Consider the following 57,671-nt stretch of genomic DNA (forward strand, 5'->3'; position numbering starts at 1 on the left):
ATCGAGACCGAAAGGTCTCTTTTTTTATACAAAATTAGTTTTAAAAAAGAAAGTGTTTGATATGAAAAAGTAAACATATCGAGGAATAGAAAGCGCTTGTAACTTATGAATTTGGGAGCGAGAGTAATGAAATTAGTCGAGCTACAAGGTTCAACAAGAGACGAAAATGAAACACAAGAGGGCGAGCGCTTATCTCAAGTGAAGAAAGTTTCTTAGCCGAGGGAACAAACTGACATTCTAAAATAAGATACTAAAATGAAGACGACGAATTAATAATATATTCGTCGTCTTCGGATTTGGTTATAAAATTAACTTAAATAAGTAATGAATATAACATTTTATTTTCATTGATATAAATATTAGAAGGATCAAATTGACATACGCGATCTTTTAACTGAATGAGATCATCATGATGTTTCAGCTGTATACCTATAATAACAGTTCCAGTGTTTTGTGATGTTTTCTTTAAATATTCAAATTTTGTAATATCGTCTTGAGGTCCGAGGACATCATTGACAAATTCTCTTAAAGCACCAGGTCTTTGTGGGAAATTTAAAATAAAGTAATGTTTCATTTCTTCAAATAGAAGGGAACGCTCCTCAATTTCTTTCATTCGATTAATATCATTGTTGCCTCCACTTACTATGCATACAATAGTTTTATTTTCAATCTGCTTTTTATATTGTTCTAAGGCACTTACACTTAAAGCACCAGCTGGTTCAGCAACAATCGCTTGTTTAGAGTACATATCCAGAATTGTGGAGCAAACAGCTCCTTCGTCAACTTGAACATAATCATCCACTTTATCTTTCGCAATATCAAAGGTAATATCACCAACTCTTGCTACTGAAGCTCCATCAACAAACTTATCAATATTTTCTAAAGTAACTATACTATGGTTGATAACGACTGATTGATACATACTACTGGCACCGGTTGGTTCAACACCAATAATTTTAGTATGGGGGGAATGTGCTTTAAAATATGTGCTCACTCCTGAAATAAGACCGCCACCACCTATAGCAGCAAATACATAATCAAATGTTTTATCCTCTTTTTCAGCTTGATTTAATATTTCCTTAGCTAAAGTGCCTTGTCCTGCAATAGTATATACATTATTAAATGGGTCAATAAAATTCATTTTATGTTGCTTCGTATAGTTTAAAGCTTGTGCTAAGCAGTGATCAAATGTATCGCCAATTAATACTATTTCTACGTTACTATCCCCGAAGAATTTGACTTGATTGATTTTTTGTCGTGGTGTAGTTACTGGCATGAAAATAACAGCTTTTAAATTGAGTTTTTTGGCAGTATAAGCAACACCTTGAGCATGATTTCCAGCACTTGCGCAAGTAATACCTTTATTTTTTTCTTCATTGGATAATACTGAAATAGCATTATAAGCTCCTCTTAATTTAAAGGATCGTACCCACTGTAAATCTTCTCTTTTTAAATAAACATTACAATTATATTTTTGAGATAAGTAATGGTCGAATTGTAAGGGAGTTTCTTTTACTATATTTTTTAGACGTAAATATGCTTCATCTATATCTTTTGTCGAAACTTTAGTTCTTACTGTCACTGTCATTCACACCTTTAAAAAGTTTTTTCGTATTTTTCTATTAAATTTTCAAATTGTAAAGTAATAGCAATATCGTCTAAGCCATGGATTAATTTATTTTTCCAGGTTTCATCTATATCAAAATGAAAAGACTGAGACACCGTAGACACTGTTTGATTAGATAAATCAACAGTTATTTCATCAAATTGAGCTAAATGTTCTCTTTCTTTCTGATTTAAACATATAGGTAACATTGCGTTTTTAGTACAATTCATGTAAAAGATGTCACTAAAACTTCCTGCAATAATAATGTTAAAACCATAATCTTTTAAGGCCCACGCTGCATGCTCACGGCTAGAACCACAACCAAAGTTATCTCCAGTAATTAGAATTGACGCACCATGATATTTTGGTTTATTAGGATTAAAATCAGGATTATCACTACCATCAGGTAAGTAACGCCATTCATCAAAAGCAAAAGGTCCAAAGCCTGATTTAGAGACCCGCTTAAGATGCACTTTGGGAATGATTTGGTCAGTATCTATATTGTCATAAAAAAGGGGGACAGTTTTTCCGGTATATATAGTGATTGGTTTGATTTCCAATTATACTACCACCTTTCTAACATCAATGAATTTACCATTAATCGCAGCAGCAGCAGCCATAACAGGGGATACCAAATGTGTACGAGCGCCTTTGCCTTGTCTTCCTTCAAAATTGCGATTACTCGTGGATGCACAATGTACTCCTTCAGGAACTTGATCTGGATTCATACCTAAGCACATAGAACATCCTGGTTCACGCCACTCAAATCCAGCATCTTTAAATAATTTATCTAGTCCCAGAGCTTCAGCTTCCTTCTTAACAGTTCTTGAACCCGGAACCACAATAGCAGTAATATTTGGATGAACTTGTTGTCCTTTAATAATATGACTTGCTTCAATAAGATCAGATAATCTTGCATTCGTGCATGAACCTAAAAAAACATAACCTAATTTTATATCTTCGGCTTTTTGACCTGGGTGAAGTCCCATATAGTCATAAGCACGTTGGTCATTTGCATTTTTAATTTCTGGGAATGGATTACTAAAACTAACTCCCATTTCTGGGTTAGTTCCCCAAGTTACTTGAGGTTCTAAATTTGTTACATCAAGTTCAATAACTTTATCAAAATAGGCATCATCATCAGAATAAAGTTCTTTCCACCACGCCATAGAACTATCAAAATCAGTAGCATAAGGACGACCTTTTACGTAATTAAAGGTTGTTTCATCAGGTTGCATTAAACCATACTTTGCTCCTGCTTCAATAGCCATATTACAAATCGTCATACGTGCTTCCATGGATAAATTTTTTATAGTTTCTCCTGTAAATTCAAGAGCATAACCAGTACCGAAATCTACACCATATTGATTGATTAAATATAAAATAATGTCTTTAGCATAAACTCCAGCTGGTAAAGAACCATTTATATTAATTTTCAAATTTTTAGGTTTTGTTTGCCATAATGTTTGTGTGGCAAATACATGTTCAACCTCGCTTGTTCCTATCCCAAATGCGATAGCACCAAATGCGCCATGTGTAGCAGTATGTGAATCTCCACATACAATAGTTTTTCCTGGTTGAGTTAATCCAGTTTCTGGTCCAACCATATGCACAATACCTTGTTCGTCAGAACCCATATCAAAAATATGTACACCAAAGTCCTTAGCATTTTGTTGTAAAGTTGTAATTTGTTTATTAGCAATTTCATCTTTTATATTAAAAATATCAATTGTGGGAACGTTATGATCTAAAGTTGCAAAGGTTAGATCAGGTCTTCTGAGTTTACGATTTTGTATTCTAAGTCCTTCAAACGCTTGAGGAGAAGTGACTTCATGAATGAGATGTAAATCAATGTATAATAATTGTGGTTCACCTTCTTTTCCATGAAGCACATGTTTTTTCCATACTTTATCAAACAGTGTTTGACCCATAATTTTCTCCTCCTCTTATAGATATTTTTCTTTAAGCAATTTAAAAATTTTTGAAGTTCGATATTGTCCACCTAAATCTGCAGTTGTCTTATTAGATTGAATAAACGAGTAAACAATTGACTCAAGTTCGTTAGCAGCATCATTTTGATTTAAACTTTCTCTTAAGCAAAGTGCTAAAGATAGAACCATACCAAATGGATTCGCTTTATCTTCATTAGCTATATCTGGTGCTGAACCATGAATTGGTTCATAAAGACGTGTACCTGTTTGACCAAAACTAGCTGATGGAGAAAGACCTAGAGACCCTGGTATAACAGATGCTTCATCACTTAAAATATCTCCGAAAAGATTCTCTGTTACAATCACATCAAATTGCGTAGGTTGAGTGATCAGATGCATGCTACAAGCATCAACTAGCATATGATTAACTTCTACTTCTGGATAATCCTTTTTTACATCGTTTACTATTTGTCGCCATAACTTACTAGAGGATAGAACGTTTTCCTTATCAACAGAAGTTAATTTTTTACGTCTACGATTTGCAAGATTAAAAGCGATTCTCACAATACGTTCAATTTCTTGACTTGAATATTTTAATGAGTCTAAAGCTTCGGTTTTTTTAACATAGCTTGGTTCACCAAAATAAATCCCGCTCGTTAATTCTCTTACTATAACTAAATCTGTGCCTTCTACAATATCTTGTTTTAGTGGTGAAAGATGACTAGCCCCTTTAGTTACAAATGTAGGTCGAATATTAGCAAATAAATTTAAGGATTTCCTCAGTTTTAACAAACCGTGTTCTGGACGATTATTTGGGTCTGTCCATTTAGGCCCTCCAATCGCGCCTAATAAAATAGCATCTGCATTTTTACATGATTGTAATGTTTCGTTAGTTAAAGGTGTACCATAATAATCTATTGAAACACCTCCAAAATGATGACTTTCCAAATGGTATTCAAAATGATATTTTTCACTTATTAATTTTAAAAGTTCTAATGTACCAGATAGAATCTCTGGTCCTATACCATCTCCAGGTAAGGCAACTATTTTATAACTCATGTACGTATACCTTCTTTCAACTCATATTCTGAAATATATTTAGCATGAGCATCGATATATGCTTTACATGAAGCTTTTAATATATCGTGGTCTATACCTATGCCTGTCACTTCAATATGATTAATAATGATTCGTACATGTACTTCTGCTTGAGCATCAGTACCTTCTGTTACAGAATCAATACGATAATCAATTAATTCTGCGTCTTTCTTGAAAATTCGGTCAACAGCATTATAAATTGCAACAATTGAACCCGTTCCAATACTTGAATCTTGTTTAACTTGTCCGTTTCTTTCCTTTATAACTACTACTGCACTTTGTAGACCTTTAGATACGTATTGAAGTTGTAAGTTATCAAGTTGAAAAATAGCATTGTGTTCATGTTCGGAGCCATGTATAATCGCATGAATATCTCTATCGGATACATTTTTTTTCTTATCGGCAATTTCTTTAAATTGTTTAAATAATGTAACTTGATCTTCCAATTTAATTTCATATCCCAGAGCTTTAAGCTTTTCGGCAAATGCATGTTTACCAGACAATTTACCTAGTGGCAATTCTGTTGTATTCACACCTACAAGTTGAGGTGTCATGATTTCATAGGTTTCACGATGTTTAAGGACACCGTCTTGGTGAATTCCGGATTCATGACTAAATGCATTTTGACCGACTATAGCTTTATTTCTAGGTACACGGATACCAGCATATCTTGAAATTAAGTCAGATGTTTTCTTAGTTTCTTCAAGGTTAATTTGAGATTCAAGACCATAGTGGTCCTTCCTTACATATAAAGCCAAAGCGACTTCTTCAAGTGAGGCATTTCCTGCTCTTTCACCAATACCGTTCACGGTACCTTCAATACGTCTAGCTCCACCTTCAATAGCTGCTAAACTATTAGCAACTGCCATTCCGAGATCATCATGACAATGTGCACTAAAGATAATTTTAGAATTTGACTTAACGGCCTGTGTTAATTGTTTAAAAATTTCGCCATACTCTGTAGGATAACTAAATCCAACTGTATCAGGGATGTTGATAATTGTGGCTCCTGCGTTAATCGCAGTTTGAACACATTCAATTAAAAATGGAATTTCAGTTCTTGTTGCATCCTCTGGAGAGAATTGTACGACTTCAAAAAATTGTTTTGCATAAGAAACGTGTTCTTTTATTGATGTTAAAACTTCATCTTGAGTCATTTTTAATTTATGTTCTAAATGAATAGGGGAGGTTGCAATGAATACATGTACTTGAGGTTTTACAGCTTCTTTAGTGGCTTCATATACAGCATCAATATCAGATTTTTTACATCTAGCTAAACCACACACTGCTGTTGTAGTCAAAGTTTTAGCTATAGCTTCTACTGATTTAAAGCTACCAGTACTAGAAGCAGGAAAACCTGCTTCTAGTACATCTACTCCCCATTTTTCTAGTTGCTTGGCAATTTTTAATCTTTCATCAAAAGTAAAATTGACTCCTGGCGTTTGTTCACCATCTCTAAGTGTTGTATCAAAAATTTGAATATGTTCTTCCATTAAAAACACCCCTCTACTGTTGTTATTTTTCAATACTTTTAGATTTAATGAATGGCATCATTTCTCTTAATTCACGTCCAACTTGTTCAATTTGATGACCATGTTGATCTTCACGTAATTGATAGAATTCTTTAAAGCCATTTTTGTTATCTTCAACAAATCTACGGCTAAAGTTACCATTTTGAATATCTTCAAGTACTTTTTTCATATTTTCTTTAACATTAGGTGTAATTACTCTTGGTCCAGAAACATAGTCGCCAAATTCAGCAGTGTTAGAGATAGAATAACGGACATTTTCCATTCCGCCTTCATACATTAAATCAACAATTAATTTCATTTCGTGTAAGACTTCAAAATAAGCTAATTCAGGTTGGTAACCTGCTTCCACAAGTGTTTCGAATCCACTCTGAATTAATTTGGAAACTCCTCCACAAAGTACAGCTTGTTCACCGAATAAATCTGTTTCAGTTTCTTCTTTAAATGTCGTTTCAATGACCCCGGCACGAGTAGCACCAATGCCTTTTGCGTAGCTTAAAGCAATGTTTCTAGCTTGGCCTGTAGCATCTTGTTGAACACCAAATAATGCTGGTACGGCACTTCCTTCAACAAATGTACGTCTAACTAAATGACCAGGTCCTTTAGGTGCTACTAAAAAGACATCGACATCACTAGGTGGTTCGATAACACTGAAATGGATATTAAAACCGTGTGCGAATGCTAAAGCATTTCCTTTTTCTAAATATGGTTTAATTTCCTTGTTATATACTTCACCTTGAATTTCATCAGGCAATAGTACCATCACTACATCTGCTTGTTGTGTTGCTTCACTTACCGTATAAACATCAAATCCATCTTCTTTAGCTTTATTAAATGATCGTCCTGGACGCAGGCCAATGACTACATCATAACCATTGTCCTTTAAATTTTGTGCATGTGCATGTCCTTGTGAGCCATAACCAATGACAGCAATTTTTTTACCTTGTAATGCATCCTGAGTTACTGTTTCGTCGTAATATACTTTTGTCATAATAAAATCCTCCAGTCATTTTATAGAAAGTTCTGAATTTTCAAAATAATTTATGCGTAAAAGGTGCATGATGTTAGTTATGTTTAGTTGATTTTTTAACTAGCGCATCAAAACGTTTATTCACTTTTAACACTTAGTACATTTACTTGTTGTGATAGTTTTTTAAGAACAATTTTAAAAGTATCATCATCTTTAATATTGACTTTAAGTTTCATATTAGAAATTCCTTCTTTGTCTGAATGTTTAACATGAAGTTCATCAATATTACATTGTAAGCGAACGAAGGCGCTAGTAATTCTGTTCAAAGTACTCACTTGATCAACTAATGTAAAATGAATTGTTCGTTCCATTAGTAACCCTCCATTTCATGATTTGATTTGCCACTAGGTACCATTGGATTAACTGGTTCTATAGGTGAGATTCTAACTTCAATGAGTGCCGGTCCATGATATGCAAATGCTTCATCAATTGAAGATTCTAATTTATCTGGAGAATCTATCAAGAATCCCTTAATACCATATGCTTCCGCCATTTTCATAAAATCAGGTTGATCGTTAAATACAGAATGAGAAAATCGTTTATTAAAGAATTTATCTTGCCATTGTTTTACCATACCTAAAGTTCCGTTATTAATAAGTACTATTTTGACATTAAGTCCATATTCTGGAAGTAAAGCCATTTCTTGGTTCGTCATTTGAAAACCGCCATCTCCTACAAAACATACAACTGTTTTCTCAGGTTCAGCTAATTGTGCTCCTATTGCTGATGGAATTCCAAATCCCATAGTACCTAAACCACCACTTGTTACCCATTGTCCATAATTTTTAAATGGATAGAATTGTGCTGTCCACATTTGGTGTTGGCCTACGTCAGTTGTAACAATTGCATTTCCATTGGTAACTTTGCCAATATATTCAATCGCTTTTTGTGGTTTGCAAAAGTTTTTATCATTTTCATCATATTTAAATGGATAGTTACTTTTGTTATTAATACAATAATCGTTCCATTCTTCGTGGGAGGATGTTAAAACTTGCTCATGGCATAAGTTCTCAAGCACAAGCTTGCAATCAGCGACTATACCTAAATCTGTATTAATAACTTTATTTATTTCAGAAGGGTCGATATCTACATGTACAACCTTTGCATTTGGTGCGAATGCATCAGGCTTACTTGCAAGACGATCATCGAATCTACTACCTAAATTGATAAGTAAATCACAATTTGTTAAAGCCATATTACTTGCATAAGATCCATGCATACCTCCCATACCTAAGAATAAAGGGTGATGATAAGGTACTGCTCCAAGTCCTAGGAGAGTTGTAACTGTAGGGATTTGATGTCTTGTCACAAATTCTGTTAATAAATGATTAGATTTAGAGTGATTAATACCAGCACCTGCAAGAATAAGAGGTTTCTTAGCTTCTTTAATCATATATATTAACTTATTAATATCCTCTTTATTTGGGTTACTATTAACTTCATAACCAGGAATATTAATATCTTTTGTAAGTTCAACATCAGTTTTAAGCACACCCATATCTTTAGGGAAATCAATCACTACAGGACCTTTTCTTCCAGTGTTCGCTAAATGAAAGGCTTCATGAACAATTCTTGGAATGTCTTCAATCTTTTTAACTTGATAATTGTGTTTTGTAATAGGTGTAGTCATCGAGAGTAAATCAGCTTCTTGGAAAGCATCTTTACCAATACCAGGTGTAGCAACTTGACCAGTAAAAACGACTAGTGGTAAAGAGTCGCTATATGCATCAGTAATACCTGTAATGGCATTTGTTGCACCGGGTCCACTTGTCACAACAACGACTCCTGTTTTACCAGAGACACGCGCATATCCTTCAGCAGCATGTGTAGCACCTTGTTCATGACGAGCAAGAATATGTTTGATTTTCCCGTCATAAAATGTATCGTATAAAGGTAAGACAGCTCCACCGGGATAACCGAAGATAAAATCTACATCTTCCTGCTGAAGTGCTTCAACTAATAATTGAGAACCACTGCGTGTTATTAAGGGTTGTGATTCCTTTGTTTGATGCACAGAAGGGTGAGGCGAAGCCATTGATTTTTGATTTGACATTTTAATCATCTCCTAATTAAATAAGGTTTTCCGGAACTTGCATAATACCTCCAGTATTAGCGCTTGTGACTAAACTAGTATATCTAGCTAAGTAGCCTGTTTTAACCTTTGCTCTGAATGGTTCAAGCTGATTTTTACGGCGATACAGTTCTTCTTCAGATTGATTGACGTTTAGAGTTCTATTGATTAAATCAATCGTAATTTTATCACCATCTCTTATTAAGCCAATGGGTCCACCTGAAGCGGCTTCAGGTGAAATATGTCCAACTGCAATACCTCTAGTTGCTCCCGAAAATCTACCGTCCGTAATTAATGCAACATCTTTACCTAATCCTCTGCCCACTATGGAAGACGTAGGGGCTAGCATTTCTGGCATTCCAGGACCTCCCTTAGGTCCCTCATATCTAATAACAACAACATGTCCTTCTCTTACTGTATGATTATCAATGGCTTCAACAGCTTCATCATGAGAGTTAAAACAAATTGCCTTTCCTGTAAATACTTTAATTGAAGGATCAACTCCACCGACCTTGATTACCGCTCCTTTAGGTGCGAGGTTTCCGAATAAAACAGATAATCCACCTTGTTTATCATAAGGGTTTTCAAGAGGATGAATAACATCAAAATTTTTGATGTTTTTACCTTCATTATTTTCTCTCAAGGTTTTACCCGTAACTGTTAATCTATCCGGATGTAAAGTACCATCCTTTTTCATCAATTCATTTATAATAGCTGGGACGCCACCTGCTTCATGAACATCGTGCATAGAATAAGAAGAACTAGGTGCAATTTTAGAAAGGTAAGGTGTTTTTTTAGCAATTTCATTAATACGTTCTAAATCGTAGTCAATACCTGCTTCATTTGCAATTGCAAGAGTATGAAGAACAGTATTAGTAGAACCTCCCATGGCCATATCAAGAGCAAAAGCATCATCAATTGCATCTTGTGTGATAATATCGCGAGGTTTAATATCATTTTTAATATTTTCAACCAACCTGAATGCAGCTTGTCTAATCATTTCACGACGTTGGTCACTCACAGCTAGAGCTGTACCATTATATGGTAGGGCTAAACCTAAAACTTCCATTAAACAGTTCATTGAGTTTGCGGTAAACATACCGGCGCACGAACCACATGTAGGACAAGCGTTTTGCTCCATGTCTAAAAATGCTTCTTTTGAGATTGTTCCTTCTTTAAAAGCTCCAACCGCTTCAAACATTGAAGATAATGTCAATGCCTTACCTTGAGCGGAAAGACCAGCTTTCATTGGGCCTCCTGAGCAAAAGATAGCTGGTACATTTGTTCTAACAGCTGCGAGTAACATTCCTGGCGTAATTTTATCGCAATTAGGAATGTAAAAAACACCATCAAACCAATGAGCGTTAATAACTGTTTCAGCTGCATCTGCGATAATTTCTCTTGAAGGTAAGGAATATCTCATGCCAATATGTCCCATAGCGATTCCATCGTCAACACCAATAGTATTAAATTCGAATGGGATAGCACCTGCTTCTCTAATAGCTTCCTTTGCGATGTCTGCTAATTCTCTTAAATGAACGTGCCCAGGAACAATATCAATATAAGAGTTACAAATTGCTACGAAAGGTTTATTCATATCTGTAGGTTGTTTAAGAGCGCCAGTCGCATGTAAAAGACTTCTTGCAGGAGCTTGGTGATCTCCTTTTTTGATCATATCACTTCGCATATATCGTTCCCCCATATAATTATTTAGAAAATAAAAAAACGTCCCAATGAATATTGGGACGTTATTAAGTCCCATCCAACTAGAAATAGGACTTAAACATTTAGAAGTTAAAACTTTTCTAAAGTTCGAGTCCTTACGAGTATAATAAAATGATAATAGCATGTTGAGTTGTTGGTAGGTCTAGCGTAGATAGATAAGTCATTTTATTATACTCCTTTCGTTGAATGGTCATTTATTCTTAATAGTTTGAATTGTTTTAAAATTTGATAAATTCAATTTACTACATGTGGTGAATTGTGTCAATAATAAATTTAGAATTTTCTAAAAATTTATAGAGGACAAGCTTAAATATTTTACGAAGAAATTTGAATTAAAATTTGTTACAATGAATAAGTTAATAAACCATGTAGAAATGTTTATATATCTTTAAATATAGAGATAATTTGATTTTAAATAATCATATATAGGAGAGTAAAAATTGATAACTATTCACAATTTAAATGAAATGGATAAATTTGCTCAAATACTTGTAAAACATTTAAGTGCTAAGGACTTGATTTTATTAAATGGTGACCTAGGAGCAGGGAAAACTACATTAACGCAATTTATAGGAAAAGCGTTAGGTGTTAAAAGAACGATAAACTCACCAACATTTAATATAATCAAATCTTATACAGGTTCAAGCATACGATTACATCATATGGACTGTTATCGACTTGAAGGTGAGGAAGATGATTTAGGTTTCGATGAATATTTTGAAGACAATGCTATCATAGTTATAGAGTGGAGTAAATTTATCAAAGATTTCCTTCCTCCTAATCACTTAACTATTAATATAAGTGTCAAAGATGCGAATGAGAGACAAGTATCCATTGAAACACATGGGCAACATTATGCATTAGTAAAGGAGGCAATTTTGAATGAACTATCTTCTAATTGATACGTCAAACCAACCTTTATCAGTAGCTATTATGAAAGATAATGAAGTGATTGCTGAAAAAACAACTGATATCAAAAAGAATCATTCAGTGCAACTCATGCCCGAAATAGCAGAAATTCTTACAGAAAGTAAAATAAATAAAACAGAAATAACTGATATCGTGGTAGCGGAAGGTCCAGGTTCATATACCGGTCTTAGAATAGGGGTTACTGTTGCTAAAACATTAGCGTATGCATTAAACACTAACTTATATGGTGTCTCATCACTTAAAGCACTTGCTAGCACAGTAAAAGACAGTACGAAGTTGTTAGTACCCATTTTTGATGCTAGAAGAGAAGCAGTTTATGCAGGTGTTTATCAATATCAGGACAATGAATTAATAACCATTATTGATGACACTTATATACCTATTTTTGAACTTATTGAAAAACTTCATCAATTAAACCAACCTTATGTGTTTGTAGGATTTCATATCGAAAAAATAAAACATTTATTAGACAGTGACATCGTAGAACAGTTACCACAAGCTTCAAGTATGAAGCAATTAATCCAAAAACCAGAAAATATACATTCATTTACTCCTAAATATCATAAATTATCAGAGGCGGAACGAAATTGGTTAAACCAACAAGAGAACAATTGAATATTAGGAAAATGAGTGTGGAAGATGTTCCTAAAGTTTTTGATATAGAAAGAAATAGTTTCTCACACAGTTCGTGGTCAATCGATGCATTTTATCATGAAATAGAAAACAACGAATTTGCTACATATTTTGTTATAGAATTTAGTGACAAAATAATTGGATATGTTGGTTTATGGTTAGTCGTTGATCAAGCACAAATTACAACGATAGCTATATCAAAGGCATTTAGAGGCTATGGTCTTGGGCAACTTTTACTTAAATATGCAATGAACTATGCACGTTTTTCTTGTGATGTGATGAGTTTAGAAGTAAGAATAGATAATGATGTTGCACAACATGTTTATAGGAATTTGGGATTCCAAAATGGTGGAAAAAGAAAGAATTATTATGGAGAAGGCGAGGACGCATTAGTCATGTGGGTGAATTTGAAATGACAAATAATAAATTAATCTTAGCAATTGAAACAAGTTGTGATGAAACGAGTGTAAGTGTAATAAAGAATGGCACTGAACTTTTATCTAATACTGTTTTAAGTCAAATAGATAGTCACAAACGTTTTGGTGGTGTTGTACCTGAAGTTGCTAGTAGACATCATGTTGAAGGAATAACAGCAACTATAGATGAATCGTTAGTGAGTGCAAAAGTGAAAATGGAAGACATTGACGCTATTGCAGTAACACAAGGCCCAGGATTAATAGGAGCTTTATTGATTGGTATTAATGCGGCTAAAGCTTTGGCATTTGCTTATGATAAGCCTATTATTCCAGTACATCATATTGCTGGTCATATTTATGCCAATCACTTAGAACAACCATTAACGTTTCCACTAATGTCATTGATTGTATCTGGTGGTCATACTGAACTAGTATATATGAAAAATCATTTAGATTTCGAAGTGATTGGTGAAACGAGAGATGATGCAGTAGGAGAAGCTTATGATAAAGTTGCTCGAACAATCAATCTTCCTTATCCTGGTGGACCGCATATTGATCGATTAGCAGCTAAAGGTAAAGATGTATATGATTTTCCAAGAGTTTGGCTCGAAAAAGATAGTTATGATTTTAGTTTTAGTGGTCTTAAAAGTGCTGTAATAAATAAACTGCATAATTTAAGACAGAAAAATATTGAAATTGTAGCTGAAGATGTTGCAACGAGTTTCCAAAATAGTGTTGTAGAAGTTTTAACCTATAAAGCTATTCATGCTTGTAAAACTTATAATGTTAATCGCTTAATTGTTGCAGGTGGTGTTGCTAGTAATAAAGGATTAAGAAATGCACTAAGTGAAGCATGTAAAAAAGAGGGTATACACCTTACTATTCCAAGTCCTGTTCTTTGCACTGATAATGCAGCGATGATTGGTGCTGCTGGATATTATTTATATCAAGCTGGTTTGCGTGGCGATTTAGCTTTAAATGGACAAAATAATATTGATATTGAAACTTTTTCTGTTTAAATAATATTTCAAAGCGCCTATCTAAGAGTAACTACTTTTAGATAGGCGCTTAACTTTTTTATAAATATTAAACTAATTAATTCTAGAGGTTTCGAATATTTTGTTGAGCACGCTGATAAATATCGATAGGAAACTGCGTAATGCGTAGTAATTCAATTGCATTACGTGTATTGGCTTTACCTGGTTTAATTTTGTAATCGAAAAATATGCTATTTTCTTGAATTGATTCATTAAAATGATAATTATTATATGTATTTTCTAATAATGTTGATAATTCAACATCATGTGTCGCAGCGATAACCTGATATGCTTTTTGATTATCTAAATACGATAATACTGATTCAGAAGCCGCAATACGTTCAGTTGTATTCGTTCCTTTAAAAATTTCATCTATAAAACAATATATCTTATTGCACTGATGAGTGTTAAATAATCTACGAATAGACTTAAGTTCTGACATGAAATAACTGTCACCACTTAAAACGTCATCCGCATTTGCCATTGATGTCATTACATAGCCAGGTTGATAAATAAATGAGTGAGCTGTTGCAGTTTGTATCGATTGAGCTAAAATCAAATTTAGTGCAACTGCTTTCATAAATGTAGATTTTCCTGATGCATTAGAGCCTGTGAGCAATATATGATTTGAAATGTCAATTGTGTTAGCAATCGCATTTTCTTCATCTAGTAGAGGATGAATGATTGATTTCATTTGAAGACCATTAATATTGTGATTGATTTTAGGATAACAATAATGTGTCAAAGTATGTTGATACATAGCTATAGAGTAATGATTATCTAATATGCTTATGTAGTCATAACATGTCATAACTTCTTCTTGATACTTAAAGTAGCTGCGTTGTATTAAATGAAATAAAACATAATCTATCATGAATACTAATTTAATAAACATGATTATGCTACTCGCCATATCTTGTGATTCTACTCTAGCTAATAAACCACTAAAACGGCGTGAAGCTTTAAAATGAGTAAAATCAACACTTATCGCGGGCGTGCTCTCAATCTTACTTAAAGCTTGACTTTGCTTTATAACATTAGCAGTATAAAAAATTGATTTTAAATCTTGGTCATAAGATTTTTTTAGTTTGAAAGATAATATTGCATTTAAAATCATAAAAGTAAGACATATTAATATACCTTTTGAAGGAATTAAAAAAATGAATGCGAACCCGATAAATGGTAACAACGGACAAAACATTAATAAAATATTTCGCTTAGTGGGTAACATTTGATCTGGAAACAAAGGGTATACATTTTTACCAATTTTAGAAAGAATGTAAGATACATTTAAACGAAATACTTTATTTTCTTTAAACATGTTTATCAATGAGGTTTGATTTACCTTAAACATACCTCTTAAAGTTGCATATAGTCGCATTTCACCAATTGCAGTGAAATTAAAATTAATTTTATGAAATAACGTATCCATATTTAGGTCTGACCAAGTCTTATCGTCGATAAATGACTGCTCATTGTAATGATCGCGGTAAGCGTGATATTGGGCATCGAATCGTGAATTAGGACGTATAAAACTTTCTAATTTTAATTTGTTATCCCATAAAGTATTTATTTTAGCAATCTGTTTACGCCTCTCTATAATAGAGATAATTACATTTACAAGTGTAATTAGGATGATGAAAGTTAATATAATCAGTACTAAGGTTTGATTGTTCGTCATGAAGTTTAGTTCTCCTTTTTCTTTCTTAATAAATTATTTCATAAATGAATAACGTAAACAATTGAAAATAGAAAATAAGTTGTCAATAGGGAACGTGCGTACTTATCAACAAAATGTGAGTAAGTTGTGGGTAAGTAGTGAAGTTGTTTGTGGATATGTAAATAAATAAGTAAAATTAAAAAAGAAAAAGTGTTAATTTACTTGTGGATAAGTAGGGTAACTCTGTGGATAGTGATTATGAAAGTAATTCAAGCTGTTAATAATATTTGTGTAAAAAAATACTAAAAGACACTGAAAAGTCATATATTCAACTTTCAGGTGTCTTGTCATTATGTTGGAAATTAGAGCTTTTCTTGTAATTTTTCCCATTCCAACATTATTTGTTCTAATTTTTGTTCGGTATCGGATTTTTGATTGGCAAATTTACTAGCTTTTAGAGGGTCGTTAAATACTTCAGGTTGTGTTAACTGTTCGTCGATATGTGATATTTGTGCTTCTAATTCTTCGATTTGTCTTTCACAATGTTCAATTTGTCTTTCTAATTTACGTTGTTGTCTTTTTTGTTGCTTTTGACTGATATAGGTTGAAGTATTTGCGTCTTGATTTATCTCTTTATTTTCAAAATTATTTTGAGTTATTGTTTCATGTGCTTTGATAGCTGCAGCTTCTTCAGTTTTCTCAATATAATACTGATAATCTCCCAAATACATTTGGCCACCATTAATGTTTAAATCAAAAACTTTATTTGCAAGTTGGTTAATAAAATAACGATCATGTGATACAAAAATAATTGTGCCTTCAAAATCTTTCAATGCTTGTTCAAGCATTTCTTTAGAATCAATATCTAAATGGTTAGTCGGTTCATCTAAGATAAGAACATTATCACGTTGTAACATTAAAAGTGCTAATTGTAATCGTGCCTTTTCGCCGCCGGATAAGTCATTGATAATTTTTTTTACGTCTTCTTGAACGAACAAGAAACGCCCTAATACTGCCCGTACATCTTTTTCATTCATATGTGGATATTGATCCCAAACATAATCGAGAATGGTTTTATTTGATTTAAATTCAGCTTGTTTTTGATCATAGTAACCAATTTGTAAATTAGCACCAAAGATAATTTGACCACCTAGTTTATGTTGTTTTTCAGCAATTGTTTTTATCAATGTTGTTTTACCAACACCATTTGGACCAATGATAGCTATATGATCCCCTTTAAAGATTTCGAGGTTTATAGGTAGTGTAATAGGTGAGTCGTAACCAATTTTTAAATCATGAATGTGCATCACATCATTACCAGTATTACGGTCGAAGCCAAATTGTATATTTGCACTTCTAGCATCTATCATAGGTTTATCAATACGTTCCATTTTTTCCAATGTTTTACGTCTACTCTTAGCCATGCCGCTTGTAGATGCACGAGTAATATTTTTTTCTACAAAGGTTTCTAAACGCTTGATTTCTTCTTGTTGCTTTTCAAATTCTTGCATGCGTTTTTCGTAATACTGATTACGTTGCTTTATAAATTGCTCATAGTTTCCTACATAGTGTTTTACATTTCCTAGAGCAACATCATAAACTTGAGTTACAATTTTATCTAAAAAATATCTATCATGACTGATAATTACAATTGCCCCTTTAAAGTACTTTAAGTAATCCTCTAACCACTTGGTTGTTTCCATGTCTAGATGGTTAGTTGGTTCATCAAGAAGGAGTAAATCGGGTTCTTTAAGTAACATTTGAGCAAGAGAAAGACGTGTTTTTTGACCACCACTAAAATCATTAATAGGCTTGTTGAAATCGCTTTCTGTAAAGTTAAGCCCGTGCAGGACTGTTTTAATTTTACTCTCATATTGATAACCATCTAATTGCTCATAACGATTCGTTAAAGTTTCATATTTTTCAATATGTGATTGATATTCATCGGATTCATAATCTTGTCCATTTCGTGCAAGCCAATCGGTTTCATCCTTAATTAAATTTTCAATTTTCTTTATATGTTCAAAAGGCTTAGACATTTCTTCAAAGACAGTAGCTTCTGAATTGAGTGTCATTTGCTGAGTTAAATAACTCATTGTCAAATTTTTGATTTTTGATATTCGACCACTATCGTAATTTTCCACACCTGCTATGATTTTCATTAATGTCGATTTACCAGCTCCATTACGGCCTACTACGCCGATTCTTTCGCCAGTTTTCACCTCAAAATTAACATCTGTGAAGATATCTTCACCATCGAACGATTTGGAGATGTCATTAAGTTGTAAAAGTATCATTCGATTCTCACCTTTCTATGTATTTGAAATAGGTTTAAACTATATATAAAGTATTTGTTTTTGAATATTTAAATTTTTGTTAATTCTATATTATCGAATTTTAAATAGAAAAATAAATTGCGTACGTTATCTTGAAATGATGTTAAACTCAATTACTTCTATTCTACAGTATTCATAGAACACATGAAACTAGGATATTTATTTTTAAAAATTAATAATGTATAATGTTTAAGTATTCGTTGTAGACAATTATTTGTATTATGAGATGACATTCCACATATGTTTTAACTCATTTACTGATTTTAATGATACATGCATAATATACGCGAAAAAGGGGGGTTAGATATATGCCAGATGATTTTAAAATTCCTCGCGCTACGTTAAAACGTCTACCTTTATATTACCGATTGGTCAGTATTTTGAAAGGTAAAGGTATAGATCGTGTTAATTCTAAAACAATAAGTGAAGCACTACAAATTGATTCAGCTACAATAAGAAGAGACTTTTCATACTTTGGTGAATTAGGAAAAAAAGGATATGGATATAATATAGATAGTATGCTTGAATTCTTTAAATCAGAATTAAGTGAGAGCGATCAAATTAAAATTGCCATTATAGGTATCGGTAATTTAGGGCGTGCATTACTTACATATAACTTTTCAATACATGATGAGATGACAATTACTGAAGCTTTTGATATTAGACCAGATATTATAGGTGAGAATATCGGTGACGTTGTGGTAAAACATAGTGATGATATCAAAACGACATTAGAATCAGAAGATATTGATGTAGTCATTTTAACAACACCAGATAATGTGGCACAACAAGTAGCTGATGAACTTGTTAAAGCCGGTGTTAAAGGTATACTAAACTTTACGCCACGTCGAATTAAAACACCCCAAGATGTCCAAGTACATCATATTGATTTTGGTATAGAGTTACAATCATTATTGTTCTTCATGAAAAATTATAGTAAATAATTAATAAAAATCACATTAACATAGTACTCTCAAGTGAGAAGTGAGAGTGCTTTTTTTATATTAAACAGTTACAATAGATTATAAATACGAAACTTTTTAACAAAAATTGTAAGTTGATATTTATTGTAATGGGAGATTGAAACAAATGACTCAAGAAATAAATTGTAATTTCAAATCACATATTCCCAGAATAATGACAGTTCCCGGTATATTGTTAATACATGAAAATAAGTTGGAGTTTAAGGCATATAGTCAAAACAATAATCCATTCAATATTCAATTCGAACTCTCTAGCATTGTGCGGTATAGAATATCGAAAGGGTTATTAGGAAATAAATTGTTTATTTATTATTCTGACCAGGAGTGGTATAAATTTAGTAACTTATCTAAGAGTGACTTAATCAAACTCACAAAATATTTATATTAAAACATAATAAATAAAATTAAGAATTTGCAAAATATAGTCCTTTCTACTATAATACCTTAGTATTTATATCGGAAAAGGTGATAAAATGGTGTGGACAATTATAAGCGGATTAGTCGTTGGCATATTGCTAGGATTTGTAATGCAGAGAACAAGATTTTGTTTAGCTGGTGGATTTAGAGATATGTACGTTCAAAAGAGTAACAAAATGTTTTATGCATTGTTTATTGCTATTACAGTCCAAAGTATTGGTTTACTTATTCTAAAGAACTTAAATATTATAGAGGTTCCAGCAGAAACATTTCCAGTTATAGGAACTATTTTGGGATCCTTCGTTTTTGGAATAGGGATAGTATTAGCTGGAGGATGCGCGACAGGAACTTGGTATAGGGCTGGTGAAGGGTTAATTGGAAGTTGGGTGGCATTAATATTTTATGCATTGACTTCAGCCGTAACTAAAACTGGGGTACTTCTTCCAATAATGAATCAAATAAATAAACCGACGCAAGTCAGCACAAGTATGACGAGTACAACAGGTATACCACAATGGATTCTCGTCATGTTATTAACTGTAATTACAATATTTTTAGTTGTGAAAACAATTCGAAAACCTAAAATAATGGTGCCCCAACTTAAACAAAAATATAGTGGTATTAGACATTACCTATTTGAAAAAAGATATCATCCATTTGTTGCTGGCATTGCAATAGGTTTTATTGCTCTACTTGCTTGGCCTATGAGTGAATCTACTGGGAGAATGGGTGGCTTAGGTATAACAACACCATCTGCAAATCTTGTAAATTATCTTATTTCAGGAGATTTAAAATTTATTGATTGGGGTGTGCTTTTGGTACTAGGTATATTCATAGGTTCTTATATAGCTGCAAAAGGGTCTAAAGAGTTTAGATGGAGATTGCCAGATATTAAGACAATTCGCAATAGTGCGCTTGGTGGTATATTTATGGGATTTGGTGCTTCAGTTGCAGGTGGTTGCTCTATCGGTAATGGTTTAGTTGAGACAGCTACAATGAGTTGGCAAGGATGGATTGCTTTAGCCTCTATGATTATTGGTGTTTGGTTTATGAGTTATTTTATTTTTGTAAAACCTATGAAAAAGTTACAACAAGTATCTCAAAGCTAAGATTGGTTATTCTAATGTGACATTAGATAAAGTGAATGAGGAGGTATATCAATGGTATACGAATTAGGAACAGTAGGGATGGTTTGTCCATTTCCTTTAATAGAAGCACAAAAGAAAATGAATGAATTAAATCAAGGGGATGAATTGAAAATCGATTTCGATTGCACCCAGGCTACGGAAGCATTACCTAATTGGGCTGCAGAAAATGGATATCCAGTTACAAACTATGAGCAACTTGATGATGCATCATGGACGATTACTATTCAAAAGGCATAAAAATTTATAGTTATAAAGTTGATAAACAGATTTTTTGAGGATAGGAAATTAAGCAAATTTAATTATAGATGTGATTGACGAGAAAAAAGTTAAATTAAGTAGCTATTAGCTATATCGTTGAAAGAAAGAGCTAAACTTGAAGACTGTTTTTAATTTAATGAAATTCGTTAGTAGAATTATGATAGCCTGAGACAACAATCATTGTCCCAGGCTTATTTATTATTGTAATGAGATAACTAAATCAAGATTATCTTTTTATTATACTCATTACTAACATAGTGTAACGAAAATAATATGTTTTTAGTACAACGCTTATATATACAATGTAACTTAAAGTGACATTCTGTGTAACATGACCTTACCTAATTTTGCTTTTAAAAAAAACACTCATTATGATGTTTTTAAAGGAAGTGGTAAGTATGAATATGAATGATACAATATTTCTATTTTTATGTACTCTATTAGTATGGTTAATGACACCAGGTTTGAGCCTTTTTTATGGGGGACTCGTACAATCAAAAAATGCTTTAAATACTGTAATGCAAAGTATGGTTGCCATTGTCATTGTCACATTTATATGGATAATGATTGGTTTCTCTTTAAGTTTTGATGGAGGTAATCAATGGATAGGTGGTTTGAAATTTTTGGGTCTTCATCATGTTGGTTTTGAAACTTCAAAAACTTTGAGTCCTCATATACCTCTCTCATTATTTATGTTGTTTCAAATGATGTTTTGTACAATTGCGGTATCTATTTTATCAGGTTCGATAGCCGAGAAAATGAGATTCATTCCTTATCTGATTTTTGTGAGTTTATGGGTTCTATTAATTTATAGCCCTGTTGCCCACTGGGTATGGGGTGGTGGTTGGATTAGTAAAATTGGAGCAATAGATTATGCGGGTGGAACAGTAGTTCATATAACATCAGGTGTATCTGGTTTGGTTCTTGGGATAATGATAGGTATAGGTAAAAAGAAAGAAAAACATACTCCCCATAATCTATTAATTACACTTATAGGTGGTATATTAGTATGGTTAGGATGGTATGGATTTAATGTGGGCAGTGCATTTACATTCGATCACATAGCCATGATATCGTTTGTAAATACAGTTATTGGTGCAAGTGCAGGTGCTTTCGGTTGGTTAATCTTTGAATATATCTTGAAAAAGACTACAAGTTTACTAGGTCTTTTATCTGGAGCGCTCTCTGGTCTTGTCGCTATTACACCAGCAGCAGGATACGTCAGCTATATGAGTGCCATGATTATTGCAATAATGGGTGGCATAGGTTGCTATATCGTTATAAATTTAATTAAAGTAAAACTCCAATATAATGATGCACTAGATGCATTTGGTATTCATGGTGTAGGTGGTATCTTAGGAGCTGTGTTTACAGGAGTTTTTCAATCACATCAAATTAATAGTGCGGTGGAGAATGGTTTTATCTATACAGGTGATTTTAAAATAGTAGTGATTCAACTTGGAGCGGCAATTGCGACTGTCGTTTTTAGCGCAATAGTCACTTTTTTGATTGCTAGATTTATTAAAATTTTTACTCCTTTAGCTACAACTCAAGAAGAAGATAAAACAGGACTCGATGTTATAGTACACGGTGAGAAAGCGTATTTCTATGGAGAGCTAAATAAGTTTAATCGTCATATTAAGTTTTAAAATTATATAAATGACAATCACCTAACACGTCAATTTATTTAATCGTATTCTAAACAATAATTTCAACTATTTAAAGCGTTGGTTCATATGGTAAAATAAAAAGGAACGATTGATGACGTGATAGGTGATTTTTTATGAAAAATATATCAGATATAGCAAAATTAGCTGGAGTATCGAAAAGTACTGTTTCACGCTTTTTAAATAATGGATCTGTGAGTCCAGCAACGAAAGAAAAAATAACTAAAATAATAGAAGAAAATAATTATCAGCCAAATCAATTTGCACAAAGCTTAAGAGCTCGACGTACCAATTTGATTGGAGCAATTATTCCGCGTATGAATTCATACGCTGTTGACGAAACGATTAAGGGTTTGGTACACCAATGTAATCAACATCGATATCAGTTATTATTAAATTACACAGGATTAAAAATAGATGGTGAAATTTCGGCACTAAAAACATTATCACGTAGTAAAGTTGATGGAATCGTGCTAATGGCAACACATATTACTGAAGCGCATATTGAAGTCATTGAGAAAATTGATGTTCCTGTCATTATAGTAGGACAAGAACACGACCGATTATATAGTATATATCACGATGATTATGAAGCTGGATATAAAATTGGAGTACTCATTGGTGAAAAAGGTTGTCGAAATGTACATTTCTTTGGCGTTAGTGAAGAAGATATTGCAGTTGGTATTCAACGTAAGCTGGGAGTTATTCAAGCGCTGAAGGACTATCACATAAGTCCGAAAATTTATGAAACAACATTTAAGCATGAACAAGCTTTTAAAGATGTAAGTCAGCAACTTGAAAGAGTACATGATGCTGATGCGATAGTTGGAGCAACTGATACCATTGCTTTTGCAATCCATAAATATTGCTCTGATCATCAACAAAGGTTTTACAATTGTTCAATATATGGATTTGGTGGAGACCCTATGACTCAAATAGTATCACCTGTCATTCAAACGGTTAGCTATAATTACTTTGAAGCAGGAAAGCAAGCATTAAAAGAAATTAACCAACTATTAAAAGGTGAACAAACAACATTAAAAATAAAAATTCCTATCAAATTGAATTAACATGCATAGAAATCTTGTTTTAGTTAAAATGGAACCGATACCACATATAATGATAATTGCTAATCAAATTGGTATAATTATTGAGAAAGCATAGTTGAATGAAATAATTAATTAAATATTGACAGGTATCAATTGGATATTAATAAGCATGAATTTAAACATGTCAAAAAGTGACATTATTAACATATTTCTCTAAATCAATATGTTAAAATAATAGAGTTATTAATATATAAATAGTTGTAGTAGGAGGTAGAACATAGTGGAGTGGACTCGTGAAGAGAGATACCAACGTATTGAGGATGTTGATGAAACATATCTTGAGCAACTGAAACACCAAGTGGATACATCTTTATATAGACAAACATTTCATATCCAACCTGAAATGGGTTTATTGAATGATCCAAACGGACTCATTTATTATGAAGGATACTACTATATTTCACATCAATGGTTTCCGTTAGGTGCTGTGCACGGTTTAAAATATTGGTTTAATTATAAAAGCAAAGATTTATTACATTTTGAACCTCAAGGAACACTTCTTAAACCTGATACTAAGTATGATAGTCATGGCGTATACAGTGGAAGTGCTTTTGAATATCAAAATCATCTTTATTATATGTATACAGGCAATCATCGTGACCAACATTGGAATAGAATTTCCAGTCAAATGATTGCCAGAATGAACAAAGACGGAAAAATAGAGAAGTTTCCTAAACCTGTGATTCATGGACAACCTGAAGGGTATACAAGTCATTTCAGGGATCCAAAGGTATTTGAAAAAAATAGTCAACTGTACGCTATTCTAGGTGCTCAAAATGAAAATGAGATGGGGCGTTTACTTTTATATCGTAGTCAAGATGTTGTTGATTGGCATTTTGAAGGTGAAATTAAAACTAATCTGACACAATTTGGTTATATGTGGGAGTGTCCTGATTATTTTAGACTAGGCAATAAAGATGTCATACTCATGTGTCCACAAGGCGTTGAAGCTGAAGGAGATAAATATAGAAATATCTATCAATCAGGGTATATGATAGGAGATTTAAACTTTAATAATCTATTTTTCGACCATGAAAGTTTTCAAGAATTGGATAATGGTTTTGATTTCTACGCGCCACAAACGTTTGTTGATGCAGACGGGCAACGCATTTTAATTGGATGGATGGGACTACCAGATACAGAGTATCCTACAGATAAAGAGGGGTGGGCACATTGCCTTACTATTCCTCGAGTACTTACCATTGAAAATGGAAAACTTAAGCAGCGACCTTTTAAGCAGTTAGAAGATTTAAGAACTAATAAAGAAACAGCTTTGGGATATGCTAATAAATTTAAACGTAAATTACATCCATATGAAGGTAAGCAGTATGAGATGATTATAGATATATTAGAAAATGATGCTTCAGAAATATATTTTGAATTGCGTAGCTCTCGATCTGAATCTACACTGATTACTTATAATAAACACGAAAATAAACTCACTTTAGATCGTACCGATAGTGGGACACTACCATCAAATGTCGATGGAACAACGCGTTCTACCATTTTAGATTCACCATTAAAACAGTTACAAATTTTTGTGGATACATCTAGTATCGAAATATTCTGTAATGATGGTGAGCGTGTTTTAACCTCACGTATTTTCCCAAATGAGGATGCTACAGGTATAAAAGCTTCGACTGAATCTGGTCAAGTATATTTAAAATTCACTAAATATGAATTAAAAGGGTGATTTATAATGAGACGTCTATTTGCTATTGGAGAGGCATTAATTGATTTCATACCAAATGTAACGCATTCAAAATTAAAAGATGTTGAACAATTTAGTCGACAAGTTGGTGGCGCACCGTGTAACGTAGCGGCTACAGTAAGTAAATTAGGTGGAAAATCAGAAATGATAACACAACTAGGAAATGACGCGTTTGGTGATATCATTGTAGAAACAATTGAACAACTTGGCGTAGGTACGCAATATATTAAGCGAACTAATAAAGCAAATACTGCATTGGCATTTGTCAGCCTTCAAGATGATGGTCAAAGAGATTTCTCATTTTATCGTAAACCTTCTGCAGATATGTTATATCAACCTGAAAATATTGATGATATTCAAGTATTCCAAGACGATATTTTACATTTTTGTTCTGTAGATTTAATAGAGAGTGACATGAAATATGCCCATGAGAAAATGATTGAAAAATTCGAGTCAGTAGATGGTACTATTGTTTTTGACCCTAATGTACGCTTACCTTTATGGGAAGATAAACTCGAATGTCAACGTACAATAAATGCGTTCATACCTAAAGCACATATTGTTAAAATATCTGATGAAGAATTATTATTTATTACTGGTAAGAGGAATGAAGATGAAGCGATTCAATCTTTATTTAGAGGTCGAGTTAATGTAGTGATTTATACACAAGGAGCGCAAGGTGCAACTATTTATACCAAAGATGATTATCGTATTCATCATGAGGGGTATCAAGTACAAGCAATTGATACAACTGGTGCTGGTGACGCATTTATAGGTGCTATTATTTATTGCATACTCGAGTCTCGGTATTCTGAATGTAAAGATTTATTTAAGGAAAAGGGCAAGGATATACTAGCGTTTAGTAATCGTGTCGCAGCACTTACAACAACGAAACATGGTGCTATTGAAAGTTTGCCAACAAAAGAAGATATAAAAGACTATAATTGATTTAAAATATAAGAAATAAGTAAAACACCCATCTTTACAATTTCATATCGTAAAGATGGGTGTTTCATTATATTTTTTTAACATTACGTACTGAAGCGAAACAATTTTCGCCATTCTTAAAGTAAACAATACGTTCTTTTGAGTCAATAGATTCAATATTATGCCTGTTTATTACAAAACTGTTATGACATCTAAAGAAACGTTCATCAAGCTGTGCTAATTCCTTTAAATTTCCATAAAATTCAATTTGTCGATTATCAAGATGTGCAATGAGTCTATGAGATTTCGTAGATGATTCAAAAAACATAATATCATCATATTGAACGTATACTGAATTACTTCCCCGCTTTAACTCAATCGTATCTACATTACTTTCTTTTGATAATAATTTGAGTCGTGTATGTGCTGTTTCAAGACAATCTATGATTCTCATTTTTAATTCAGATGGATCATCTTTAAAAATAAAATCCATAGCAGCCACTTTATAAACAAACGTCAAATAAGTCAGCTCACTGTGACTGGTTACAAATATAATATTACCAACAGGATCATGTTTACGAATTTCACTGGCTAATTTAATACCGTTCATATCAGCTTCTAATTGAATATCAAGGAAGTAACAACCAATGTCATTAAGTTCTTTTGATTGCTCTAAGACCTCATAAGGATCATTTGTTGCTAAAGCTAACTCCATTGGCTTTTCTTCAATCATTATGTAGTTTTTAATGATTGATACCATATGTTCTCTTTGTCTTTGGTCATCTTCACAAACAAAAATTTTCATTTAATTCTACACATCCTTATGATTCCTTATTATTTATTTCTACTTTTTGTACAAAGTAACCATTTTCGATGACAGTATCTAATAAAACATTCTCGTTTGAGTCTGTCAGTTCTTTTAAAGTTGATAAACCTAAACCGCGATTATCACCTTTAGTAGAAAAACCTTGTTCAAACAACTCATGAATTTTAGGGATATCATTACTACATTTATTCATAACGATAAAAGTGACAGATTCCTCATTATCGATGAATGCGATATTGATGAGTGGTTCCTCAAGATTTTCTGAAGCTTCAATAGCATTATCAACTATAATACCGATAATACGACTAAGCTCAACAGTATTCATATCGATACGATCAATTTCATCAGGAACCTCAATACTAATTGGAATACGTTTTTCTTGAGCTTGAATAATTTTAGTAGTAATCAGCCCTTTAATTTCTCTCACTTTCAACTTTTCAATACCATTCATTTTAATAGAGCGAGTTTTTAATTTATCTTTCATTGGAACGATATTTTCATTAAAATATTTACGTAATCCAGGCATATCATCTTCTCTAATGTAATCTGAAAGAGTGGTGAGGATATTCACATAATCATGTCGGAACTTACGCATTTCATTGTTAATGCTTTCTATACGTAACGTGTACTCATAATATGCTTCGATTTCTTTTACATTACGTTTATACCTCATTTCACGGAGTGTAAAATTGGACATCACTAATATCACTACACTTAAAAAAACCATAATACCCAACAATAAGATGGCATATAATTTAAGGGTATCATTTCCTCGCATATCAGTTTGTGACACCATATAAAGTAAAATAAATGATATGAAAAGTACTATTGTTATTATCAATAAGTATCTTTTATTGAGTGACAAGTAGGATACTTTTAATTTATTGAACAATAGTTGAGTTAAATAAGCAATAATTAGAGTTATGATTACAAAAGAGGTAAAATGTATTAACTGTAAAGCAAATTTAAACGGAATATAATCTTTTATAGTCAAATGTATGTATACAGTTATGAAATTAGTTATATATAAGATCATAGTGGTGAATAATACAACTAATATTGAATAAAGCTTTATTTTTGTATAAAAGAAAATGGTGATTATTATAACCAAAACTATTAATGCTTTACTTTGCCAAAAGTAATACATTATTGCAGAAGGGATTACAATCGTAAAAACGATTATGTAATCCCTAAAATTAAATTTCATATTAATGATAACTTTAGTAACCCAAATCATTAAAAAGATTTGTAGGCCTGCAAACGGAAATAGATTAATATCATCCATATCTTACACACTTTCTAGGGTTATATTTACTCGTATAGTTTAGTCAGTTCTTCTGGTACTTCTGGTTCGTCAAAGTAAGAGGCACATACACTATCTCCTGCTACAGTACCAATAAATTCCAAGATTGTAGTGAAAAATTTTATAAATAAATTAAAAATGTTTTCCATGATTAATATCCTCCTTAGGGAAAAAGATGGGTAGTAATGTTAAAGATTCTAAAATTACACCGAATAAAATAAGTTTATTTACCGGTTCTTTAGTTACTAATGAAATAACTACGATAGTACAATATAAAAATATGGAGAGTATTTTTTTTCGCTTTACAAGACGTCTAGGTATAGGTTGTTTCTTAGTTGCTGCAGGTGCGTATAAAATGGTAATAATTAATCCGACTAATGCCATAGATAAAAGAACAAAATAGTTAATATCTAACTTTATTATTAAGTATGGAAAGATAATAAAGAAAATTATGTTCTGAATATGACATAACAATGACGAATTTGCATGCGTACCGTGTGCATGTCTCCTAATTAAAAAATAACTTAAATGAGTTAAAAGTGTGTAAAAGAAAGTATGAAAGATTATTGCTAGCCCATACACAACTATAGACTTTTCAATATTTATCGCTAGTACCTGCATCCCTAAACGAATTTTTAGAAACTGTATGTGATCTAAGTTATTTTTACGTTGTAAATATTGAGCAAATTGCTCAATTTTTTTATCGATGATTTTCACTTGTTTACTACTCTCCTCAAGTGTCATTATACAATTTTGCGCAACATTTTTTAGAAAGCATGCCTAACTGTTAAAAAATATACCTAAGTGTTTTAATTAAGTACTATTAGATATTTTACCATATTTAGTTTTACAGTTGAGTACTAAATATTGCTATTTATGAAATTTTAATCTTTAAATGGAAAAATCATGTTTTAATAGACTCATATCACAGAGATGTGATTGAAAGATAGTTGAAAAATTTGCTTAATCTAGTCGAGTGAATGTTAAATTCATTCGTATCCATTACCTTAATTCGAAAGGAGTGAAGTTATAATGGCAGCAGATATCATTTCTACAATCGGTGATTTAGTAAAATGGATTATCGATACAGTTAATAAATTCAAAAAATAATTTTTGAATGAGTCTATTGTAACTTTTGTAACTTTGTTTTCTTCGTATAATTAATATTATTAGTGAGTTGTTGAGCCATCCCAACTTAATAATTTACTAATATAAACTAAGCAAGTGAGAAGCATTTGCTAGTAGCTGTAGTTTCCTTGGACTCAGTGTTACGTATTATTCTTAGCTACCTTAAATAGGTAATTATTTCTAGCATGTAAGCTATCGTAAACAACATTCAATTTATCATGTTAAATAGATAAATTCACTAAAATTTTTTCATAATTAATAACATCCCCAAAAAATAGATTGAAAAAATAACTGTAAAAACATTCCCTTAATAATAAGTTATCAAGCCGTGAGTCTCTCCCAAGCTCACGGCTTTAACTATGCTATTTATAAAGATGTGGTTTTAGATTTCTGAAAACTGGAATATATTCTCTTTGTTGATCTACTAAGTCTACATCGATATGTGTTGTTAGTACTCCTTCTTTATCATCTAAATGGTCTAAAATTTCACCATTAGGATTAATGACAATTGAATTTCCAGCATAATTGGTGTGACCATCATCACCACAACTATTACAAGCTACAATAAAAATATCATTTTCGATTGCTCTCGCTTTTAGTAATGATAACCAATGATCTAGTCTTGAGCTAGGCCACTGCGCTACATAAAAAGCAATTTTAGCACCTTTTCTAGCTGGATAGCGCAATATCTCTGGAAATCGCAAGTCATAACAAATGATTTGCGTCACAAGTGTTTGATCAGATAAATAAAAAGGTTCAGGGACTACATTTCCACCACATAAAAAGTCTGGCTCACGTAACATTGGCACGAGATGTACTTTGTCATATTCATTAATCAATTCTTTGTTTTTATTAATTGCAAAAGCAGTATTATATATATGGTTTTCTCTTATATTTGACACTGAACCTGCAATGATATCTACATTAAATGTATGTGCTAAGTCTTTTATAAAGAGAGAGCTGTCTTTAAGATTTTTATCAGCTTTTTGTTCTAATTCTTCTAATGCATAACCGTTATTCCACATTTCTGGAAGCACGACGACACTGGTATCTTTATCTAAGTATTGATTAAACTTAGTTTTGATATTTTGCATATTTTTATCAACATTTCCACGTTCTACATTGAATTGAAGTATTTGGATTTTCAATATATTCACCCGCCTATCGTTTTAGTTATAAGATACTAAAATTGCCAGTTAAAGGCAAAATTTCATTTAAAATATCTAAAATTTAATCATGTTAATCTATACATACAACTATATTGAACTAACATAAATTTTGAAATTTTGTTAGGCTTAGGGTAAAGCTTTAGCTTACATTTAATTATCAAGTAATAATTAAAATAAAAATATTCTTGAATTCTGTTGTTTACAAATAGTTACTTTTACGTTTCAACTTTATTAATATTAATTTTCAATAATCATATTTAAATGCAAAATGCTTAGTTTTTTTATATACTTGAACTAACAAAAGATTGTAATGGGGAGGTGGTTGAATTTATGAAAAAGTTTAACATTAAACATTCATTTATGCTTACGGGCTTTGCTTTCATGGTAACTACATCATTATTCAGTCACCAAGCACATGCTGAAGGTAATCATCCTATTGACATTAATTTTTCTAAAGATCAAATTGATAGAAATACAGCTAAGAGCAATATTATCAATCGAGTGAATGACACTAGTCGCACAGGAATTAGTATGAATTCGGATAATGATTTAGATACAGATATCGTTTCAAATAGTGACTCAGAAAATGACACATATTTAGATAGTGATTCAGATTCAGACAGTGACTCAGATTCAGATAGTGACTCAGATTCAGATAGTGACTCAGATTCAGACAGTGATTCAGACTCAGATAGTGATTCAGATTCAGACAGTGACTCAGACTCAGACAGTGATTCAGATTCAGATAGTGATTCAGATTCAGATAGTGATTCAGATTCAGACAGTGACTCAGACTCAGACAGTGATTCAGATTCAGATAGTGATTCAGACTCAGATAGTGACTCAGATTCAGATAGTGATTCAGACTCTGGTACAAGTTCAGGTAAGGGTTCACATACCGGAAAAAAACCTGGTAACCCTAAAGGAAATACAAATAGACCTTCTCAAAGACATACGAATCAACCCCAAAGGCCTAAATACAATCAAACAAATCAAAACAATATAAACAATATAAACCATAATATTAATCATACACGTACTAGTGGAGATGGTGCGCCTTTTAAACGTCAACAAAATATTATTAATTCTAATTCAGGTCATAGAAATCAAAATAATATAAATCAATTTATATGGAACAAAAATGGCTTTTTTAAATCTCAAAATAATACCGAACATAGAATGAATAGTAGCGATAATACCAATTCATTAATTAGCAGATTCAGACAATTAGCCACGGGTGCTTATAAGTACAATCCGTTTTTGATTAATCAAGTAAAAAATTTGAATCAATTAGATGGAAAGGTGACAGATAGTGACATTTATAGCTTGTTTAGAAAGCAATCATTTAGAGGAAATGAATATTTAAATTCATTACAAAAAGGGACAAGCTATTTCAGATTTCAATATTTTAATCCACTTAATTCTAGTAAATACTATGAAAATTTAGATGATCAGGTTTTAGCTTTAATTACAGGAGAAATCGGCTCAATGCCAGAACTTAAAAAACCTACGGATAAAGAAGATAAAAATCATAGCGCCTTCAAAAACCATAGTGCAGATGAGATAACAACAAATAATGATGGACACTCCAAAGATTATGATAAGAAAAAGAAAATACATCGAAGTCTTTTATCGTTAAGTATTGCAATAATTGGAATTTTTCTAGGAGTCACTGGACTATATATCTTTAGAAGAAAAAAGTAATAAAATAAGCATCTCGCCATGTATGATAATTAATTTATACATGATGAGATGCTTTTATTTTAAAATATAAGATGGAATATAAATGTTGCTTGTTCTTGCAATTTTTTAATAGAATCTCCACCCACAACTTGAGTTAATACAACCGAACCATTCATAAGCATGTGTATGCCTATAGGTACAGCAATTCGTTTTGTGTAAACATAAACAAGTGAGAAAATGACTCCCATTCCAAAATATACCGGTATAAATTTGAAGTCATTATGTGCTAAAGCGAATATTAGAGAACTTACTATAGAAGCAATGATAAAGCTTACCACACGTGATCCCTTTATAAAGTTATACAATTCTCCGAAGATAACTTTACGAAAAACGTATTCCTCTAAAATGGGACCTACTATGGATATTAAAACGATAAATATCGGCATTTGCTTAGCAATAGCCATTAACCTTTCAGTGTTTGGACTTCTTTGCGGACTGCCATTGATGGCAAATAAAATTATACTGATGATGATTTGGTAAATCATCACAATACAAAATCCTAATAGAACCCAGGCGAAAATATATCTTTTAGGTTCCTTATGTCCTTGTTCTAATTGAGTAGGATTTTTAATGGTTGCTTGCATGAAAATGATTAACAATGCAGCGATGATAAAGATAGATACTTGCATGATACTCATTGTTTGGGCAGTTTGCATTTTAGACATATCTCCAAGTAAATGGCTACCTAAAACCAACCCAGGTAGTATTTGAGCTAAACCGTAGAATAGAACGGTTAATAGGGATACCCATAACCTTTTCATAATTTCCCTCCATCTATATATGTATATTATGTATTTTATCGTAAATAAAGGTTAAGTACAAAATTAATAATCCTTTTGGCTTGATATATTGACCAATTTTGATTAATATTAAAATCAGATTAGCACTCTATATATCAAAGTGCTAAATCACATGTAAATGAAGGAGGAACAATCATGCTTAAACCATTAGGAAATCGTGTGATTATTGAGAAGAAAGAGCAAGAACAAACAACTAAAAGTGGCATCGTTTTAACAGATAGCGCTAAAGAAAAATCAAATGAAGGTGTGATCATTGCAGTTGGACAAGGTCGTTTATTAGACAATGGCACACAAGTTGCTCCTCAAGTCAGTGAAGGTGACACAATCGTCTTCCAACAATATGCAGGTACTGAAGTAAAACGTGGCGACAAAACATATTTAATTTTAAATGAAGAAGATATATTAGCTATTATAGAATAAAGAGCGAATTTTAAATATTAATTAAATGATTTAATAAGTGGAGGTTGTTTAGACTATGGCAAAAGATCTTAAATTCTCTGAAGATGCGCGTCAAGCAATGTTACGTGGTGTTGATAAATTAGCAAACGCTGTAAAGGTTACAATTGGACCTAAAGGGCGAAATGTGGTTCTAGATAAGGATTACACAACACCTTTAATTACCAACGATGGTGTAACAATTGCTAAGGAAATAGAGTTAGAAGATCCATATGAGAATATGGGTGCAAAATTAGTGCAGGAAGTTGCGAATAAAACAAATGAAATCGCTGGGGACGGTACAACTACAGCAACAGTTTTAGCACAATCAATGATTCAGGAAGGTCTTAAGAATGTTACAAGTGGTGCAAATCCTGTAGGCTTAAGACAAGGTATTGACAAAGCAGTGCAAGTGGCTATAGAAGCGCTTCATGAGATTTCTCAAAAGGTTGAAAATAAGAACGAGATAGCGCAAGTTGGAGCTATTTCAGCAGCAGATGAAGAAATCGGTCGCTACATTTCTGAAGCAATGGATAAAGTAGGTAACGATGGCGTTATCACTATTGAAGAATCAAATGGGTTTAATACAGAATTAGAAGTAGTTGAAGGAATGCAATTTGATCGCGGTTATCAATCACCATATATGGTAACTGACTCAGATAAAATGATAGCTGAATTAGAACGTCCATATATATTAGTAACGGATAAGAAAATTTCATCATTCCAAGATATTCTTCCATTATTAGAACAAGTTGTGCAGGCTAGTCGACCAATTTTAATTGTTGCGGATGAAGTAGAAGGCGATGCACTTACTAATATTGTTTTAAACCGTATGCGTGGAACATTTACTGCTGTAGCAGTTAAAGCCCCAGGATTTGGTGATCGACGTAAAGCAATGTTAGAAGACCTAGCAATATTAACTGGTGCTCAAGTCATTACTGATGATTTAGGTTTAGAACTTAAAGATGCATCTCTTGATATGCTAGGTACTGCTAATAAAGTTGAAGTGACTAAAGATCATACAACAGTCGTAGATGGTAATGGTGATGAAAATAATATTGATGCTCGTGTAGGTCAAATTAAAGCACAAATTGAAGAAACTGATTCAGAGTTTGATAAAGAAAAATTACAGGAACGTTTGGCAAAACTAGCTGGCGGCGTAGCTGTTATCAAAGTAGGGGCTGCAAGTGAAACAGAGCTTAAAGAACGTAAATTAAGAATTGAAGACGCATTAAATTCAACACGTGCGGCGGTGGAAGAAGGTATCGTTGCTGGTGGTGGTACTGCGTTAGTCAATATATATCAAAAAGTAAGTGAAATTAAAGCAGAAGGTGATGTTGAAACGGGTGTTAATATCGTATTAAAAGCATTACAAGCACCTGTTAGACAAATTGCTGAAAATGCAGGATTAGAGGGTTCAATTATTGTTGAACGTTTAAAACATGCTGAAGCGGGCGTTGGTTTCAATGCAGCAACAAATGAATGGGTTAATATGTTAGAAGAAGGTATAGTAGATCCAACTAAAGTAACTCGTTCAGCGTTACAACATGCAGCAAGTGTAGCTGCTATGTTCTTAACAACTGAAGCAGTCGTTGCTAGTATTCCAGAGCCAGAAAATAATGAACAACCTGGAATGGGTGGCATGCCAGGTATGATGTAAAAACACCTATAAACGTTGGTTTAAAGGTGTTCGGTTATTATTTATGACATAATAATGACATAAAAATTCTAAAATAATTCTTTACTGACGTTTTCCATGAGTTGGCTGAACTTTTGGGAAGCGTCTTTTTTATATGAATTTGTAATTTTGGCGTAGATGTTCATTGTGGTATTAATATCTTTGTGGCGTAAACGTTCTTGTATTTCTTTAATATGTACACCAGCTTCAATAAGTAATGCGCAATGTGTATGTCTAAACGAGTGCGTCGAGATATTTTTATTGATATTCGTTTGTTTCATGATTGAGTGTATCCATTGTGAGATTTTCTTAATCACAAGGGGATAACCGTTATTATCAGTAAAGACAAAATCATTATCGACATATAACTCATTTTTCCATTTATCTTGAACATTTACTTTATAATCTTTGAGTAATTGAATGACATTAGCATCAACAGAAATTTTACCGATAGAACTTTCAGTTTTAGGCGTTAGTATTTGATACTTTTTCTTATTATTATTGGGATTGTAATACGTTTTAGTAATACTGATCGTATTGTTATCAAAATCTATATCAGACCACTTCAACGCTATTAATTCACCGGCACGCATACCCGTGTAAGCTAATGTGGTAAATACCTCAAAGCTATTGAGTGGTGCATGTTGATATTTAGCTACTTGTAAGAATTCAAATAACTCATCTTTTTCGAGAAACTTCTGTCGTAATTCATTGCCCTCTAATTTCTCAACGGTCATTTTCTTTTTAGGTCGCTTAATACCCTCAGTAGGAAGTGTTTTAATCAACTTCATATCATAAGCATATTTAAATATCATATTAGTAGAAGCGACAATACTATCAACATAATTCTTACTAAATTGTGCCGTCATATCGTCCACAAATGTTTGATAATCATGTTTCTTAATACTTTGTATAGGATAAGTGCCGAAACGTTCTAAAGCGTGATATATGGCTTTCTCACGCACTCTTACAGTGCTTATTTTAACTTCATTACTGTATTGTTTAAGCCAATCATCAGCAACTTGTGTGAATGTAGATGTAGACGGTGCTATATAATCGCCATTTCTTAATTGGCGTTCAATCATTTCAGCTTGATGTTTAGCGTCTGATTTACGTTTAAATCCCGTTTTGGATATGTATTCATATTTGCCCGTTTGCGGATTTTTACCTAGAGATATACGATAACGCCAATTTTTATTTGAAATTTGATCATAACTTGCCATTTAATCACCTTTACGAAATTATAATATATCTTCATCATTAAATATCTCACGCATAAAATCCTCAAAGTCATCATTTGGATTAATATATTGTAGATACTCAAAAATCTTTTCTTTTTGCATTTTTCTATTATTATTATATTCATCTAATATTTCAGGATTAGAAATACTAGTTAAAAGTTCAGGATTAGTTTTTATTAAATCAATTATTCTTAAATTAATATCTTTATATATAGAATTTAAAATATTATATGGAATTTCAATAGTGGCAATTTTTTCACCTAATATAGAAGTTTTAATATCATAAAAAACTTTAAAGTCACTTTCAAAGAGATAATTTAATTTATAATATGGCTTTTCTACAATCTTATCTTTCTTTACGTTTCTTATATCATAATTATTGATTTCTAATCTGCCACTAGCTTTTAATTCGTTATAATATGGATTGTTTTTATCAATATTGTCAAACGTTCCTGATAACATTCTAAATTCATTCAAATAGTCATTGCTATCATTATAATCAAGAATAGAAGCTAATTTTTGTAATAATTCATCATTTGGTTTTACTTTGTTATTTTCTACTCTTGAGAGAAAAGCATGTGTTACACCTACTTTATCCCCTAGCTCTTCCAAGGTCATTGGATATTCTTTTCTTAGTTCTCTAATTCTACTTCCTAACGTACCTTCTTGATTCATTTTTATCACCTCAAAACAAAGAATAACATAAATGTAACAAAAATAGATAACATTTCTAAAAAAGGTCTTGAAATGTTACTTTATTAAGTATAATATAAGAGTGTAACAAAATAATGTTACCTAATTAAGTTACAAAAGAGGTGATAATATGATTCAAGTAAATGTTTATGAATTAAGAGGGGAGATTGCTAAAAATGGTTATAGTTTGCGAGGATTTGCTAAAAAGTCTGAAATCTCGGTTTCTTATCTTAGTGCGATAGTCAATAAAAAAGCTAATCCTTCGCCAAAAATGGCATCTCATATATCTAAAGAATTAAATGTACCTATGGAAAATTTATTTACTTACATTCAAAAGGAGGCTTAATAAATGTTCAACATTAATATTGATGAAGATGAAGCACGTGAATTATTAGAACAAGCAATTAATCAACGTGTCGATGAATTAGCAAAAGAGAAGTATTTCATGACCTATAAAGAATTATCTGAATATCTGAACTTAAGTAAGCCAACGATTGAAGAATTACTTATAAATAACGGTATGAAATATTTCATGGTAGGTAGCACATACCGTTTTAAAAAGTCTGATGTAGATGAATTTATGGAACAACTTACATCTCACATGGATATTCAGAATAATGATTTTAAGCAAGTGAATATTAAAAAATTACTGGAGGCACAAAATGTATAAATTCCTATTCTATTTACTTTTAACGGTGGTAATAACTTGTTTAGCGATATACGTTGTCCCGTTTCACATAGTTCTAGCAATATATTTATTCGGTGTAATGTTTACGTTATTAATTAGTAGCGATTTGGAGGAGTTAGAAAATGAAAATTAAAGAAAAATATCAATTATCAAAAGTAGTAAAAGTATTAGAGAAAGTGATTTCCGAAGATAGTCAAAATGGAGAACTATTCATACCAAAACAAATATTTCATTCAAGAACAAATTACCGAAAAACTGATACTGATTACTATGAATATATGCTTAAACTTATCCATAAAGAATTGTTTAACATTCTTGCTGAATTAGATTTTGAAGATGAGGCGTTTTCAATTCTTGACGAAGTAACAATGACGTTAGGTGATGTCATGAAAGAAGATAAAGAAGTTTATCATTACAGCTTAATTGATAATAAAGGCGAAACAAAATACACGACAGATAGAAAAGGCCATGTGTTCGGCATTTTAGAATGGACGCTTGATTATATCGTAGGAAATATTGAAGTGGAGGAAATATAAATGATAACAGAAATTTTAAAAGCATATGACGATATGGCAATACCAGCTATGAATGTATCTCAGTTAAGAGGTGAAACAGATAGACTTTCAGAGTTGATAGGATATTTAATTGAAAAGGCCAAAGCGTACAGAGAAGAAAAAGATATTAAAGGTGCTGAAGCTATTGAGCAAATTGTATTAGACGATCTCCAATTTGAATTTAAAAGTATATATGGTCAATTTGAAGAAGAATTTAAGAATTGGGAACGGAAATATAAGAGGTTTGAAAATGTATGTAAATATTACGGTGTTCCAGTACCAACGTTAAAAGATAATAAAGTAATTCAGTTTAGAAAAGGAGTTAAGCAATAATGAATTGGGAAACTAAAAATTTTATTGAAGATGTAGACATTATTAAAAGAAAAATTGACGATGCATTAACTACATTCGGCTGGTTTGATGATGAGTATTTTAAGCATGATGGTGGTCATATGTTAACCAAAGATGAAATATTGAACCACGGATACAAGTATCACGAGCATCGACCTTACATTACACAACACATTGATTTATTAAGCATATATCTAAAGGAACTAGACACAGTATTAGAAGATATGAAAAAAGCGTCATCTGATGTAAGTTTGGCGACAAAATCAGATAACGCATAGATGATAAGTATTTAATTAAATACTCATAAAAATAATAACACATATGAAAGGTTGATTATATGGACGAAGTTACTTTATACAAAAAACATTTTGAGTTTCACTCAAATTTAGATTATATCAATACAACGAACTTATCAAGAATTAAGGAGATAAGCAAGCGAATTCATTTCGCTTCTATCTCATCTGATAAACAAGTGTTTGATAATAAAGGAAATTTGTATCACCGTGAAAAAGATAACATCGCAGGTGATTACATTAATAATCTTACTTTAAATTATACCATAATTCCAAAGAAATTAGGGCTTATTTACGGAAAAATTAATGTCAAAACTGTTGAAGAAGATAATGGAGAAGAAAAGAAAAAAGCAACTTTTCACGCTGATCACTTTACAAACTATGCACGATTTATTGCAGATTTAATGGCGGATAAGGTTATTTATTCTAATGAACTGGATGCATTCCTTTTTGTGAAAAACAACTATTACGAGTTCATAGACGATACCTATTTTGCATTAAAATACCCAGTGGATAATAAACATCAAATTGATGACTTTCTAGAAGTTATGACAGAACTGTATCGTGACTATATCGAAGTCAATCACGGTTACAATATCTTGCCACATGCTTTTGCTGGAAATGATTTTGTTTATGATGTTAAGCATTTGAAAATGACAAAACGTCCTTTAAAACAAAATGAATTATTTGCATTGAAATATGATGTGAACCATAAAGATATAGATTTAGATACACCTAGAAAGTTTTATGACCTTGTTACCGAAAATGATAAGAGTAAGAACAATTTAAAATTGGTACATGCTTATGCCATGTATCGCAAAATGCAACTTATCCAAGCTGAAAAATGGTTTCTTATGAAAGATTTCGGACGCTCGGGTAAAGGTTTATTCATGACTACATTTGAAACGCTATTCCAATTAAATAAAGTGAATTTTGATAGTCTCGTTTCTGGTGGATTTGAAGCATCTAACGAATGGATGAATTTTTACGGTGCAGATATAGCACATGCGAATGAAACAGGTGAAATTACTAAAGCTATGATGCGCATATTAAGAAAAATTGCGACAGGTGAAATTATATCTGGTCGTGGTATCGGTAGAAATGCTTTTACATTTAAAAATAGAGCGCTATTAGTCCTTGATACAAACGAAAATGTAGATACAGGTGAAATTACAGCTAACACAACACGTACAATCAAAATATCACTTAAAGATAGACCGATTAATGAAACAGACGAAGAACGTTATCAGATATTTAAGCCATATTGGGATTTTGTGAAGCCGAATGATAAAAATTCAGAAATAGCAGGCGTGTCATTTTTAATAGCTAGCTTAAATTATCTCAAAGAAATAGGTCATGAATTCAAGTTTGATGATGTTACATTGAAAAATTACTTTAGTGAAGATGAATTAACTGAAACACAAGTTACTATGCTTAAAATGTTATCAGAGCAAGGCTTTGTTTTTGCAGGTGATGAAATACTACAAAAGTTAATTGAACAAGATTATAAAAGTTTACGATACAAGCAAGCTAAAGAGGATATGAAGAGAATCGGTGTAAGCATTAATAACCAAAAAAAGATAGACGGCGTAAATGCTAGAGTGCATAACGTTGGTAATCCAGAACTATTTAATATGGCATTAGAACTTTTAAATGAGTAATAAGGGCTACCGTAACTCTATAGTAACTCTTATAGTAACTCTTAAATTGTTGTAATAACGGTCGGTAACTCTTGTAACTCTAATTTCTATAGCGTTTTTATTGAATGTAAAATGATTTAGCTACTATAGAAAAAATAAGCGTTACAAGGGTTACTACCACTCTTGTTAAAAGGAGGAATTCAATGACAGGCTACCATGTTGCTAAAAATTTATTAAAAAAGAATATCCAAGTCATACCACTTAATGAATATAAAACGCCTACAATTTCATTTGCAGATGTAACAATAACAGATGATTTTATTGAGCAACACAGAAATTCATATCATCAAGCGCATGTATTGGGCGTCTTAACTCGTGGTGTGTGGTGTATCGATATTGATATAGACCATAAAAAAGGTAAGGACGGTTTCAAAAGTTTAAAGGATATACCCTATTATGAAGAAATTGTATCTAACGCTCAAAATACGTTGGTACAGACAACGGCAAGTGGTGGCAAACATGTTATTTTCCACAAACGTGAGGGGATAAATTACGGTCAAAAAATCGGATATTTGCCGTCTATTGATATAAAAGCTCATGATAATAATTATTTTGTTCTTGCTGGCAGTCAGACATATAAAGGCAAGTATACACATAATGGCGTCAATGTTACTGAATATCAAGGTAAATTTGAACAACGTATATTTTCAAAAGCTGGTAACTATGTACAACAAACACTAGAGCCGTATTCTATAAAAAATAGATTGCCCAATCAAAATTTCGATCACGTAAGAGGTGGCAAAGGTGGAGAGGGCAAACGTGCATATCAACGCATTATAAATGGTCAAAGTGACTTCAGAAATGATGATTTATATAAAGCAGTAAGCTATGCCGTTCAATGTAACGTGGATATAGAGCCGTTACGTATATTGATTGGTGATAATAAAAATGGTGATGTTTTCACTGAAAGAAGTTGGGAGGCGACCGTGAGAAGTGCAAGCCGTTGAATATGATTTTAATTTAGATGAACAAGCTAAACGCATAGGCTTAATTGTAGGAGTATCTGAAGAAATTTATTTCTGTTCAATTAGTCGAACATCACAAGTTTTTATGGAATTAATAAATGATGAATGGGTAGCGTGGCGGGAGACATTTATACCGAATACGAATAAAAGAAAAAGTTATAAAACGTTAGCAGTCGGTGAATTTGACCTTGTCCTTGCTAGGGTAAAAAGTTATTTGGGTTATTTAAGAAAACAAAATAAATAAAGGAGTAATTCGGCTGAACTAAAGCCATTAAAACAACATAAAAATACCGTTATGGTCCAAGGACCACAACGGAAATTAAATATAAAGCTTAAGGACCATGGGCCTGAAGCTAAAAAGGCTAAAGATAGAATGGCTGTAAAAAACAAGGTATGGTCCGTGGACCAGAGGTAAAAAAACTCTAAAACTGTCGAAGTGGACCGTGGGCCACATCGAGAAAAACGGAAAAACCAGAGACATCATTGGAAAAGCTTCGGGCTTTGGTAGTGGCATAACATACAAAAATAACAGTTTTGATTCAGCTGAACCAAAACAGTTAAACCACCACAATTGGCTTAACAGAGCCTTTTGTGGTATAATTTAAGTAAATAATTAGTACCAGGTAACAATTTTTATAGTGTACAATGTAAGGGCAATGAAGGTTTGGGAGTATAACACAAATTCAAACAATGAGTTTTGGATACACTACCATGATGTGATAAGAAGTATTAATATTAAAAAATGAAAAAAAGAGGTTACGAAGTATGAGTAAAACAGTAAAAGAAAATTCAATCAGTATCTTTGATAAACAAATTTATGGTAAAAGGTTACGTGCTAAAGAAGTTCAAAAACAATATGATCAGCTAGTAGATCGTATTAAAAAAATCAATGCTAAGATTATACACTATCAACATCAAGATGAATTTGCCGAAGCTACAAAATTAAAGCGTCAACAAGCTGATTTAGAACAAGAGTTATTGAAATTAGATGAACAACTTAAAACATCGGATTACAGTATCACAGATGATGAATTTACATCATTCTACGATGCATATGATAGTGAAATGAAAGATATTATAAAAACACACGAACAATATCGAAAAGAGATGAAAGATAAACTTCAAGAAGTTGCAGCCACTTATCGCAAAATGATTGAGAATAAGAATGAAGGTGGCAGGCGTATATCACGATTACGCTATGTTAAACAAGAGCAGAAGCACCCTAGTAACATTCACAATCAATACAAAGGGCAAATGCTTGCTGATGAAGTTAAAATTGGGGGCAATACAACGCCTAGAGATTACTCATGGTTGCTTGAAGATATGTTAAAAGAAGAATCATTAGAGGACTTCCAAAAATATTACTTCAATAAAAAGAAGTGGTAAGGAGGTAATGCGATGATCACAGCCATTAGATATAAAGGGAATAGAGCAAAGGTAACTGAAAATGGTGAAGATTTAATGATATTAGCTAGTTCAAGTAGAGTGCCTATAGAACTGGCTGATGTAGATAATAAATTAAATATAGTGAGTGACTTTGAAGAAGGAGAAATTGAACCGAAAGCAGTTAAAAAGATTAAGTTTAATAAAAACAGTTGTGTCATGATGAATGGCAATTTGAACTTTATTATTGCTTCAAGTCAGAGAAATAATAGAGAGTTTATAGTTAAGAAAAACCATACACTCATTCATGCTTGGAAGAGTGGGGATCATGCAAAAGATAAAGCATTTGAACAAATCAAAAATAATAAAGTAGATAGTGTTGACGTGTATGTAAAAAATGCAGAAGGTAAAGACAATAGAGTGAGTCACATAGGTGAAATTTTAGCTGTTTCTATCAATTTAAATAGCGCTTAAAATACCATGGTTGAGCCTTTTATGTTATAATAAAGATATTAAGGATTATAAATATCTTTAATAACGAGCGCTCTTTATTAAAGTCTAAAATAGCCATGCGTTCCTCCTTCATTTGTTCAATTGAATTTCTATGTCTAAGGCATGTTTACAAGGTCATCACTTTAATATATGTGGTGGCCTTTCTTTTATAAGTTGCCTCACATAAGTGAGCCAATAGTTTACTTAGTAAGAGGGACAGGTAAACGAAAAAACATTATGGTGTGATTAATATGTAGCAGATTATATTAGCCGCATAGTATAGATAAATTAACAGTATAAGTAAACAGAGGTTATATACGAGTACCCTCACATAAGTTACAGGGCTATGATTATGTGACCGTATAAAAGTGTACGCTGCAAGTATAAAGGCTATATGTATTATTCCAATAGTGTTTAGGCAATACACTAAAATATATATGAGCAAGCCAATATGTGTTAGAGATATTAATTATATTGAAGTAGAAGAAACAATTATGTTTATATCAAACATCAAAAATGTTTAGAAGAAATGAAGTAGAATAAAACAATTATCTTTTATGTTAGAAGATAAAAGAATTAAGAAGATAATTCGTTAATTGAACAAAACAAAGTTGAGCTTTAGTTAAAGATATTAGAATGATAAAGAGAATGAAAATTATAAAAGTAAATGAGAAGTCAGAAAGTATTTTGAATTTCAGAAAGTGAAATAGAATTTTGAAATGAGAAATGAAAATAAAAAATAATTTAAAATTGTTTTGTGATTTCGATTTGTATTTTGATTTGAAATAAAGAAAAGTTATTTAGATCAAGAAAGAAGAAATTATAAATAAAAAAGAATGAAGAATGATGATAGAAATGTTGAGAGAACAAACGTAACATAGAACAGTTTAAGATGCTGTTTCAGGCTTGTTATAAGGAAGATAATAGTAAGTAGGATTAAAATAGTATAGGAACTGATTAAAAGCTAATGACAGGCTTATATGAAGCAATTAGAGAACATGGTAATTAGTGAAGATAAATGTATATCGATATAGATGGATAATGCTGAGAGACTGGAGAAACAGGTTAGATACAAATAATTTAGAGGTAGTTTATTTTAGCTACCATAACAAAATTCACGGTAGATAAGATTTTTGAAGTTTTATTTTCTAAAAAACGAAATTACTTTTTTAAAGAAATACTTTTTAAATTTTTTGCGGGGCTTCGATTACCCCCACACTTTATTTTTTGACGAAAAAACGAGCCGCACTTAACTTTGACCGAATGTTGAAAATGAAAGTGAAATATGTGGGGTAAAATCCATTAATATCAAACAATTTGAGCTAAAGGAGGGGTAAAATGGCTAATAGAAAATTGTTATCACAACAAAAATCACGACTCACTAGAGAAGTACAAGAAAATAAGAAAGCAACGGAAGAAGCAATGAAACAGCTTACTCCTTTAAACGCAGAACCTCCAACGTGGTTAGATGATAGAGCAAAACAAGAATGGTTTAGAATATATCCATTACTAAAAGAATTACCAATTGCCAGTTTAGATTTAGCGTTAGTGTCCGCATATTGCCAAGCCTATTCGGATTATATTCAAGCCACTGAACGTATGAAACAAGAAGGCGCAGTAATTGTTACTGAAAGAGGTACTAAATTAAATCAAAACCATGCTATTAAACGCGATGCACTGGCACAATTAAATAGTATTTCATCTAAGTTAGGTTTAACAGTAGAATCCAGACTAAAGATATTAGATCCTAAGAATGAAACGCCTAAGAAACAATCTGTATATGACCAATTCGGAATTTCAGATAACGACTAAACAAAAGTATAAAGTCAATCAGGAAATAAAATAGATAAAGTTTAAGGGAGTGCAGAACTGTTGCTGAAGAAAAATAATAATACTTTCAGTTACGAAAGAGAAGAAAGAATTTCAGAATATGAGTTGTTGGTTAAATACAATCCTCAATTTATAAACAGAAAATGCCAAGCACTCGAAGAACAAATAAATGTCATGTATCATCTGAACATCTCACATATGACTTGTGATGAAGCAACAGGTGTAGTTTTTACCAGTTATCCATTAGAGAAGTTAGTTATATGGATCGTTGAGAAAAAAGAAAAGTTGGAACGTTATAAAAATCAATCATTAGAACGCATGAATTTACTTAAAAGTATTGTCAGCACCTATCCATATCATGAGCAACAAGAGATAATGCACTACATGCGTACAAATGGCGTTTATAAGCCTTATAAGAGTATTGAGAAGTTATGTGAAGATTTATATAAAGATACGCATAAAGCTCGTCTAATGCGTCAGAGAGACCATTTGAAAGAACAAAGAAAATATTTCGATGAAGAAGTAGAGAAAGTAAGAACTACATTACAAACTCAAAGAGAGGAGCTAGTTATATGAAAGCCTTAAAGAGTTTCGACTATAAAATACTGAGTGGATATATGGAAAACTATCAAACATTAGTTGATGAGTACAAAACACAAGCTAGTCAAACGACTGAACAGAGATATAATAGAGTTAAAAGTATCGTAAAAGGGATTACCGAAGTATATAACAATGCGACACTACAAGAGCAGCAATTAATTAAGATGTTATGGTGGGATAAGCAACCTTATGACATTATCGCAGATGTTTTAGGGATAACAGAGTACACAATTAAACATGCTAGAGAAGTAATATTACGCCGTGTTGCTGAAAGAAGTACATATCTATGATATATGATAAGAAAAGCGTTAGAGCCTTCATAATGAACTATGAACCACCTAAAGAAGAACCGCCCATGTATGAAGAGAATATAAATAATTTCTTTTCATTAGATCAATCTACAACATCGATAGAAACGAGCGATAATTTTGAAGAACATATATTTTTCAATGAATTATCATCAGTAATTGAAAGCATTGGTACAGATAAAGAGTTCGTTGTTTTCGATTTACTCGCTCATGGTTGGTCGTATGAGAAGATAGGCGAAATGCTCATGGTAACAAGTGGACGTGTTCGACAGATATTTAGCCGATTACTAGATAAGCTACCTTAAGAGGTGGCTTTTTCTATGTATTTAAATAAAATTAGTTAGTGACCGATTACGTGCTAGAGATATGCTAGGTAAGTATCATAAGTTATTTACCGACAAAAAAGAACTTGCATATGAAACGCCTGTTATTGTTAATATTGGTGATTGGCCAGATGATGAAGAAGAAGAAAAACAAAAGGCAATAGATGAATTACACGAGCAGCATCCTAATAGAACAATGATTATTAATGATATTCCAGATGAGGACTGATAACCATGTGTTCTAAAGTAGAAAAGATTAATGTAAATGATATGTTTAATAGGGCTATGAGCATTAGAGAGAATACTGTTATTACTTATACTGATCTAATAACACATAGAGAAGTATGAATATGGAAAGAACTTTATGCAAAATAGAGAGGATGAGATACCCTTATATTGTTCGTATAAAAGTTAGATATTTTTTAATTTTTATTGTAATATAAAACTAAAATAATATGAAGAGGTAAAAAAATGAATTTTAAAACAAATTTGAAAGGATTATTTAGTATAGAAAAGAAATTTAATGTAAATTTACTGCCATCTCAACTTAGGTTAGAAGATAAAGTAAACCTTCTTTGGACGACAGTAATGAGAATTGCAAGTTGGCTTTTGTATATATTATTAATCGGTTGTATGGTTGAAACGAACATTAATAAGATTATTATATACACAGGATGTATTTTGGTAGTAGTATTATTAATATTAGATATAAGTTCAATTCTTCTTATTTCTGACGATATGAGAAAGAAAAATTATAAATATTTATTTATTGAAAGAGATAAAGAGTATCATCTTTTAGATAAATATTTTTATGATATTTCAGATAAGCAAGTTTTGCAATATACTTTGAATGAAAAAGATATAGAAATTAAAAATGGAGAAAAAATAGTTGGAAAAAAGATTGTTACAGAAAAAATTGATAATAATGAATCCAATGAATTTATCCAAACAGATAGTGAGAGCACATATCGTAGTAAATACATTTCTATCTATCCTATCGTGCAAAATATTATATTGATATCAGGTATATTTTTAATAACTTTTCAGCCAAAAAATTTGTGGGCTAGTTTAGTGCTCGCAATATATATTATCTTTAACTTAATATTTACAACAATATTATCACTTAATGTGAATAAAAATATAGAAAATAAAAATATAAACGAAATTAAAGATAAATTAAAAGAAGAGCGTATATTTGAAACAAAGGACAAAGGTATTGAATAGTTATTACACAGACAAGTTAAATATTTCATCTTAACGTCACTTTTAAAGTGGCGTTATTTTATTTGGAATACATGTACAAAATTAAAAAGTTGCTGTTATTACTTATATTAATCTAATGACAGATAAGGAAATAGAGACCTGGAACTCACTAAATGCAGCAGAGCGAGTAGGTATTATACTATCCTTTAATTTAATGCTAGTGAAAAATAGTGTAGATAGAAGAATAGTGCCATCTGTGAAGTTAAATGATGATAGGATATTTATTTATCTGAATAGATAATTCACATAGCTAGTTTACGAATAAAATTGAAGTAAATATAGTGGTATCTATATTTATGGATGGTGTAAGAAGAGCTAAGAAATGAATGGCGTATAAGGAAGATAAAATTTGTAGACTGTAAAATTATTAAATAACATGATATACTAATTTCATTAAATTAAAAAGGGAGTGGTTATATGGCTATCAAAACACCTAGTAGTGAAACATTGAAATTGAAAAATTTGTCAAATGATTCAATAAAAACATTAAATAAACAAATAGAAAAAAGTGAATTGTATAATGTAGCTAAAAGTCCCGATAAAGTAACAAGTAGAAGAATAACTAAATTCAAAAATTTTGTATAATACATTATGAGTATTGAATTAGTTGAAATTACTGAAGTATCAAATGAATTAATAACTAAATTTGAATCTCCTTTATTTACTAAAGCAGAAGATCATTTAAAAGAAGATGCACTAATATTACATGAAAAAAACAGTATGAAAACATTTATATTACTATCGGGCACAATAGAAGAAAATAATATTGATATAATTGGTTTTTTTACTTATTCTTTTAATATTGCAGGAATGGAAAAAAGTGCAAAAGAAAAACTAAATATACCACGAATGCCAGACTATTTAATTTTATATCTAAATTATTTTTCTTTAAATGACAAATATAGAAAAAAGACATTAATAGGAGAAGTTAAATATAGTACTATTTTAATGATGGAATTCTTGAAAATTGCTCGAGAAATGTATAATTATGTTCCAAGTACTTTAATTGGACTACATGCAATCCCTAGAACAGAATTTTTATATGAAAAATTTGAATTTGTTAAAATTAGAGAAGAAAAGTTAACAACATATTATTGTTTAGCATATAAATATATAAATGTTTTGATAAGTGAAAAAAGTAGTAACCCTACTATTTTAGAATATTTAGAAAGTCTTGAATAGTAATCGCACAAGATTATTTTTTTAAGATAATATTTATTATTATAACTATATATAAATTATAATAAACAAACGTCGCTCATTGAGTGGCGTTTTTTGACAATTAGAAAGTAAAAAAATAATAAGGGTAGGTGGACTACCCTAAATCTTTATTATTGTTATTGATTATCCATTTCATTATTCATTACATCAGATACGCGATCATTAAATTCATATTGTGAAATTTGACCACTATCTTTTTGTTCTGCTAAATCGTTCACTTGTTCTTGTCCAGATTCAGACATCCAATCTGTTTGAAAATCTGTGGCAGGTAACGAATTTAAATCAACATGATTATTTTGTGAGTTTTGACTATTTTCTTTCATACCTTCATCATATCTTTGTTGTTCTTCAGGCGTTAATTGACCGTCAGTAGAAACGGGATTATTTGCTAAATATTCATCACTATATTGACTTTGATTATTACTAGATTGCTGAGTATTTTGGCTTTGTTGAGATTGTTGTTGCTCTTGAGTTGCAGGTTGTTGAGATTGAACTTGTTCATTTGTTGCAGTTTCTTGTGTGTCTTGTTCTTCAGTAGATTTATCGTCTTGTGTAGACTTGTTATCTTCGTTTTCTTGAGATTTCTTTTCTTCTTTAGACTTTTTATCCTCTTTGGATTTATTGTCTTTTTTATCTTCTGATTTCTTTTCAGTTTTACTTTCTGATTTGGTATCAGAATCGTTATTAGATGAGTCATCATTACCACATGCGCCAAGAATTAAAGCACTGCCAAAAATTAAAGCTAAGAATTTTTTCATTATATATCTCCCCTTTGGTTTATTTTTAATAATAAGATTTTATAAAAACATGAATTTCTTATTTGAAAACAATTTTATCTTCATCATAAGCATCAACTGAATAACCTACATATGCATGTGTTTTTAATATTAAATGTTTTGGTTCACTTTTAAATTCATATTCATAAATATTAAATTTGAATTCTTCTGTTATTGTGTGGTGTTCTTTTAATTCAACATTTGTGTGTAATGTAAATGTTTGTAATTCATTTTCTAAAACAGGAAATTGACTCTTTTTATCAGGATTTTCATATCTTTCTACTAAAGTTAATGAAATTTTGTTAATAGTTTGAGCAGAATTACCACCCTCTATTCTTACAATTCCTTCCAAAGTATCATTACTATGAATACTTTTATTTTTTACTAAAGTTTCAACCTTCACAGAGTTTATTCCAATAGAAGCAAGAAGATTTTCAAACATAGAACCAAATCCTTTCTGATTAAATATTTTAATTAAACAATTACCATAACACTAATCAATTCTGTGCAACTTATAAACCCTTAATGGCTCAAATTGAATAACATATTTACCATATCGAGTATATAAATAATTTTATCATTTTATTAATTTAAAATGTATAATGTATAAAAAATATTAAGTTATTAATTATTTTAAGACGCTGAGAGAGGCTCTGTGTTGCATTGAGAATTTAAAAGACGGATAACTGTATTAAAAAAGTCACCACACATTAAGTGTAGTGACTGCATACATTCAGATTATCGATTATTTCAAGCATAGAAAAGTACATTATAAACCAAAAGAGTGATTGAAGTTGTTTCTTAAAGAATTAGAAACTAGCTCAAACCAAAAGCATAATATGTTCTTATAGATAATGATAAATATGATAACTTTTATTTATAGTTCAAACAGTGTATAATTACATATGTATATAAGGAGGTTTTATGATGAATTGTTTTATCCAATTAAAAATGATAAGTATGTTGATGTTAAAGAAGTAAAAGAAGTTAAATACTCATATCCACATTCTGGACGAGTGACAAATATTGATATAGACAACATACATGATTTAAAAATTTCTGACGGTGCAAATTATGTATTTGTTGGTAAATCAACTGTGGTAGTTAAGGGCAGCGACATCTTATTTTTACAGTTTATGTAATGACATAATTATGACATAACAGAATAGAAAAACTGAAAATAATAGGAATATTAAAATTATGAAATGTTGATTTAATAGGCTTTTATACATGTATTAAGGTTTATTTTTAGTTGTACTTAATGCCAGGTATGATGTAAATATTTTATTGATTTTAGACATCAATATAAGTATTTAATTTAAATTACTATCAAGCCTCTCAAAAGTTGAATAGACTTTTGAGAAGCTTTTTTAGGTATGGGTTAAAATATTCGTAATTAAAAAATCATCAGATAAATCACTATATAGTAAAGTTATAATGTTTAGTCAGTAAAACTCTAAGAAATCAACGATTTTAATGCAGTTATAAAAGTGTTATTTCAATGTTGAAAGTAATAAAAAGTCTTTAGTATTATTAGGGGAAATTAAATTGTGAAAAATTAAAATACATGATATATTATAAATTAAATAACGTATTGTGTATATTTTATCGATTATGCTCACACTGTAAATCAGTATCATAAGCATTTGATATCGAAGTTTAATTTAAATCAAAAAATTAGGAGGCACATACAACTATGAAAGACAACAAACCTAATAATTCGAAATTAATTCAAACATATTTAAGTAAGAAAACTTTAAGATATGGTACAGCAAGTGCATTAACATTGGCACTCTATTTATTTAACAGTAACGTAACTGTGTATGCGGATGAAAATACTGCAAACCAAAATCAAGGAACATCACCAAAAATTTCACAGACAGCACCTACAAATAATACTGAAAATACAGATGCCACAGCCATAACAACAGATCAAAATAATAATGATGAAGAAGAATACGATGCGTCATATGAACTTCCAATTCTTTATGTAACTGTCTGGCTAGATGATCAAGGAAATATTATTAAAGATGCTGTGGAAGATGCTAAAACCCCTGCTTCAGAAAGGCAACCGGTGAAAATTCCTGGGTACCAACATTATAGAACTTCTGTGAGTGACGGAATTACTAAGTTTATTTATCGTAAAATTAGCACTGCACAATCACCTATAGTTGAAAATAATCAACAAGATAATAATACAAATAAAGTTGTTGAAACAACCAATCAAAATAAAGATGAAGTGAATGGAAAAGAACAAAATCAAGCAAATACTTCAGTAACAAATACACAAATTACCAAAAACGAGAAAGACGAAGACACAAAAACACTAAAGAAAGATAAAGATGAGAAAGAATCTAAAGACACAAAAACACCAAAGAAAGACAAAGAAAAGAAAGACATAAAAACTCCGAAGAAAGATAGAGAAGAGAAAAAACCAGTAATACCAAGTAACGGTAAAGTCGAGAAAGACGAAGACACAAAAACACCAAAAAAAGACAAAGAAAAGAAAATCACAAAAACTTTGAAGAAAGATAGAGAGGAGAAAAACCCAGTAATACCAAAAAGCGGCAAAGACGAGAAAGACACAAAAATAACTAAGAAAGACAAAGAAGACGAAATTACAACAACTTCCAAGAAAGATAATAACAATGATGTACAAGATAAATTACCGGAAACAGGTAAAACAAAAGATATTCAAAATCCTGCTTTAATAATGTTACTTACTGGATTAGGTTTATTAGGATTATTTAGAAATAAAATAAGAGAATAGTTAGTCATAGAGTGTGGATGTACAATCCACACTTTTTCTATATTAAAAACTTAAAGAATAGGGTGGCGAGTGTAGTTATTTGATAAATAATCATTGTAGAAAAATCACAGATACTCAACTTCGAGATAATGGAGATAGAAATCAAAAGTCAAAAACTAATGTACTGAGTATCAATTTATTCGTTTTAGCTTTTGTACTTAAATCACACAAAAAGAAAACAATAAATTATTAAAGTGTCGACTAACGAAATTGTGAATATTCTTAAAAATTATATCCGAAGAAAATAATAATTAATATTTTTTTGTACATATAATGTCATATCAAATTAAATTAAAAGGTTTTATCACATAGTTTTCAAGAGCATAAAAATCAAGATAAGAATAGAACTAGGATTATGAATGCTCTCTATTCATAATCCCAGCCTCAAACTTATTTAATATCATCAATTGCATTAGCAATAGACTCAAAGACATAAGGAATATCTTCTTTTTCTACACAACTAAAGGCAATACGAATATCTGTGCTATTTAAAGCAATAATACCAATTGAATAGTTATTAATTAAATGTTCACGTAATTCTTCTGGATCGACTTGATTTAATTTCAATGACATAAAGTATCCTGAATTAAAGTCATAGGCTTGCCAATATTTGGCATATTTATTATCATACACTACTTGTTTAGTTACTTCGTAGCGTTCTTTTAAAATATTGATATTTTGATCGATTTCTTTATCAAATTGCTCATGATGTTTAAGTACATGTTTGATTGCACTTTGAGAAGGTAGTGGAGAACTTGAAATATTGCTACGAATTAATCCTTTTACTTTAGCTTCTAGCGCATTTTTTAACGTTTCATGATCAATTCCAAACGTCATAAAGCCAACGCGGAACCCCCAAGAGAAGAATTCTTTAGTAGCTCCATCCAAACGCACTGGTAAAAGGTTTGAAGATTTCACCTGTGTTAAAGCCGTGAAAATCGACTGTTGGTAAACTTCTTCATAAAATAACCCATAGTATGCATCATCGACAACAGTTACTACTTTAGTACCTTTATTAGCTAGTTCTTCAATTGCATTTACAATAGTATTAACTTCTTCTTTATTTGGTGTGTAACCAGTTGGGTTATTAGGATAATTTAAAATAATAATCACTTTGTCTTTTTTATATTCTTTTAATGTTTTTACAAGTTCAGATGTAGTGAAGTGACCTGAGTTATCAAAAATAGAATACGTATCGATATGAGCACCGTGACGTGTGCTAAATACAAGTTTATAATTGCCCCAGTTGTGTGTCGGTAATAAGACGGTATCATCTGTATCTACAAATAAATCAGCTACTAGAGAAAGACCGTGCGTGAGAGCATTTGTAACGATGGGACGAGAGATAGATTTAGACTTTAAGTCGGGATTTTCTTTAAGCATTTTTTTCTGCCATAAATCACGTAATTCCTCTACACCTTGAGGAGGTGCATATGGGAAAATTTCATCCGGTGTAAGGTCATTAAACATTTGGTTAAGTGAATTTGCGTACATTTTACCTTCTTTTTTGGTTGCCATACCAATAGTAGCATTATATGTTGTGCGTTTTGCTTCGGCAGATTGCGATAAAATTCCTTTTGGATAAAACATATCTTTACCTAATTGTGACATCATATCTAATACTTCTGGACTTGATTGCTTTATTTCATCATTCAATTTTTGGGCTAATGGATTCATCATTGTCTTAACCTCTTTTCAATAATGTGTTTATATATATATTATCTTGTATTGCTTTAAAGATAAAGGGTTGTACTAAAGATATAAATTAAAAATTATCTATCAAAAACAGAACATACGTTCTGTTTTTATGTTAAACTATTGATAGGTCATCATATTATATGACACTCATCTTTTTGGGAGGTGTAGTATAATGACGTGGTGGCAAGATGGAATCATTACATTAATTACCGGTGGCATACTCATTGTCTTTCGTATTTGGTTGGAAATAAAATGGAAAGGCAAATAGATGACCAAAAAACCCCAAGTCTGCTGGTACCAGACTTGGGGTTGTGTAGTATAATACGTGGATACAATTAAATTGTAACATTGTACTAAATAGACCGCAAACAATATTATATAAAGTGATGCTATTGAGTGTGGTTCATAGTTTTGTTTTAATTTGATATACTTTTATATTACTGAGGTGAAATAAATGAAACACTTGACTAAAATATTTGTTGGATTAGCTATTGTACTATTTATAGTAGGGTATTATTTACAAGCGACAGATCACGATTCACAAGGTATAAAATTATTGTTAGCAGCAATTATGTTTATGATTTGTGCTTTTATTAATAGACATAATGAGCGTAAAAAAAAATAGATACATTCATATGATAAAACTTCAAACATTATTTTAAGTTTTAAGTATATTAAATCAAACAGATGAAGTTTGTTTTGCTATTTTAACAGTAATTTTAAAAGAATTTTAGTAATTGCTTTACGAAATTTGGTGAAATATTTAATTTTAGGGTGAAATGTAGAATTCAAATGAATTCAGTTTCATCCTTTTTGTATATAGATGATATATACAGTATATTCCTGATGAAATAGAGATTTCTACTAATTTTTCGAAATCACTTTACAAAAGTGTGTATATTGTATATATTATGTATATACAGAAGAAAAGGGGGACATCAATGAAAATAATTTTGAAGAACAATAGTGAAAGTCCTATATATGAACAGATTAAGCAACAAATTAAAGAAAATGTTTTGAAAGGTTATGTTTCCCCTGGTGAACATCTTCCATCAATGCGTGAGTTAGCTAAAGATTTAAAAGTGAGTTTAATAACGACAAAACGAGCATATGAAGATTTGGAAAAAGATGGATTTGTAACAACTATTAGAGGTAAAGGAACCTTTGTAAAGGAACAAGATAATTCTATTCTAAAGGAAAAGCAATTTTTTGTTATTGAAAATTTAGCTCACTCTATGTCAAAAGAAGCCAAAACAATTGGAATGCCTTTAGAGGAATTAATAGAAATATTGACTATGATTTATGAGGAGGACGACTAATGAACGCGATAGAACTTAAAGATGTTAATTATCGATCTAACGCATTTCAATTGCAAGATGTCTCCTTCAATGTTCCTAAAGGATATGTTACAGGTTTTATAGGTGGAAATGGTGCGGGGAAAACTACAATAATACGATTAATTATGGATTTAATTCAATCTGAAAGTGGTACAATCTCTGTTTTTGAGAAAGATATAAAAATTCATCCTCGTGAAATAAAAAATAAAATTGGATTTGTGTATTCTGAGATTTATTTTAATCAAAAATGGACAGTAAAAAAATTAGAAAATATCATTGCCCCTTTTTATGATCGTTGGGATCATGAAATATTTATAAAGTATTTAAAATTTTTTCAGCTGCCATATAAAAATAAAATAAAAACTTTCTCAACCGGTATGAAAATGAAACTATCGTTAGCAATTGCATTCAGTCATCATGCAGAATTATTTATCTTAGATGAACCAACTTCAGGGTTAGACCCATTAATAAGAAATGAATTACTTGAAATTATTCAACAAGAATTGATAGATGAAAATAAAACAGTTTTCTTTTCAACACATATTATTTCTGATTTGGAAAAAATTGCAGATTATATCGTTTTTCTCAGTGAGGGTGAAATCATATTCAATGAGTCTAGGGATAAACTATCGCAAAAATACAAAATCGTTAGTGGTTCTAATGAAGACTTAGATGAAGAGTTGGACGAACTTTTGATTTACAAAGAAAGTAAGCAAACAGGCTATATTGGTTTAACAGAATATTATCAAACATTTAATGAATTGTTTGGTAGTGGTGTTGAAATAAAAGATGCATCTATAGAACAATTGATGATTTATTTAGAAAAAAGTAAACATAAACGAAATACAAATTCAAAATACAAAGTGAGATTTAACTATGAAGCAATTAATGATTAGAAACTTAAAATTACGTAGTTGGACACTAATTATTTACGCATTATTGCTTTTATTCTTTCCCATTTATCATTTGTTAAATAAAGATACACCACTATATTCAATTATCTCAGGACCAATCGGATTAATACTGACGATGATATGTTTGATAGATATAGGTCATTTATTCAGAGTTAATCGTAGATTAGGTGGTTCATCTTCATATTATTTCTTTTATAGTTTGCCTGTATCAAAGAGAGATTTGCTTAACGCTAATTACATGACATGCATTTTATTAACTTTTATAGGTGCGCTTATCATTAGTTTATATGGATACAACACAAGCACAATAAAAACAGATTCGATTTATTTTTCGACGACTTTTTCATTCATAGTAGGGAATTTCTTTTCTATACCTATAGCGTTTAGTAAGAGTACTGAACGTAAAGATCGAGATATTCCATATATAGCTTATATTGTAGGAATTATGGTGGTTCTGCCATTTACTTTATCGGTCATTTTTATCTTAATCAATTATCTTACACACAATGATAGCCATATCCCAATGATATACTCATATTTCTTAAATTATGGTCTATTAGTTGTAAGTAGCATTTTCTTAGTCATTAATTATTTGATTCAAATTAAAAAAATAAAGTATTAACATTTTTAAGGAGGTCTATGATGAAATTACAACATATTACCAAAAAATATGGTCAAAATACTGTTTTAGACGATATAGATTTTGATTTCGGCGAGAGTCAAATCGTTGGTCTTATCGGTAAAAATGGAGTTGGTAAAACAACTTTGATGAAGGTCATGAATAATAACATCATTAACTATCAAGGGAAAGTCGACATGCCTAAAAGTGAGAATGTTGGTTATTTAATTGAGCATCCTAAGTTATATGGAAACAAGACAGGTTTATTTAATTTAAAATTATTTGCACAAGTATTAGGCGATGGTTTCG

At 31.3% G+C, this 57,671-nt stretch carries 62 protein-coding genes and 1 pseudogene (1 of these 63 running past the window's edge); 41 read left to right on the top strand and 22 right to left on the bottom strand.

All coding sequences use genetic code 11. The features are described from left to right. Nucleotides 1-313: 313 nt before the first annotated feature. The 9 genes from ilvA to ilvD all read right to left on the bottom strand — a co-directional run bounded on the left by ilvA (nt 314) and on the right by ilvD (nt 10,952). Nucleotides 314-1,582, bottom strand: coding sequence for a threonine ammonia-lyase IlvA (gene ilvA, locus HMPREF2576_RS04990; protein ID WP_001830018.1), 1,269 nt, complete (start codon nt 1,580-1,582; stop codon nt 314-316). Nucleotides 1,583-1,596: 14 nt separating this feature from the next. Next, nucleotides 1,597-2,166, bottom strand: coding sequence for a 3-isopropylmalate dehydratase small subunit (leuD, locus tag HMPREF2576_RS04995; protein WP_001829996.1), 570 nt, complete (start codon nt 2,164-2,166; stop codon nt 1,597-1,599). Further along, nucleotides 2,167-3,537 (bottom strand): 3-isopropylmalate dehydratase large subunit, encoded by a 1,371-nt coding sequence (gene leuC / locus HMPREF2576_RS05000; RefSeq protein WP_001832489.1) that lies wholly within the window; start codon nt 3,535-3,537, stop codon nt 2,167-2,169. 15 nt (nt 3,538-3,552) lie between these two features. Then, entirely contained in the window at nt 3,553-4,596 is a 1,044-nt protein-coding gene (gene leuB / locus HMPREF2576_RS05005; RefSeq protein WP_001830006.1) for a 3-isopropylmalate dehydrogenase, read from the bottom strand. Next, nucleotides 4,593-6,128, bottom strand: coding sequence for a 2-isopropylmalate synthase (locus HMPREF2576_RS05010; RefSeq protein WP_001830007.1), 1,536 nt, complete (start codon nt 6,126-6,128; stop codon nt 4,593-4,595). Before HMPREF2576_RS05010 ends, leuB begins: the two co-directional genes overlap by 4 nt. A gap of 22 nt (nt 6,129-6,150) precedes the next feature. Continuing rightward, nucleotides 6,151-7,155: a ketol-acid reductoisomerase gene (gene ilvC, locus HMPREF2576_RS05015; RefSeq protein WP_001830020.1), complete on the bottom strand. Its 1,005-nt coding sequence runs from the start codon at nt 7,153-7,155 to the stop codon at nt 6,151-6,153. A gap of 116 nt (nt 7,156-7,271) precedes the next feature. Then, a complete protein-coding gene (locus tag HMPREF2576_RS05020) occupies nt 7,272-7,505 on the bottom strand; it encodes an ACT domain-containing protein (protein ID WP_001830009.1) in 234 nt (77 codons plus the stop codon). Next, on the bottom strand, nt 7,505-9,229 hold the full coding sequence (ilvB, locus tag HMPREF2576_RS05025) for a biosynthetic-type acetolactate synthase large subunit (RefSeq protein WP_044555417.1): 1,725 nt from the start codon (nt 9,227-9,229) through the stop codon (nt 7,505-7,507). The genes HMPREF2576_RS05020 and ilvB overlap by 1 nt, the downstream gene beginning before the upstream one ends. Nucleotides 9,230-9,263: 34 nt before the next feature. Continuing rightward, on the bottom strand, nt 9,264-10,952 hold the full coding sequence (ilvD, locus tag HMPREF2576_RS05030) for a dihydroxy-acid dehydratase (RefSeq protein WP_001830016.1): 1,689 nt from the start codon (nt 10,950-10,952) through the stop codon (nt 9,264-9,266). 478 nt (nt 10,953-11,430) lie between these two features. Between ilvD and tsaE the strand changes: the two genes are divergently transcribed. The 4 genes from tsaE to tsaD are packed head-to-tail and all read left to right on the top strand — an operon-like array spanning nt 11,431 to nt 13,988. Continuing rightward, a complete protein-coding gene (gene tsaE, locus HMPREF2576_RS05035; RefSeq protein WP_002455871.1) occupies nt 11,431-11,892 on the top strand; it encodes a tRNA (adenosine(37)-N6)-threonylcarbamoyltransferase complex ATPase subunit type 1 TsaE in 462 nt (153 codons plus the stop codon). After that, nucleotides 11,873-12,535, top strand: a complete 663-nt coding sequence (gene tsaB, locus HMPREF2576_RS05040) for a tRNA (adenosine(37)-N6)-threonylcarbamoyltransferase complex dimerization subunit type 1 TsaB (RefSeq protein ID WP_001832485.1) — start codon at nt 11,873-11,875, stop codon at nt 12,533-12,535. Before tsaE ends, tsaB begins: the two co-directional genes overlap by 20 nt. Beyond that, on the top strand, nt 12,508-12,969 hold the full coding sequence (gene rimI, locus HMPREF2576_RS05045) for a ribosomal protein S18-alanine N-acetyltransferase (protein ID WP_001829994.1): 462 nt from the start codon (nt 12,508-12,510) through the stop codon (nt 12,967-12,969). Before tsaB ends, rimI begins: the two co-directional genes overlap by 28 nt. Continuing rightward, nucleotides 12,966-13,988 carry a tRNA (adenosine(37)-N6)-threonylcarbamoyltransferase complex transferase subunit TsaD gene (gene tsaD / locus HMPREF2576_RS05050; protein WP_001830015.1) on the top strand — a complete coding sequence of 341 codons (1,023 nt, stop codon included), beginning with the start codon at nt 12,966-12,968 and terminating at the stop codon, nt 13,986-13,988. The genes rimI and tsaD overlap by 4 nt, the downstream gene beginning before the upstream one ends. An 82-nt stretch (nt 13,989-14,070) precedes the next feature. Here the strand turns inward: tsaD and HMPREF2576_RS05055 are convergent, their stop codons facing one another. Together HMPREF2576_RS05055 and HMPREF2576_RS05060 are read right to left on the bottom strand one after the other, a co-directional pair. Beyond that, the gene (locus HMPREF2576_RS05055) at nt 14,071-15,687 is read right to left on the bottom strand and encodes a MutS-related protein (protein ID WP_001832478.1); all 1,617 of its coding nucleotides are present in this window, start codon (nt 15,685-15,687) and stop codon (nt 14,071-14,073) included. 341 nt (nt 15,688-16,028) lie between these two features. Continuing rightward, entirely contained in the window at nt 16,029-17,963 is a 1,935-nt protein-coding gene (locus HMPREF2576_RS05060; RefSeq protein ID WP_001830004.1) for an ABC-F family ATP-binding cassette domain-containing protein, read from the bottom strand. 347 nt (nt 17,964-18,310) lie between these two features. On the opposite strand from HMPREF2576_RS05060, the gene HMPREF2576_RS05065 reads away from it, so the two are divergent. The 8 genes from HMPREF2576_RS05065 to HMPREF2576_RS05100 all read left to right on the top strand — a co-directional run bounded on the left by HMPREF2576_RS05065 (nt 18,311) and on the right by HMPREF2576_RS05100 (nt 26,243). After that, nucleotides 18,311-18,946, top strand: a complete 636-nt coding sequence (locus tag HMPREF2576_RS05065) for a redox-sensing transcriptional repressor Rex (protein WP_001830017.1) — start codon at nt 18,311-18,313, stop codon at nt 18,944-18,946. Between the two features lie 145 nt (nt 18,947-19,091). Further along, on the top strand, nt 19,092-19,373 hold the full coding sequence (locus tag HMPREF2576_RS05070) for a hypothetical protein (protein WP_002440364.1): 282 nt from the start codon (nt 19,092-19,094) through the stop codon (nt 19,371-19,373). Nucleotides 19,374-19,458: 85 nt separating this feature from the next. After that, on the top strand, nt 19,459-20,511 hold the full coding sequence (locus tag HMPREF2576_RS05075; RefSeq protein WP_070856137.1) for a YeeE/YedE family protein: 1,053 nt from the start codon (nt 19,459-19,461) through the stop codon (nt 20,509-20,511). Nucleotides 20,512-20,562: 51 nt separating this feature from the next. After that, nucleotides 20,563-20,787, top strand: coding sequence for a sulfurtransferase TusA family protein (locus tag HMPREF2576_RS05080; RefSeq protein WP_001830019.1), 225 nt, complete (start codon nt 20,563-20,565; stop codon nt 20,785-20,787). A 419-nt stretch (nt 20,788-21,206) separates the two neighbouring features. Further along, nucleotides 21,207-22,457, top strand: a complete 1,251-nt coding sequence (locus tag HMPREF2576_RS05085) for an ammonium transporter (protein ID WP_001830014.1) — start codon at nt 21,207-21,209, stop codon at nt 22,455-22,457. A 134-nt stretch (nt 22,458-22,591) separates the two neighbouring features. Continuing rightward, nucleotides 22,592-23,545 (top strand): LacI family DNA-binding transcriptional regulator, encoded by a 954-nt coding sequence (locus HMPREF2576_RS05090; RefSeq protein ID WP_001830022.1) that lies wholly within the window; start codon nt 22,592-22,594, stop codon nt 23,543-23,545. Nucleotides 23,546-23,804: 259 nt separating this feature from the next. Beyond that, on the top strand, nt 23,805-25,277 hold the full coding sequence (locus tag HMPREF2576_RS05095) for a sucrose-6-phosphate hydrolase (protein ID WP_001830011.1): 1,473 nt from the start codon (nt 23,805-23,807) through the stop codon (nt 25,275-25,277). Between the two features lie 6 nt (nt 25,278-25,283). After that, nucleotides 25,284-26,243 (top strand): carbohydrate kinase family protein, encoded by a 960-nt coding sequence (locus HMPREF2576_RS05100; protein ID WP_002485130.1) that lies wholly within the window; start codon nt 25,284-25,286, stop codon nt 26,241-26,243. Between the two features lie 67 nt (nt 26,244-26,310). Here HMPREF2576_RS05100 and agrA read toward each other — a convergent pair whose 3' ends face one another. The 4 genes from agrA to HMPREF2576_RS05120 are packed head-to-tail and all read right to left on the bottom strand — an operon-like array spanning nt 26,311 to nt 29,068. Next, nucleotides 26,311-27,027: a quorum-sensing response regulator AgrA gene (gene agrA / locus HMPREF2576_RS05105; RefSeq protein WP_001829999.1), complete on the bottom strand. Its 717-nt coding sequence runs from the start codon at nt 27,025-27,027 to the stop codon at nt 26,311-26,313. Nucleotides 27,028-27,043: 16 nt separating this feature from the next. Continuing rightward, nucleotides 27,044-28,333: a quorum-sensing sensor histidine kinase AgrC gene (gene agrC / locus HMPREF2576_RS05110; protein ID WP_010959211.1), complete on the bottom strand. Its 1,290-nt coding sequence runs from the start codon at nt 28,331-28,333 to the stop codon at nt 27,044-27,046. Between the two features lie 26 nt (nt 28,334-28,359). Further along, nucleotides 28,360-28,500, bottom strand: coding sequence for a cyclic lactone autoinducer peptide AgrD (agrD, locus tag HMPREF2576_RS05115; protein ID WP_001830021.1), 141 nt, complete (start codon nt 28,498-28,500; stop codon nt 28,360-28,362). Continuing rightward, nucleotides 28,484-29,068 carry an accessory gene regulator AgrB gene (locus HMPREF2576_RS05120; RefSeq protein ID WP_001830005.1) on the bottom strand — a complete coding sequence of 195 codons (585 nt, stop codon included), beginning with the start codon at nt 29,066-29,068 and terminating at the stop codon, nt 28,484-28,486. The genes agrD and HMPREF2576_RS05120 overlap by 17 nt, the downstream gene beginning before the upstream one ends. Before the next feature lie 315 nt (nt 29,069-29,383). Here HMPREF2576_RS05120 and hld point away from each other — a divergent pair, with 315 nt between their 5' ends. Next, entirely contained in the window at nt 29,384-29,461 is a 78-nt protein-coding gene (hld, locus tag HMPREF2576_RS11625; RefSeq protein WP_002494082.1) for a delta-hemolysin, read from the top strand. A gap of 380 nt (nt 29,462-29,841) precedes the next feature. On the opposite strand, the gene HMPREF2576_RS05125 is transcribed toward hld, so the two are convergent. After that, on the bottom strand, nt 29,842-30,627 hold the full coding sequence (locus HMPREF2576_RS05125; protein WP_002469371.1) for a carbon-nitrogen family hydrolase: 786 nt from the start codon (nt 30,625-30,627) through the stop codon (nt 29,842-29,844). Between the two features lie 351 nt (nt 30,628-30,978). Between HMPREF2576_RS05125 and sdrH the strand changes: the two genes are divergently transcribed. Next, a complete protein-coding gene (gene sdrH / locus HMPREF2576_RS12570; RefSeq protein ID WP_070861191.1) occupies nt 30,979-32,352 on the top strand; it encodes an MSCRAMM-like protein SdrH in 1,374 nt (457 codons plus the stop codon). 59 nt (nt 32,353-32,411) lie between these two features. Here the strand turns inward: sdrH and mroQ are convergent, their stop codons facing one another. Continuing rightward, nucleotides 32,412-33,152 carry an intramembrane glutamic endopeptidase MroQ gene (gene mroQ / locus HMPREF2576_RS05135; RefSeq protein WP_002485136.1) on the bottom strand — a complete coding sequence of 247 codons (741 nt, stop codon included), beginning with the start codon at nt 33,150-33,152 and terminating at the stop codon, nt 32,412-32,414. 174 nt (nt 33,153-33,326) lie between these two features. Here mroQ and groES point away from each other — a divergent pair, with 174 nt between their 5' ends. Further along, entirely contained in the window at nt 33,327-33,611 is a 285-nt protein-coding gene (groES, locus tag HMPREF2576_RS05140; RefSeq protein WP_001830378.1) for a co-chaperone GroES, read from the top strand. 55 nt (nt 33,612-33,666) lie between these two features. Next, on the top strand, nt 33,667-35,286 hold the full coding sequence (groL, locus tag HMPREF2576_RS05145) for a chaperonin GroEL (protein WP_001830447.1): 1,620 nt from the start codon (nt 33,667-33,669) through the stop codon (nt 35,284-35,286). A gap of 68 nt (nt 35,287-35,354) precedes the next feature. Here the strand turns inward: groL and HMPREF2576_RS05150 are convergent, their stop codons facing one another. Together HMPREF2576_RS05150 and HMPREF2576_RS05155 are read right to left on the bottom strand one after the other, a co-directional pair. After that, complete coding sequence (locus HMPREF2576_RS05150) at nt 35,355-36,527, bottom strand: tyrosine-type recombinase/integrase (RefSeq protein WP_070856199.1); 1,173 nt, start codon at nt 36,525-36,527, stop codon at nt 35,355-35,357. Between the two features lie 18 nt (nt 36,528-36,545). After that, nucleotides 36,546-37,220 carry a helix-turn-helix domain-containing protein gene (locus HMPREF2576_RS05155; RefSeq protein WP_070856201.1) on the bottom strand — a complete coding sequence of 225 codons (675 nt, stop codon included), beginning with the start codon at nt 37,218-37,220 and terminating at the stop codon, nt 36,546-36,548. 148 nt (nt 37,221-37,368) lie between these two features. Between HMPREF2576_RS05155 and HMPREF2576_RS05160 the strand changes: the two genes are divergently transcribed. From HMPREF2576_RS05160 to HMPREF2576_RS05240, 18 genes and pseudogenes are all read left to right on the top strand, one after another. Beyond that, nucleotides 37,369-37,584, top strand: coding sequence for a helix-turn-helix domain-containing protein (locus HMPREF2576_RS05160; RefSeq protein ID WP_070856203.1), 216 nt, complete (start codon nt 37,369-37,371; stop codon nt 37,582-37,584). Nucleotides 37,585-37,587: 3 nt separating this feature from the next. Beyond that, complete coding sequence (locus HMPREF2576_RS05165; protein WP_070856205.1) at nt 37,588-37,908, top strand: helix-turn-helix domain-containing protein; 321 nt, start codon at nt 37,588-37,590, stop codon at nt 37,906-37,908. Between the two features lie 140 nt (nt 37,909-38,048). After that, on the top strand, nt 38,049-38,462 hold the full coding sequence (locus HMPREF2576_RS05170; protein ID WP_037551227.1) for a hypothetical protein: 414 nt from the start codon (nt 38,049-38,051) through the stop codon (nt 38,460-38,462). Continuing rightward, on the top strand, nt 38,463-38,813 hold the full coding sequence (locus HMPREF2576_RS05175; protein ID WP_037551226.1) for a hypothetical protein: 351 nt from the start codon (nt 38,463-38,465) through the stop codon (nt 38,811-38,813). It abuts the gene before it with no gap. Next, entirely contained in the window at nt 38,813-39,109 is a 297-nt protein-coding gene (tscT, locus tag HMPREF2576_RS05180) for a type II toxin-antitoxin system toxin TscT (RefSeq protein WP_037551224.1), read from the top strand. Before HMPREF2576_RS05175 ends, tscT begins: the two co-directional genes overlap by 1 nt. A gap of 59 nt (nt 39,110-39,168) precedes the next feature. Then, complete coding sequence (locus tag HMPREF2576_RS05185; protein WP_037551223.1) at nt 39,169-40,785, top strand: hypothetical protein; 1,617 nt, start codon at nt 39,169-39,171, stop codon at nt 40,783-40,785. Nucleotides 40,786-40,967: 182 nt separating this feature from the next. Next, nucleotides 40,968-41,771: a bifunctional DNA primase/polymerase gene (locus HMPREF2576_RS05190; RefSeq protein WP_037551222.1), complete on the top strand. Its 804-nt coding sequence runs from the start codon at nt 40,968-40,970 to the stop codon at nt 41,769-41,771. Continuing rightward, nucleotides 41,758-42,033, top strand: a complete 276-nt coding sequence (locus HMPREF2576_RS05195) for a pathogenicity island protein (RefSeq protein WP_070856207.1) — start codon at nt 41,758-41,760, stop codon at nt 42,031-42,033. The genes HMPREF2576_RS05190 and HMPREF2576_RS05195 overlap by 14 nt, the downstream gene beginning before the upstream one ends. 521 nt (nt 42,034-42,554) lie before the next feature. Next, nucleotides 42,555-43,175: a guided entry of tail-anchored proteins factor 1 gene (locus tag HMPREF2576_RS05200; protein ID WP_037551220.1), complete on the top strand. Its 621-nt coding sequence runs from the start codon at nt 42,555-42,557 to the stop codon at nt 43,173-43,175. Nucleotides 43,176-43,187: 12 nt separating this feature from the next. Beyond that, nucleotides 43,188-43,646: a hypothetical protein gene (locus tag HMPREF2576_RS05205; protein WP_037551219.1), complete on the top strand. Its 459-nt coding sequence runs from the start codon at nt 43,188-43,190 to the stop codon at nt 43,644-43,646. Nucleotides 43,647-45,002: 1,356 nt separating this feature from the next. Further along, nucleotides 45,003-45,476 (top strand): phage terminase small subunit P27 family, encoded by a 474-nt coding sequence (locus HMPREF2576_RS05210; RefSeq protein ID WP_037551217.1) that lies wholly within the window; start codon nt 45,003-45,005, stop codon nt 45,474-45,476. 60 nt (nt 45,477-45,536) lie between these two features. Then, the gene (locus HMPREF2576_RS05215; protein ID WP_037551215.1) at nt 45,537-46,070 is read left to right on the top strand and encodes a pathogenicity island protein; all 534 of its coding nucleotides are present in this window, start codon (nt 45,537-45,539) and stop codon (nt 46,068-46,070) included. Then, the gene (locus HMPREF2576_RS05220) at nt 46,067-46,384 is read left to right on the top strand and encodes a hypothetical protein (protein ID WP_037551213.1); all 318 of its coding nucleotides are present in this window, start codon (nt 46,067-46,069) and stop codon (nt 46,382-46,384) included. The genes HMPREF2576_RS05215 and HMPREF2576_RS05220 overlap by 4 nt, the downstream gene beginning before the upstream one ends. A gap of 32 nt (nt 46,385-46,416) precedes the next feature. Further along, nucleotides 46,417-46,707, top strand: coding sequence for a sigma factor-like helix-turn-helix DNA-binding protein (locus tag HMPREF2576_RS05225; protein WP_229664814.1), 291 nt, complete (start codon nt 46,417-46,419; stop codon nt 46,705-46,707). A gap of 37 nt (nt 46,708-46,744) precedes the next feature. Beyond that, nucleotides 46,745-46,954, top strand: a pseudogene (locus tag HMPREF2576_RS05230) (terminase small subunit); the annotation flags it as partial. 242 nt (nt 46,955-47,196) lie between these two features. Beyond that, the gene (locus HMPREF2576_RS05235; protein ID WP_070856209.1) at nt 47,197-47,949 is read left to right on the top strand and encodes a hypothetical protein; all 753 of its coding nucleotides are present in this window, start codon (nt 47,197-47,199) and stop codon (nt 47,947-47,949) included. 456 nt (nt 47,950-48,405) lie between these two features. Beyond that, nucleotides 48,406-48,573: a hypothetical protein gene (locus HMPREF2576_RS12315; protein ID WP_176746945.1), complete on the top strand. Its 168-nt coding sequence runs from the start codon at nt 48,406-48,408 to the stop codon at nt 48,571-48,573. A gap of 6 nt (nt 48,574-48,579) precedes the next feature. Continuing rightward, complete coding sequence (locus HMPREF2576_RS05240; protein WP_070856210.1) at nt 48,580-49,170, top strand: hypothetical protein; 591 nt, start codon at nt 48,580-48,582, stop codon at nt 49,168-49,170. Nucleotides 49,171-49,325: 155 nt separating this feature from the next. On the opposite strand, the gene HMPREF2576_RS05245 is transcribed toward HMPREF2576_RS05240, so the two are convergent. Together HMPREF2576_RS05245 and HMPREF2576_RS05250 are read right to left on the bottom strand one after the other, a co-directional pair. Further along, complete coding sequence (locus HMPREF2576_RS05245) at nt 49,326-49,967, bottom strand: hypothetical protein (protein ID WP_070856211.1); 642 nt, start codon at nt 49,965-49,967, stop codon at nt 49,326-49,328. Between the two features lie 58 nt (nt 49,968-50,025). After that, nucleotides 50,026-50,427: a sporulation protein gene (locus HMPREF2576_RS05250; protein ID WP_070856213.1), complete on the bottom strand. Its 402-nt coding sequence runs from the start codon at nt 50,425-50,427 to the stop codon at nt 50,026-50,028. Between the two features lie 490 nt (nt 50,428-50,917). On the opposite strand from HMPREF2576_RS05250, the gene HMPREF2576_RS05255 reads away from it, so the two are divergent. Continuing rightward, entirely contained in the window at nt 50,918-51,127 is a 210-nt protein-coding gene (locus HMPREF2576_RS05255) for a hypothetical protein (RefSeq protein ID WP_070856215.1), read from the top strand. Nucleotides 51,128-51,681: 554 nt separating this feature from the next. Then, the gene (locus tag HMPREF2576_RS05260) at nt 51,682-52,755 is read left to right on the top strand and encodes a cell wall surface anchor protein (RefSeq protein ID WP_011082752.1); all 1,074 of its coding nucleotides are present in this window, start codon (nt 51,682-51,684) and stop codon (nt 52,753-52,755) included. 429 nt (nt 52,756-53,184) lie between these two features. On the opposite strand, the gene HMPREF2576_RS05265 is transcribed toward HMPREF2576_RS05260, so the two are convergent. Then, nucleotides 53,185-54,471 (bottom strand): aminotransferase class I/II-fold pyridoxal phosphate-dependent enzyme, encoded by a 1,287-nt coding sequence (locus tag HMPREF2576_RS05265; RefSeq protein ID WP_002494631.1) that lies wholly within the window; start codon nt 54,469-54,471, stop codon nt 53,185-53,187. A 475-nt stretch (nt 54,472-54,946) separates the two neighbouring features. Between HMPREF2576_RS05265 and HMPREF2576_RS05270 the strand changes: the two genes are divergently transcribed. From HMPREF2576_RS05270 to pmtC, 5 genes are all read left to right on the top strand, one after another. Further along, nucleotides 54,947-55,117, top strand: coding sequence for an SE1626 family protein (locus HMPREF2576_RS05270; protein ID WP_001832481.1), 171 nt, complete (start codon nt 54,947-54,949; stop codon nt 55,115-55,117). A gap of 316 nt (nt 55,118-55,433) precedes the next feature. After that, on the top strand, nt 55,434-55,811 hold the full coding sequence (locus HMPREF2576_RS05275) for a PSM export ABC transporter transcriptional regulator PmtR (RefSeq protein ID WP_001830364.1): 378 nt from the start codon (nt 55,434-55,436) through the stop codon (nt 55,809-55,811). Then, a complete protein-coding gene (gene pmtA, locus HMPREF2576_RS05280) occupies nt 55,811-56,725 on the top strand; it encodes a phenol-soluble modulin export ABC transporter ATP-binding protein PmtA (protein WP_001830432.1) in 915 nt (304 codons plus the stop codon). The genes HMPREF2576_RS05275 and pmtA overlap by 1 nt, the downstream gene beginning before the upstream one ends. Beyond that, a complete protein-coding gene (pmtB, locus tag HMPREF2576_RS05285) occupies nt 56,706-57,365 on the top strand; it encodes a phenol-soluble modulin export ABC transporter permease subunit PmtB (RefSeq protein WP_002494112.1) in 660 nt (219 codons plus the stop codon). Before pmtA ends, pmtB begins: the two co-directional genes overlap by 20 nt. A gap of 20 nt (nt 57,366-57,385) precedes the next feature. Further along, nucleotides 57,386-57,671: the beginning of a phenol-soluble modulin export ABC transporter ATP-binding protein PmtC gene (pmtC, locus tag HMPREF2576_RS05290; protein WP_001830444.1), read on the top strand. 587 nt of this gene lie beyond the right edge of the window; the window shows 286 of its 873 coding nt (coding positions 1-286); the start codon lies at nt 57,386-57,388; its stop codon lies off the right edge, out of view.

This window comes from Staphylococcus sp. HMSC063F05 (assembly GCF_001837075.1).
Lineage (GTDB): Bacteria > Bacillota > Bacilli > Staphylococcales > Staphylococcaceae > Staphylococcus > Staphylococcus epidermidis.

Bases quoted from the DNA above. Each gene is read 5' to 3' on its own strand.
- HMPREF2576_RS05065 (WP_001830017.1), top strand. From the start codon at position 18,311: ATGCCAGATGATTTTAAAATTCCTCGCGCTACGTTAAAACGTCTACCT.
- HMPREF2576_RS05185 (WP_037551223.1), top strand. From the start codon at position 39,169: ATGGACGAAGTTACTTTATACAAAAAACATTTTGAGTTTCACTCAAAT.
- HMPREF2576_RS05175 (WP_037551226.1), top strand. From the start codon at position 38,463: ATGATAACAGAAATTTTAAAAGCATATGACGATATGGCAATACCAGCT.
- ilvD (WP_001830016.1), bottom strand. From the start codon at position 10,952: ATGCGAAGTGATATGATCAAAAAAGGAGATCACCAAGCTCCTGCAAGA.
- HMPREF2576_RS05070 (WP_002440364.1), top strand. From the start codon at position 19,092: ATGACTCAAGAAATAAATTGTAATTTCAAATCACATATTCCCAGAATA.
- HMPREF2576_RS05100 (WP_002485130.1), top strand. From the start codon at position 25,284: ATGAGACGTCTATTTGCTATTGGAGAGGCATTAATTGATTTCATACCA.
- HMPREF2576_RS05190 (WP_037551222.1), top strand. From the start codon at position 40,968: ATGACAGGCTACCATGTTGCTAAAAATTTATTAAAAAAGAATATCCAA.
- HMPREF2576_RS05090 (WP_001830022.1), top strand. From the start codon at position 22,592: ATGAAAAATATATCAGATATAGCAAAATTAGCTGGAGTATCGAAAAGT.
- HMPREF2576_RS05265 (WP_002494631.1), bottom strand. From the start codon at position 54,471: ATGAATCCATTAGCCCAAAAATTGAATGATGAAATAAAGCAATCAAGT.
- groL (WP_001830447.1), top strand. From the start codon at position 33,667: ATGGCAAAAGATCTTAAATTCTCTGAAGATGCGCGTCAAGCAATGTTA.
- agrC (WP_010959211.1), bottom strand. From the start codon at position 28,333: ATGGATGATATTAATCTATTTCCGTTTGCAGGCCTACAAATCTTTTTA.
- mroQ (WP_002485136.1), bottom strand. From the start codon at position 33,152: ATGAAAAGGTTATGGGTATCCCTATTAACCGTTCTATTCTACGGTTTA.
- leuC (WP_001832489.1), bottom strand. From the start codon at position 3,537: ATGGGTCAAACACTGTTTGATAAAGTATGGAAAAAACATGTGCTTCAT.
- HMPREF2576_RS05250 (WP_070856213.1), bottom strand. From the start codon at position 50,427: ATGTTTGAAAATCTTCTTGCTTCTATTGGAATAAACTCTGTGAAGGTT.
- pmtA (WP_001830432.1), top strand. From the start codon at position 55,811: ATGAACGCGATAGAACTTAAAGATGTTAATTATCGATCTAACGCATTT.
- groES (WP_001830378.1), top strand. From the start codon at position 33,327: ATGCTTAAACCATTAGGAAATCGTGTGATTATTGAGAAGAAAGAGCAA.
- agrD (WP_001830021.1), bottom strand. From the start codon at position 28,500: ATGGAAAACATTTTTAATTTATTTATAAAATTTTTCACTACAATCTTG.
- HMPREF2576_RS05200 (WP_037551220.1), top strand. From the start codon at position 42,555: ATGAGTAAAACAGTAAAAGAAAATTCAATCAGTATCTTTGATAAACAA.
- HMPREF2576_RS05245 (WP_070856211.1), bottom strand. From the start codon at position 49,967: ATGAAAAAATTCTTAGCTTTAATTTTTGGCAGTGCTTTAATTCTTGGC.
- pmtB (WP_002494112.1), top strand. From the start codon at position 56,706: ATGAAGCAATTAATGATTAGAAACTTAAAATTACGTAGTTGGACACTA.
- HMPREF2576_RS05270 (WP_001832481.1), top strand. From the start codon at position 54,947: ATGAAACACTTGACTAAAATATTTGTTGGATTAGCTATTGTACTATTT.
- HMPREF2576_RS12315 (WP_176746945.1), top strand. From the start codon at position 48,406: ATGGCTATCAAAACACCTAGTAGTGAAACATTGAAATTGAAAAATTTG.
- HMPREF2576_RS05075 (WP_070856137.1), top strand. From the start codon at position 19,459: ATGGTGTGGACAATTATAAGCGGATTAGTCGTTGGCATATTGCTAGGA.
- HMPREF2576_RS05225 (WP_229664814.1), top strand. From the start codon at position 46,417: ATGAACTATGAACCACCTAAAGAAGAACCGCCCATGTATGAAGAGAAT.
- HMPREF2576_RS05210 (WP_037551217.1), top strand. From the start codon at position 45,003: ATGGCTAATAGAAAATTGTTATCACAACAAAAATCACGACTCACTAGA.
- ilvC (WP_001830020.1), bottom strand. From the start codon at position 7,155: ATGACAAAAGTATATTACGACGAAACAGTAACTCAGGATGCATTACAA.
- HMPREF2576_RS05010 (WP_001830007.1), bottom strand. From the start codon at position 6,128: ATGGAAGAACATATTCAAATTTTTGATACAACACTTAGAGATGGTGAA.
- HMPREF2576_RS05085 (WP_001830014.1), top strand. From the start codon at position 21,207: ATGAATATGAATGATACAATATTTCTATTTTTATGTACTCTATTAGTA.
- hld (WP_002494082.1), top strand. From the start codon at position 29,384: ATGGCAGCAGATATCATTTCTACAATCGGTGATTTAGTAAAATGGATT.
- HMPREF2576_RS05150 (WP_070856199.1), bottom strand. From the start codon at position 36,527: ATGGCAAGTTATGATCAAATTTCAAATAAAAATTGGCGTTATCGTATA.
- HMPREF2576_RS05155 (WP_070856201.1), bottom strand. From the start codon at position 37,220: ATGAATCAAGAAGGTACGTTAGGAAGTAGAATTAGAGAACTAAGAAAA.
- HMPREF2576_RS05055 (WP_001832478.1), bottom strand. From the start codon at position 15,687: ATGACGAACAATCAAACCTTAGTACTGATTATATTAACTTTCATCATC.
- HMPREF2576_RS05165 (WP_070856205.1), top strand. From the start codon at position 37,588: ATGTTCAACATTAATATTGATGAAGATGAAGCACGTGAATTATTAGAA.
- HMPREF2576_RS05240 (WP_070856210.1), top strand. From the start codon at position 48,580: ATGAGTATTGAATTAGTTGAAATTACTGAAGTATCAAATGAATTAATA.
- HMPREF2576_RS05020 (WP_001830009.1), bottom strand. From the start codon at position 7,505: ATGGAACGAACAATTCATTTTACATTAGTTGATCAAGTGAGTACTTTG.
- leuB (WP_001830006.1), bottom strand. From the start codon at position 4,596: ATGAGTTATAAAATAGTTGCCTTACCTGGAGATGGTATAGGACCAGAG.
- HMPREF2576_RS05160 (WP_070856203.1), top strand. From the start codon at position 37,369: ATGATTCAAGTAAATGTTTATGAATTAAGAGGGGAGATTGCTAAAAAT.
- HMPREF2576_RS05275 (WP_001830364.1), top strand. From the start codon at position 55,434: ATGAAAATAATTTTGAAGAACAATAGTGAAAGTCCTATATATGAACAG.
- HMPREF2576_RS05060 (WP_001830004.1), bottom strand. From the start codon at position 17,963: ATGATACTTTTACAACTTAATGACATCTCCAAATCGTTCGATGGTGAA.
- tsaD (WP_001830015.1), top strand. From the start codon at position 12,966: ATGACAAATAATAAATTAATCTTAGCAATTGAAACAAGTTGTGATGAA.
- HMPREF2576_RS05220 (WP_037551213.1), top strand. From the start codon at position 46,067: ATGAAAGCCTTAAAGAGTTTCGACTATAAAATACTGAGTGGATATATG.
- HMPREF2576_RS05205 (WP_037551219.1), top strand. From the start codon at position 43,188: ATGATCACAGCCATTAGATATAAAGGGAATAGAGCAAAGGTAACTGAA.
- tscT (WP_037551224.1), top strand. From the start codon at position 38,813: ATGAATTGGGAAACTAAAAATTTTATTGAAGATGTAGACATTATTAAA.
- agrA (WP_001829999.1), bottom strand. From the start codon at position 27,027: ATGAAAATTTTTGTTTGTGAAGATGACCAAAGACAAAGAGAACATATG.
- HMPREF2576_RS05080 (WP_001830019.1), top strand. From the start codon at position 20,563: ATGGTATACGAATTAGGAACAGTAGGGATGGTTTGTCCATTTCCTTTA.
- sdrH (WP_070861191.1), top strand. From the start codon at position 30,979: ATGAAAAAGTTTAACATTAAACATTCATTTATGCTTACGGGCTTTGCT.
- ilvB (WP_044555417.1), bottom strand. From the start codon at position 9,229: ATGGCTTCGCCTCACCCTTCTGTGCATCAAACAAAGGAATCACAACCC.
- tsaB (WP_001832485.1), top strand. From the start codon at position 11,873: ATGAACTATCTTCTAATTGATACGTCAAACCAACCTTTATCAGTAGCT.
- HMPREF2576_RS05260 (WP_011082752.1), top strand. From the start codon at position 51,682: ATGAAAGACAACAAACCTAATAATTCGAAATTAATTCAAACATATTTA.
- HMPREF2576_RS05235 (WP_070856209.1), top strand. From the start codon at position 47,197: ATGAATTTTAAAACAAATTTGAAAGGATTATTTAGTATAGAAAAGAAA.
- HMPREF2576_RS05170 (WP_037551227.1), top strand. From the start codon at position 38,049: ATGAAAATTAAAGAAAAATATCAATTATCAAAAGTAGTAAAAGTATTA.